The sequence below is a fragment of the Kitasatospora sp. NBC_01300 genome (assembly GCF_041435235.1).
Classification (GTDB): Bacteria; Actinomycetota; Actinomycetes; order Streptomycetales; family Streptomycetaceae; genus Kitasatospora.
In genome coordinates this window covers 2,436,252-2,493,922 of sequence record NZ_CP108408.1, presented here as the reverse complement: position 1 = coordinate 2,493,922, position 57,671 = coordinate 2,436,252, and the positions used below count along the sequence as shown (strand labels likewise).

The 57,671-nt window shown below is 72.6% G+C and carries 47 protein-coding genes and 2 tRNA genes (1 of these 49 only partly in view); 36 read left to right on the top strand and 13 right to left on the bottom strand.

Annotation, left to right across the window (positions count from 1 at the left end):
* Positions 1–188 precede the first annotated feature (188 nt).
* The 4 genes from OG556_RS11125 (at position 189) to OG556_RS11110 (ending at position 4,827) form a co-directional block, all read left to right on the top strand.
* Positions 189–1,148, top strand: coding sequence for a LysR family transcriptional regulator (locus OG556_RS11125; protein WP_063347594.1), 960 nt, complete (start codon positions 189–191; stop codon positions 1,146–1,148).
* Positions 1,149–1,378: 230 nt separating this feature from the next.
* Positions 1,379–4,018: a collagenase gene (locus OG556_RS11120; RefSeq protein WP_371516960.1), complete on the top strand. Its 2,640-nt coding sequence runs from the start codon at positions 1,379–1,381 to the stop codon at positions 4,016–4,018.
* Between the two features lie 153 nt (positions 4,019–4,171).
* Positions 4,172–4,408: a toxin-antitoxin system HicB family antitoxin gene (locus OG556_RS11115; RefSeq protein WP_063347592.1), complete on the top strand. Its 237-nt coding sequence runs from the start codon at positions 4,172–4,174 to the stop codon at positions 4,406–4,408.
* The gene (locus tag OG556_RS11110) at positions 4,405–4,827 is read left to right on the top strand and encodes a fic family toxin-antitoxin system, toxin component (RefSeq protein ID WP_363620193.1); all 423 of its coding nucleotides are present in this window, start codon (positions 4,405–4,407) and stop codon (positions 4,825–4,827) included. Before OG556_RS11115 ends, OG556_RS11110 begins: the two co-directional genes overlap by 4 nt.
* A gap of 95 nt (positions 4,828–4,922) precedes the next feature.
* Here OG556_RS11110 and OG556_RS11105 read toward each other — a convergent pair whose 3' ends face one another.
* The gene (locus tag OG556_RS11105) at positions 4,923–5,783 is read right to left on the bottom strand and encodes a GNAT family N-acetyltransferase (RefSeq protein ID WP_371516959.1); all 861 of its coding nucleotides are present in this window, start codon (positions 5,781–5,783) and stop codon (positions 4,923–4,925) included.
* Between the two features lie 284 nt (positions 5,784–6,067).
* Here OG556_RS11105 and OG556_RS11100 point away from each other — a divergent pair, with 284 nt between their 5' ends.
* The 6 genes from OG556_RS11100 to OG556_RS11075 all read left to right on the top strand — a co-directional run bounded on the left by OG556_RS11100 (position 6,068) and on the right by OG556_RS11075 (position 11,483).
* Entirely contained in the window at positions 6,068–7,039 is a 972-nt protein-coding gene (locus OG556_RS11100; RefSeq protein WP_371516958.1) for a RimK family alpha-L-glutamate ligase, read from the top strand.
* Complete coding sequence (locus OG556_RS11095; protein WP_371516957.1) at positions 7,036–7,836, top strand: RimK family alpha-L-glutamate ligase; 801 nt, start codon at positions 7,036–7,038, stop codon at positions 7,834–7,836. Before OG556_RS11100 ends, OG556_RS11095 begins: the two co-directional genes overlap by 4 nt.
* A gap of 142 nt (positions 7,837–7,978) precedes the next feature.
* Positions 7,979–8,809, top strand: a complete 831-nt coding sequence (locus OG556_RS11090) for a putative RNA methyltransferase (RefSeq protein WP_371516956.1) — start codon at positions 7,979–7,981, stop codon at positions 8,807–8,809.
* A gap of 94 nt (positions 8,810–8,903) precedes the next feature.
* Complete coding sequence (locus OG556_RS11085) at positions 8,904–10,256, top strand: AAA family ATPase (RefSeq protein ID WP_371516955.1); 1,353 nt, start codon at positions 8,904–8,906, stop codon at positions 10,254–10,256.
* 27 nt (positions 10,257–10,283) lie between these two features.
* Positions 10,284–10,691: a nucleotide pyrophosphohydrolase gene (locus tag OG556_RS11080; protein ID WP_371522657.1), complete on the top strand. Its 408-nt coding sequence runs from the start codon at positions 10,284–10,286 to the stop codon at positions 10,689–10,691.
* Positions 10,692–10,856: 165 nt separating this feature from the next.
* Positions 10,857–11,483: a DUF6099 family protein gene (locus tag OG556_RS11075; RefSeq protein ID WP_371516954.1), complete on the top strand. Its 627-nt coding sequence runs from the start codon at positions 10,857–10,859 to the stop codon at positions 11,481–11,483.
* On the opposite strand, the gene OG556_RS11070 is transcribed toward OG556_RS11075, so the two are convergent.
* Positions 11,423–11,665 (bottom strand): hypothetical protein, encoded by a 243-nt coding sequence (locus OG556_RS11070; protein WP_371516953.1) that lies wholly within the window; start codon positions 11,663–11,665, stop codon positions 11,423–11,425. The two genes, OG556_RS11075 and OG556_RS11070, sit on opposite strands and share 61 nt — an antisense overlap.
* 469 nt (positions 11,666–12,134) lie before the next feature.
* Positions 12,135–13,124: a 2,3,4,5-tetrahydropyridine-2,6-dicarboxylate N-succinyltransferase gene (gene dapD, locus OG556_RS11065; RefSeq protein WP_371516952.1), complete on the bottom strand. Its 990-nt coding sequence runs from the start codon at positions 13,122–13,124 to the stop codon at positions 12,135–12,137.
* Between the two features lie 176 nt (positions 13,125–13,300).
* On the opposite strand from dapD, the gene OG556_RS11060 reads away from it, so the two are divergent.
* The 3 genes from OG556_RS11060 (at position 13,301) to argF (ending at position 18,872) form a co-directional block, all read left to right on the top strand.
* The gene (locus OG556_RS11060) at positions 13,301–14,944 is read left to right on the top strand and encodes a 3' terminal RNA ribose 2'-O-methyltransferase Hen1 (protein WP_371516951.1); all 1,644 of its coding nucleotides are present in this window, start codon (positions 13,301–13,303) and stop codon (positions 14,942–14,944) included.
* A complete protein-coding gene (locus OG556_RS11055) occupies positions 14,941–17,676 on the top strand; it encodes a polynucleotide kinase-phosphatase (protein WP_371516950.1) in 2,736 nt (911 codons plus the stop codon). Before OG556_RS11060 ends, OG556_RS11055 begins: the two co-directional genes overlap by 4 nt.
* A 194-nt stretch (positions 17,677–17,870) precedes the next feature.
* Positions 17,871–18,872: an ornithine carbamoyltransferase gene (argF, locus tag OG556_RS11050; protein ID WP_371516949.1), complete on the top strand. Its 1,002-nt coding sequence runs from the start codon at positions 17,871–17,873 to the stop codon at positions 18,870–18,872.
* Positions 18,873–18,911: 39 nt separating this feature from the next.
* On the opposite strand, the gene OG556_RS11045 is transcribed toward argF, so the two are convergent.
* The gene (locus OG556_RS11045; RefSeq protein WP_371516948.1) at positions 18,912–19,541 is read right to left on the bottom strand and encodes a superoxide dismutase family protein; all 630 of its coding nucleotides are present in this window, start codon (positions 19,539–19,541) and stop codon (positions 18,912–18,914) included.
* A 456-nt stretch (positions 19,542–19,997) separates the two neighbouring features.
* Here OG556_RS11045 and acnA point away from each other — a divergent pair, with 456 nt between their 5' ends.
* Both acnA and OG556_RS11035 read left to right on the top strand, forming a co-directional pair.
* Positions 19,998–22,643 carry an aconitate hydratase AcnA gene (gene acnA, locus OG556_RS11040; protein WP_371516947.1) on the top strand — a complete coding sequence of 882 codons (2,646 nt, stop codon included), beginning with the start codon at positions 19,998–20,000 and terminating at the stop codon, positions 22,641–22,643.
* 186 nt (positions 22,644–22,829) lie between these two features.
* A complete protein-coding gene (locus OG556_RS11035) occupies positions 22,830–24,167 on the top strand; it encodes a glycoside hydrolase family 18 protein (RefSeq protein ID WP_371516946.1) in 1,338 nt (445 codons plus the stop codon).
* Between the two features lie 56 nt (positions 24,168–24,223).
* On the opposite strand, the gene pepN is transcribed toward OG556_RS11035, so the two are convergent.
* Positions 24,224–26,788 (bottom strand): aminopeptidase N, encoded by a 2,565-nt coding sequence (gene pepN / locus OG556_RS11030; protein WP_371516945.1) that lies wholly within the window; start codon positions 26,786–26,788, stop codon positions 24,224–24,226.
* Between the two features lie 225 nt (positions 26,789–27,013).
* Here pepN and OG556_RS11025 point away from each other — a divergent pair, with 225 nt between their 5' ends.
* On the top strand, positions 27,014–27,646 hold the full coding sequence (locus tag OG556_RS11025) for a disulfide bond formation protein DsbA (protein WP_371516944.1): 633 nt from the start codon (positions 27,014–27,016) through the stop codon (positions 27,644–27,646).
* A gap of 63 nt (positions 27,647–27,709) precedes the next feature.
* Here OG556_RS11025 and OG556_RS11020 read toward each other — a convergent pair whose 3' ends face one another.
* Complete coding sequence (locus tag OG556_RS11020; protein ID WP_371516943.1) at positions 27,710–29,125, bottom strand: amino acid permease; 1,416 nt, start codon at positions 29,123–29,125, stop codon at positions 27,710–27,712.
* A 277-nt stretch (positions 29,126–29,402) separates the two neighbouring features.
* Here OG556_RS11020 and OG556_RS11015 point away from each other — a divergent pair, with 277 nt between their 5' ends.
* The 4 genes from OG556_RS11015 (at position 29,403) to OG556_RS11000 (ending at position 32,755) form a co-directional block, all read left to right on the top strand.
* On the top strand, positions 29,403–30,002 hold the full coding sequence (locus tag OG556_RS11015) for a biotin transporter BioY (RefSeq protein WP_350886174.1): 600 nt from the start codon (positions 29,403–29,405) through the stop codon (positions 30,000–30,002).
* A 44-nt stretch (positions 30,003–30,046) separates the two neighbouring features.
* The gene (locus OG556_RS11010; protein ID WP_371516942.1) at positions 30,047–30,532 is read left to right on the top strand and encodes a ribose-5-phosphate isomerase; all 486 of its coding nucleotides are present in this window, start codon (positions 30,047–30,049) and stop codon (positions 30,530–30,532) included.
* Between the two features lie 384 nt (positions 30,533–30,916).
* On the top strand, positions 30,917–32,056 hold the full coding sequence (locus tag OG556_RS11005) for a PP2C family protein-serine/threonine phosphatase (RefSeq protein ID WP_371516941.1): 1,140 nt from the start codon (positions 30,917–30,919) through the stop codon (positions 32,054–32,056).
* Between the two features lie 501 nt (positions 32,057–32,557).
* Positions 32,558–32,755 carry a hypothetical protein gene (locus OG556_RS11000; protein WP_063347574.1) on the top strand — a complete coding sequence of 66 codons (198 nt, stop codon included), beginning with the start codon at positions 32,558–32,560 and terminating at the stop codon, positions 32,753–32,755.
* Positions 32,756–32,789: 34 nt separating this feature from the next.
* Here the strand turns inward: OG556_RS11000 and OG556_RS10995 are convergent, their stop codons facing one another.
* Complete coding sequence (locus OG556_RS10995) at positions 32,790–33,581, bottom strand: DUF6348 family protein (RefSeq protein ID WP_371516940.1); 792 nt, start codon at positions 33,579–33,581, stop codon at positions 32,790–32,792.
* Positions 33,582–33,791: 210 nt separating this feature from the next.
* Here OG556_RS10995 and OG556_RS10990 point away from each other — a divergent pair, with 210 nt between their 5' ends.
* Positions 33,792–34,361 (top strand): hypothetical protein, encoded by a 570-nt coding sequence (locus OG556_RS10990; protein WP_371516939.1) that lies wholly within the window; start codon positions 33,792–33,794, stop codon positions 34,359–34,361.
* Positions 34,362–34,443: 82 nt separating this feature from the next.
* Here OG556_RS10990 and OG556_RS10985 read toward each other — a convergent pair.
* Positions 34,444–34,514 (bottom strand) — tRNA-Gly (locus OG556_RS10985).
* A gap of 157 nt (positions 34,515–34,671) precedes the next feature.
* Between OG556_RS10985 and OG556_RS10980 the strand changes: the two genes are divergently transcribed.
* From OG556_RS10980 to clpX, 5 genes are all read left to right on the top strand, one after another.
* Positions 34,672–34,745, top strand: a tRNA-Pro gene (locus OG556_RS10980).
* Between the two features lie 295 nt (positions 34,746–35,040).
* Positions 35,041–36,435, top strand: coding sequence for a trigger factor (gene tig, locus OG556_RS10975; protein WP_350886166.1), 1,395 nt, complete (start codon positions 35,041–35,043; stop codon positions 36,433–36,435).
* A gap of 265 nt (positions 36,436–36,700) precedes the next feature.
* Positions 36,701–37,318 (top strand): ATP-dependent Clp protease proteolytic subunit, encoded by a 618-nt coding sequence (locus OG556_RS10970; RefSeq protein ID WP_360211667.1) that lies wholly within the window; start codon positions 36,701–36,703, stop codon positions 37,316–37,318.
* Between the two features lie 56 nt (positions 37,319–37,374).
* Positions 37,375–38,037: an ATP-dependent Clp protease proteolytic subunit gene (locus OG556_RS10965; protein WP_350886164.1), complete on the top strand. Its 663-nt coding sequence runs from the start codon at positions 37,375–37,377 to the stop codon at positions 38,035–38,037.
* A gap of 249 nt (positions 38,038–38,286) precedes the next feature.
* The gene (gene clpX / locus OG556_RS10960) at positions 38,287–39,576 is read left to right on the top strand and encodes an ATP-dependent Clp protease ATP-binding subunit ClpX (RefSeq protein WP_063347569.1); all 1,290 of its coding nucleotides are present in this window, start codon (positions 38,287–38,289) and stop codon (positions 39,574–39,576) included.
* A 97-nt stretch (positions 39,577–39,673) separates the two neighbouring features.
* On the opposite strand, the gene OG556_RS10955 is transcribed toward clpX, so the two are convergent.
* Both OG556_RS10955 and OG556_RS10950 read right to left on the bottom strand, forming a co-directional pair.
* Positions 39,674–40,468: a hypothetical protein gene (locus tag OG556_RS10955; protein ID WP_371516938.1), complete on the bottom strand. Its 795-nt coding sequence runs from the start codon at positions 40,466–40,468 to the stop codon at positions 39,674–39,676.
* 112 nt (positions 40,469–40,580) lie between these two features.
* Complete coding sequence (locus OG556_RS10950) at positions 40,581–41,456, bottom strand: hypothetical protein (RefSeq protein WP_371516937.1); 876 nt, start codon at positions 41,454–41,456, stop codon at positions 40,581–40,583.
* Between the two features lie 213 nt (positions 41,457–41,669).
* On the opposite strand from OG556_RS10950, the gene OG556_RS10945 reads away from it, so the two are divergent.
* Together OG556_RS10945 and OG556_RS10940 are read left to right on the top strand one after the other, a co-directional pair.
* On the top strand, positions 41,670–44,282 hold the full coding sequence (locus tag OG556_RS10945; protein ID WP_371522655.1) for a valine--tRNA ligase: 2,613 nt from the start codon (positions 41,670–41,672) through the stop codon (positions 44,280–44,282).
* 316 nt (positions 44,283–44,598) lie between these two features.
* Positions 44,599–45,120 carry a hypothetical protein gene (locus OG556_RS10940; protein ID WP_371516936.1) on the top strand — a complete coding sequence of 174 codons (522 nt, stop codon included), beginning with the start codon at positions 44,599–44,601 and terminating at the stop codon, positions 45,118–45,120.
* A 22-nt stretch (positions 45,121–45,142) separates the two neighbouring features.
* Here the strand turns inward: OG556_RS10940 and OG556_RS10935 are convergent, their stop codons facing one another.
* From OG556_RS10935 to OG556_RS10925, 3 genes are all read right to left on the bottom strand, one after another.
* On the bottom strand, positions 45,143–46,681 hold the full coding sequence (locus OG556_RS10935; protein WP_371516935.1) for a chitinase: 1,539 nt from the start codon (positions 46,679–46,681) through the stop codon (positions 45,143–45,145).
* Positions 46,682–46,852: 171 nt separating this feature from the next.
* Positions 46,853–48,052, bottom strand: a complete 1,200-nt coding sequence (gene wecB, locus OG556_RS10930) for a non-hydrolyzing UDP-N-acetylglucosamine 2-epimerase (protein ID WP_371522653.1) — start codon at positions 48,050–48,052, stop codon at positions 46,853–46,855.
* A 79-nt stretch (positions 48,053–48,131) separates the two neighbouring features.
* The gene (locus OG556_RS10925) at positions 48,132–49,565 is read right to left on the bottom strand and encodes a glycosyltransferase (RefSeq protein ID WP_371516934.1); all 1,434 of its coding nucleotides are present in this window, start codon (positions 49,563–49,565) and stop codon (positions 48,132–48,134) included.
* A 174-nt stretch (positions 49,566–49,739) separates the two neighbouring features.
* On the opposite strand from OG556_RS10925, the gene OG556_RS10920 reads away from it, so the two are divergent.
* The 8 genes from OG556_RS10920 to rodA form a co-directional block, all read left to right on the top strand.
* Complete coding sequence (locus tag OG556_RS10920) at positions 49,740–51,131, top strand: folylpolyglutamate synthase/dihydrofolate synthase family protein (RefSeq protein WP_371516933.1); 1,392 nt, start codon at positions 49,740–49,742, stop codon at positions 51,129–51,131.
* 1 nt (position 51,132) lies between these two features.
* Positions 51,133–51,483, top strand: coding sequence for a DUF4233 domain-containing protein (locus tag OG556_RS10915; protein WP_063347563.1), 351 nt, complete (start codon positions 51,133–51,135; stop codon positions 51,481–51,483).
* A 110-nt stretch (positions 51,484–51,593) separates the two neighbouring features.
* Positions 51,594–52,007: a nucleoside-diphosphate kinase gene (gene ndk, locus OG556_RS10910; RefSeq protein WP_063347562.1), complete on the top strand. Its 414-nt coding sequence runs from the start codon at positions 51,594–51,596 to the stop codon at positions 52,005–52,007.
* 318 nt (positions 52,008–52,325) lie between these two features.
* Entirely contained in the window at positions 52,326–53,351 is a 1,026-nt protein-coding gene (locus tag OG556_RS10905; protein WP_031076009.1) for a rod shape-determining protein, read from the top strand.
* A 96-nt stretch (positions 53,352–53,447) separates the two neighbouring features.
* Positions 53,448–54,365 carry a rod shape-determining protein MreC gene (gene mreC / locus OG556_RS10900; RefSeq protein WP_371516932.1) on the top strand — a complete coding sequence of 306 codons (918 nt, stop codon included), beginning with the start codon at positions 53,448–53,450 and terminating at the stop codon, positions 54,363–54,365.
* Positions 54,366–54,368: 3 nt separating this feature from the next.
* A complete protein-coding gene (gene mreD / locus OG556_RS10895) occupies positions 54,369–55,010 on the top strand; it encodes a rod shape-determining protein MreD (protein WP_371516931.1) in 642 nt (213 codons plus the stop codon).
* Between the two features lie 51 nt (positions 55,011–55,061).
* Entirely contained in the window at positions 55,062–57,446 is a 2,385-nt protein-coding gene (mrdA, locus tag OG556_RS10890) for a penicillin-binding protein 2 (protein WP_371516930.1), read from the top strand.
* Positions 57,443–57,671 carry the 5' portion of a rod shape-determining protein RodA gene (gene rodA, locus OG556_RS10885; RefSeq protein WP_371516929.1) on the top strand. It continues 971 nt past the right edge of the window, so the window shows 229 of its 1,200 coding nt (coding positions 1–229); the start codon lies at positions 57,443–57,445; the stop codon falls past the right edge of the window. Before mrdA ends, rodA begins: the two co-directional genes overlap by 4 nt.

Genomic DNA, 57,671 nt, shown 5'->3' with positions numbered 1-57,671 from the left:
CGCCGGTAAAGGCCGCTGCCGGCGCGGCCGTTCGGCTCCCGGAGGGGGCTTGACGAGGTGATTCGCGCGGGGCGAAGGTGAGCGGCCGACATGTCATGTGTGCTGTTGCACAGCCACCGCCGGGGCCGCACCCTCCCGCCCGGAGCGGTCGGCCGGGAGGGTGCGGCCCTTGCGTGAGGGGGAGGGTCATGGAGCTGGAACTGCGGCACCTTCGCGTGCTGTGCGCCATCGCCGACACGGGGAGCGTCGGCAGGGCCGCCGTCCTGCTCGGCGCCTCGCAGCCCGCGACCAGTACGCAACTGCGCCGGATCGAACGCCACCTGGGCGCGCCGCTGTTCGAGCGCACGGCCGTGGGCGTCGCGCCGACCTGCTTCGGTGTCGAGGTGGTGGCCGCCGCGCGCGACCTCCTCACCCGCGCCGACTGCCTCGGCCGCCGCCCGGCGGCCCCCGGCGAGCCGGCCCGCCAGGAGCTGCGCCTGGCCGCGACCATCTCGCCGATCCTGCCCGGACTGGTCACCAGGGCCCGGCACCAGCGGCCCGACCAGCGCTTCACGGTGACCTCCGTCTACCGCTCGTCGGACATCGTCGACCTGCTGGAGCAGGGTGACGCGGAGGCCGCCGTGGCCGTCGACTACCCGGGCCGGGAACTGCGCCACTCGCCGGCCGTCGCGCACCGCGGCATCGTCACCGAGCCCGCCTTCGTCGCACTCCCGGCGGGCCACCGGCTCCGGCACCGCACCGAGATCGCCCTGGTGGACCTGGCCGAGGAGGACTGGTTCCTCACCCCCGACGACGGGGCCGGCTGGCACGGCGTGTTCTACGGCGCCTGCGCCGCGGCGGGCTTCACCCCGGCGACCGTCCACGAGTTCCTCGGCGGGCGGCTGGAGCTGCAGGAGATGATCTCCGCCGGGCTCGGGATCTCCGTCGTCCAGGCGACCACCAGGCCGCTGGCCGAAGTGGTGGTCAAGCCGCTCGCCGGGACGCCGATCTGGGTCCGCCACCTGCTGGCCTGGCGGGCCGCCGGGGTGAGCGGCGAGGTGGTGGAGACGCTGTTCGGCGCGGCGGCCGCGGCCTACCGGGACCTGATCGCCAGTTCGCCGACCTTCCAGGCCTGGGCGGCGCGGACGTACCGGCCGGTCCGGCCGTAGGGGGATCGGGTCCGGCGGCGGGGAGGCAGGGGCCGGAGGTGGGGAGGCCGGGTCCGGCCGTGGCCGGGGTGGGAGGCCGGTCCCGGTGGGGCGGTGTTATGCCGGACGCAGGAGATGTCATATGACCTGTGACATTGTTCTGGCCGGTCGCCCGATGGCAGGATCACGTCGACTTCCCCCAAGCCTCGGCAGTCGTCCAGTCACCTCCCCCACAGGAGAAGGACCCCGCAGTGCGCCTTCGCATACCCCTCCCCACGCTCATGGCCGGCGTCGTCGCCGGCTGTGCCACCGCCGCCACCCTGCTGCCCGTCCCCGCGCTCGCCGCGTCCGGGCCGGCCGCCCAGCCGTCGGCCGCCGCCCGGTCGTCCGCCGCCGCCCCGGCGACGGCCGACGCCGCGTCGGCCGTCCCGAAGCCGCTGGGGGCCTTCCTCGCGGCCGACCCCTCCGAGGCCGCCGCCCCCGCCGCCAAGCCGCTGCCGCCGGCGCTGCTGGGCCAGGCCGTGATGGGCCAGCCGGCCGGCACCGCCGTGCAGACCGCGCCCCGCCCCGCCCAGCCGCACGCACCCGCGGCCAAACCGGGCAACTCCGCGGCCCAGCCCGGCAGTTCCGCCCGTGCCCTCGCGGGCGCGGCCGGTGCGGCCGCGCCGAGCTGCGCCCCCGCCGACTTCGGCGGCCGCAGCGGCGCCGACCTGGTCTCCTTCCTCGAAGGCTCGACCACGGACTGCGTGACCACGCTGTTCAACGTCACCGGCACCGACGCGGGCAGGATCTTCAAGGAATCCCAGATGCTCACCGTCGCCAACGCCTACCAGGGCCTGGCGGCGAACTACACCGGGGACAACTCCACCGGCATCCTGCAGCTCGTGCTCTTCCTGCGGGCCGGGTACTACGTCCAGTCCAACAACACGGACGCGGTCGGCCCCTACGACGCGGCGCTCACCGCCGCCTCCAAGGCCGGGCTCGACGCCTTCTTCGCCGGCCGGCACTGGACCGACGTCACCGACAACAACGGCACCGTGCTCAACGAGGTGCTGGTCCTGACCGACAGCGCCAACCTGCAGGGCAGCTACCTGGGCGTCTACAAGCAGGTGCTGACCAGCTACAACAACTCGTACAACACCTTCCCGAAGATGCTCAAGGCGGTCAACGCCGTGCTGTCCGCGCCGCTGTGGCGGGGCAACTGGAACAGCGACTTCGTCAGCGCGGTCGGCGCCGACCCGAGCATCGGCACCGTCCTGGGCGACTTCGCGCTCAACCACAAGGACCTGCTCGGCACCGCCAACGCCTACCTCGACGTCAACGCCGGCAACGACCTCGGCCGGATGGCCGGCGACGGCCCCGTCGTCGAGGCCGCCGTCAAGGGGAAGGTCAAGGCGGTGCTCGACGGCGCCCAGATCACCGGCGTCACCGGCCCGTTGTACGTCCACACCGCCTACCAGGCCAACGCCTTCGACCCCGGCCAGTGCTCGTACTACGGCACCTGCGACCTGCCGGCGAAGCTGACCGCGGCGGTGCTGCCGAACCAGCTGGTCTGCGACAACCGCACCATCCTGACCGAGTCGCTGTCGCCCGCCGACCTGGCCGCCGTCTGCACCAGCCTGCGCGGCGAGGACACCTTCTTCCACAACCTGGTGAAGGACAACGGCCCGGTCAACCCGTACGGCAAGAACATGACCCTCGCGGTCTTCGCCAACCAGGCCGACTACCTGAACTACTCCTGGGCGATCTTCGGGAACTCCACCGACAACGGTGGCCAGACCGTCATGGACCCGACCGACCCGAACAACCGCGCCGTGTGCGTGATGTACCAGAAGTCGTGGAACGACGGCTTCACCGCCAACGTGTGGAACCTCAACCACGAGTACACGCACTACCTCGACGGCATCTACGACATGAAGGGCAACTTCTCCACCGAGATCTCCGTGCCCGACATCTGGTGGATCGAGGGCGTCGCCGAGTACGAGTCCTACGCCTACCGCGGCACCACCGACACCCAGGCGATGGCCGAGGCCGCCAAGCACACCTACAAGCTCAGCACCGTCTTCCAGAACACGTACGGCAACTCGGACTCGGTGCGCACCTACCCGTGGGGCTACCTCGCCGTCCGGTACATGTTCGAGAAGCACCCGGCCGACGTCTACGCCATGCTCGGCCACTTCCGCACCGGTGACTACCAGGGCGGCTACGCGGTCTACAACGGCATCGGCACCGGCTACGACGCCGACTTCGACGCCTGGCTCAACGGCTGCGCCGCCGGCGCCTGCTTCGCGGACGGCCCGACCGCGCTGTTCGACCAGGCCGTCAACGGCGCCACCGTCACGCTGACCGACAAGTCCGTCCAGACCGGCCCCGGCCAGATCACCGCCTGGCACTGGACCTTCGGCGACGGGACCTCCTCCGACCAGCGGAACCCGAGCCACGGCTACGCCGCCGCGGGCACGTACACCGTCGCCCTGACCGTCACCGACGCCACCGGCAGGACCGCCAGCACCCCGGCCTCGGTCACCGTCACCACCGGCACCGGCGGCGGCACCACCCTGCCGACCTGCACCGACCCGCGCACCGACGCGCTCGGCCAGAACTGCTCCCGGTCCAACCTCACCGCCACCGCCGGCAACCTCGACTACCTGTACGTCTACCTGCCGGCCGGCGTCAGCACCCTGAAGATCAGCACCTCCGGCGGCACCGGCACCGCGTACCTGTACTACAACGCGGACACCTGGGCCTCGCCGAACGCCTTCACCGCCTCCTCCACCAACGCCGGCAGCACGCAGAGCATCACCGTCACCAACCCGACGGCCGGCTACCGCTACATCAGCCTCTACGCCAACACCGACTTCAGCGGGGTGACGGTCAGCACCCAGTTCTGATCCGGTCCCGCGTTCGCTCCCGGGCGGCCAGGTCCGCGGCACCCCGCCGCGGGTCTGGCCGCCCGGCGTCCGTGGGGGCGTCCGCCGGGTGTGCACGCGCCCGGCGTGCGTGCGCCCTTGTTGTGCTAGCACTTCAGCGCTAGCTTGAGATTCATGGGTAAGAAGCAGCTGAACGTCCGGGTGGACGCCACGACCGCGGAGATGGCCCGGGAACGGGCGGAGCAGCAGGGGATCAGCATGAACCAGTACATCGAGCGCCTGGTCCAGCAGGACATGGGCGAGGCGGGGCGGGCCTTCGTCGACGCCGCCGCCCAGTTCATGAAGGAGTACGAGACGGCCTTCCTGGCCGAGTTCGCGGAGCCGGGCGACCTGAAGGACGTGCGCCGTTGAAGCTGGAGGTCGACCTCTCGTGGCTGCTCATGACCGCCGAGCAGTACACGCCCGGTGACCCGCAGGTCACCGACTACGGGTCGTTGCTCGCGGCCGTCTCCCGGCACCAGGCCGAGATCTTCGACATCGACGTCTACCCCGAACCGCAGGACCGCGCCGCCGCCCTGATGCACCAGCTGATCCGGGTGCCGGCCCTGGAGAAGACCAACGAGCTCTACGCGACCGCCGTCGCCTACGCCTACCTCGTCGCCAGCGGCTGCACCGTCGCCACCACCGCCCGAGAGGTGCGCAGCCTCGCCCGGGCCATCCGGGAGGGGCGGCTCGGCGTGTCCGGGGTCGCCGAACGGCTGGCCGGGTGGGTCGTCGACGAGGCCGAGGGGGAGGGCGTCAGCGGGGCGGAGGACGAGGACGACGACTGACCGGGTGGGCTTGCGCCCGGTCGCGTCGTCCTCGTCGTCCTCGTCGTCCGTTCCGCGGGGCTCCGGTCGGAGCTCCGACCGGTGCGCTCGGCGGGTCAGTCGCCGGGCCGGTCCGGGGCCGGCTCGGCGATCAGGGCCGTCGCGAACGGACGGAAGCCCGCCCGGCGGTAGATCCGGGCGACCTCCTCGTCGGCGGCGGACAGGAACACCGTCCGCACGCCGTTCGCCCGCGCGTGCGCGACCAGGGCCGCGGTGACCGCCAGGCCCAGCCCGCGCCGCCGCGCGACCGGCAGCGTCCCGACCCCGGCCACCTCGGTGACCGCGCCCACCGGATTGTGCTGGCCCGCGCACAGCGCGGAACCGTCCTCCAGCGCGGCGGCCAGCACGGTGGCGCCGTCGGTGATCCGCCGGGCGATCCGCTCCACCGCGCCCTCAGCCACCAACCGCCCTGCGGCCTCGGCCAGTTCGGCCGCACCCACGACGCCCACGCCGGTGCCCGGCTCGGCGAACGCCAGGTGCGGAACGGCGACCGCCGACGCCAGCTCCGGCGCGTCCGCGCCCAGCACCTCCACCCGCACCTCCTCCGGCAGCTCGGGCGCCGGGGCCGCCTCGTCCTGCGGGCCCAGCACCAGCAGCGGGTGCTCGTGCACCGCGAGCCCGGCCGCCTCCACCGCGGCCCGCAGCTCCGGACTGCGCTCGGCCACCCACTCGAAGGCCTCCGGCTCGCCCAGCTCCCGCTGGCGGGCCAGCACCCGCAGGACGTCCTCGGCGGTGGTGGCGGGGCCGTCGTGGTCGAGCGTGGGGCGGGCGTAGTAGGGCCAGCCCGCGCTCTCGCGGACGAACAGGGTCAGCGGGCCGAAGTCCTCGGCCCGTGCGGCGCTGCGCGGCACCGCGTCGTAGTAGCGCTCGATCGCGTCGAGGAGGGAAGGGTCGGGAGCATGATCGACAGAAGTCACGGCGTGCATCCAAGCAGGGGCGTCGGCGGCCCGCCACCGCATTGTTCACGGCATTGTTCCCAGGCTTCGCGCCGGGGACGCCAGGGGCGGTGACGGGCGGGGCGGTGCGTCGCGCCGGGGGCGGTGATGGGTGGGGCGGCGCGGGCGCCCGATTGTTGCTGAACGCTTACCGGCTCGCAGCGATCTTGTGCGTATACCGCGTGGCATGCTGATGCCTTGACAGCTCCGCCGAAGGGGGACGGCGGACGTCCGCACTCGGCTCGGCAAGGGGGGAAGACAGGCCCATGAGGCTCTGCTTTCTGGTGGAGGAGCACTACCGGCACGACGGCATGCCGCTCGACGTGGCACGCCGGCTCACCGCGTGGGGGCACCGGGTGGACGTGCTGCGCCCCGGGGACTCGCTGATGGCGGTCTCCGAGGCGATCCGGGCCGGCAGCCACGACGCCTGGGTGCTCAAGACCGTCTCCGGCGGGCCCGGGCTCACCCTGCTGGACGCGGCCGCCGCCGTCGGCCTCACCACTGTCAACGACGTCCGCTCCATCCGCGGCGTCCGCGACAAGGCGCTCGCCTCCGTCATCGCCAGCACCCGCGGCCTGCCCGTCCCCGTCACCTACGCCACCGCGCGCTGGGAACGGCTCGCCGAGATCCCGGCCGCCGAGTACCCGCTCGTCGTCAAGCCCGCCGACGGCAGCTCCGGACGCGCCGTCCGGCTCGTGCCCAGCCCCGACCACCTCCTCGACCTCGGCGCCGAACTCGCCGACGAGGGGCTGTTGATCGCCCAGCCCTACGTGCCCAACTCCGGCACCGACCTCAAGGTGTACTGCGTCGACGGCGAGCTCTTCGCGACGGAACGTTCCTCCCCGCTCCACCCCGGGCAGGACGTGCGCGAACGGCAGGTCCCGTTGTCCGGGGAGGTCGCGCGGATCGCGGCGCAGGTCGGTGAGGTGTTCGGGCTCGACCTCTACGGCGTCGACGTGCTGCTCGGGCCGGACGGGCCGGTGGTCGTCGACATCAACGACTTCCCGAGCTTCCGCCAGGTGCCGGACGCGGTCGCCAGGGTCGCCCGGGCGGTGCTGCGGCTCGCGCGCAGCGGGACGGCCGTGTCGGCGCCCGCGCCCGCGTTGGTGCCGGCGGGTGGTGGCGCGGGGTACGGGCAACTGGGCTTCGGCCGTGGAGAGTTCGGCGGATCCGGCTTTGACGGGGGCGGTTTCGACGGGGGCGGCCTGGGCGGGGCCGGTTTGGGCGGGGCGATATGAGGATCGGCCTGATCGCCGCCGACCCCGGACACCCGGTGCTCGCGGCGACCGCCGCCCTGCTGGCGGACCGGCACGAGGTGACGATCGTCGACCCTGACGGCCCGGCGGGGCCAGCGCTCGCCGACGTCTATCTGCTCAAGGCCCACACCCGTCGATCCCTCGCACTCGCAGGAGAGTTGGAGCGGCGCGGGGCGCCTGTCATCAACTCGGCCGCGGCCACCGAACTCTGCCAGGACCGGGTGCGGATGGCCGAACTCGCGCGCGCGGCCGACCTGCCCTTCGCGGCCACCCGCGACGCCGGGCGGCTCGCCGAACTCGCCGATCCCGCCTACCCGTTCGTCGTCAAGAGCCGCCACAGCCGGCGCCACGACCTGGTCGCCCGGGTCGACGGCCCGGCCCGGTTGCGCGAACTCGTCGCGCGCTGGCCCGACGAGCCCGTCGTCACCCAGCCGTTCGTCCCGGGGACCGGCTGGGACCAGAAGCTGTGGGTGGTCGACCGGCAGGTGTTCGCCGCCCGACGGCGGTCCGAACTCGCCGACGGCCAGGGGGAACCGGGGCAGGGGCAGGACTGGGAACCGCCCGCCGAACGGGCAGCTCTGGCCCTGCGCGTCGGCGAGGTGTTCGGGCTCGACGTCTACGGCGTCGACCTGCTCGACGGGCCCGCCGAACCCGTCATCGTCGACGTCAACGCCTTCCCCGGCATCCGTGGCCGCTCCGGCGCGCCCGAGGCGCTCGCCGCCCTCGCCCTGCGCGTCGCGACGGAGCGCGGGCGCGTCGCGCAGGCGCGGGGCCGGTAGGCCGGGCAGCGCGGCCGTCGGACCCGGGGGCGGGCTCGGCGGGCCGTCGGGGGCGAGCGGGGTCGTTAGGCTGGTCGCTCAGGGCCACCGGACCCGCAAGACCCCCGGGCGCCCGGGTCGAACGGCGAGAGAAGACGGAACGTTGCTGCAGGACATCGAGCACTACCTGGCCTGCCCCCACTGCGCGCAGGCCCTCACCCGGCACGAGCGCGCCCTGCGCTGCCCCGCCGGCCACAGCTTCGACCTCGCCAAGCAGGGCTACGTCAGCCTCCTCGCCGGCGACGCCCACACCGGCACCGGCGACACCGCCGAGATGGTCGCCGCCCGTGCCGACTTCCTCGCCGCCGGCCACTACCGGCCCATCGCCGACGCCCTCGCCGAGGCCGCCGCGGACGCCGACCCCGAAGGCCTCGTCGCCGACCTCGGCGCCGGCACCGGCCACTACCTGGCCCACGTCCTCGACGCCCTGCCCGGCCGCGTCGGGGCGGCCCTCGACATCTCCAAGTTCGCGCTGCGCCGCGCCGCCAAGGCCCACCCCCGGATCGGCGCCGTGGTCTGCGACGCCTGGCGGCCGCTGCCGCTGCGCGACGCCTCCGCCGGGCTGATGCTCAACGTCTTCGCCCCGCGCAACGGGCCCGAGATCCGCCGCGTGCTGCGCCCCGGCGCCACCCTGCTGCTGGTCTCGCCCACCGCCCGCCACCTGCGCGAACTCGTCGGCGCACTGGGCCTGTTGTCGGTCGACGAGGAGAAGCAGCGGCGGATCGACGAGAAGCTCGGCCCCTACCTGACCCCCGCCGGGCAGCGGCAGGTCGAGTTCACCCTGCGGCTCGGCCCGGACGACGTGCGCACCGTCGTCGGCATGGGCCCCAGCGCCTGGCACACCGACCCGGACCGCCTGGCCGCCGCGCTCGCCGACCTGCCGGACCCGGTCGAGGTGACCGCCTCCGTGACGGTGGCCGCCTACCGGCGCTGAACGCCGGGCGCGCGCGGGGTGCGGCCGCCACGTTGGGATGAATCTGCTGAGCAGGCACGTTTCTGCCGACCGGCCTGCGGCTAACGTCCGACGGGTGAACCGCGACGCCACCCGGCCCGCCGCGCCGGCCCACCCCCGACCGGGCGCCCCGGGGCCCGATCGGCCATCCGTAACACGTCCCACCGTCGAGGAGCTCCGGCTCACCTCGTTCAAGTCCTACCGGCGCGCGATCCTGCCGCTCGCGCCCCTCACCGTCCTGCACGGGCCCGCCGGCGTCGGCAAGTCCAACGCCCTCGACGCACTGGCCGTGCTCTCCCGGCTCGCCCTCGGAGAGGAGATCGCCGACTCCTTCGACGGGCTGCCCGACCGCACCGGCCCCCTGGCCAAACCCGTCCGCGGCGGCCTGACCGGGTGCGTCCCGCACGGGCGCGACGCCGTCATCCTCGGCTGCACCGTCCGCTCCCCGCACGGCCGCATCCGGCTCGACGTCGTCGTCCGCACCGACGGCCCGGTGCGGATCGCCCGCGAATCGCTCACCCTGGACGGCCGCACCCTCGTCGACACCGGCGAACAGGACGTCCGCAAGCGGCGCGTCAACGTCTGCTGGCACAACGACACCCGCCAGGGAGACATCCGGGCGCCCTTCCCCAGCGGCACCATGATCACCGCGCAACTGCCGCTCCGGGTGGCCGGCTCCTCCCGGGGCGAACGGCAGGTCCTCTCCGCCACCGAGGACCTGCTCACCGCCCTGCGCGAGGTCTTCCCCGTCCACCCCGTCCCCGCCCTCATGCGCGGCTGGGCCCGGCCCGACCCGCAGGCCCGGCTGCGCAGCAACGCCGCCAACATCTCCGCCGTCCTCGCCCGGCTCGGCAACGAGTGCCCGCGCCGCTACGGGCAGCTCCTGCGCGCCGTCCAGTCCGCCGCCCCGCACCCGCTGCTCGGACTCTCCCTCGCCCACCGCGGCAGCGGGCCCGACCAGCGCGTCCTCGCGGTCTTCGACGAAGGCGTCCTCGGACGCACCGGGGCCGACCAGGCCTCCGACGGCATGCTGCGCCACCTCGCGTTCGCCGCGGTGCTGCTCACCGGGGCCGGGGTGCTCGACCTCGACGTGGCCGCCGAGGTGCCGTGGGCGCACCGGCAGCTCACCGTGCTCGCCGAGGACCTCGGCGCCGGGCTCGCCACCGAACAGACCGCCTCACTGCTACGGCTGGCCCGGGACATGTCCGGGCGCAACCAGCTGCGCGTCCTCGCCGCCCTTCAGGAGCCCGCCGCGGCGCGGGAGGCGCTCGGCGCGGCCGAACCGCGGTCGGGCGCGGCCGTGCTGGTCGAGTGCCGGCGCGACCCGGACTCGGGGCACACCGTGCTGCGGCCCGAGACGACCCGGGTGCCGGCCCAGTGCGGGCGCGGGGACGGCGCCGACCCGGGGGCGGACGAGACGGACGGGTGAGGTAGACCTGGACGGGTGAACGAACGAGTGACGAGGCCGGGGGAACCGGCCGGGCCCACCGGGCCGACCCTGGAGGCCCTGCGGCAGCGGCTGGCGGACTTCGCGGCGGCCCGGCGCTGGGAGCCCTTCCACACGCCGAAGAACCTGGCGGCCGCGCTGAGCGTGGAGGCCGGCGAACTGCTGGAGATCTTCCAGTGGTTGACGCCTGAGCAGGCGGCCGCGGTGATGTCCGATCCGGAGCGGGCCCACCGGGTGCGGGACGAGGTCGCGGACGTCCTCGCCTACCTGGTGCAGTTCTGCACGGTGGTCGGAGTGGATCCGCTGGAGGCCCTCGCGGCCAAGATCGAGCGGAACGAGCTCCGCTTCCCGGTGCCGGACGGACCGGCGGACGGCGACCAGGGCGGGGCGGGTGTCAACCCGGACGTGGACGAATAATCCCTGTGAGGGACGGGAGTTATCCACAGCCCCGGACTTGTCCACAGCTTTCCCGATGACGGATGCGGCCTCGCCGACTTCGCCGCACGCTTTCGCCGTGACCACCTGACCGCCCCACCGGCGGTCGTGGTCCCACGGCGACAGCGAGCGGAAGGAGAGGCGGCCATGGAGGCGCTGCGACTGATCAAGAGGGCCCGGCACGCCCTGGCCGAAGCCAGGCACGTGCCGGATGTGCTGGCCGAGGCGCGGCAGGCCGCGCTGCTCACCGAGGCGGTGGGGGCCAGGCTGGCGGAGCTGGACGACGACGAGCTCACTGGGCTGGGGCAGCAACTGGCCGAGGCCGCGGCGCACGCGGGGGTCTGCCTGGAACGCTCGGTCGTCAGGGCCGCCGTGCTGAGCGGCGGCCGGGCCGGGCGGCTCACCGAACTCGGCGAGCTGGCACCGGCCTTGGGTGCGCTGGACGGGCTGCTGCGGGACGTCGGGGAGACGCTGGTGGTGCTGGCCTGCGGGGCCGACACCGAGAGCCTCTACTGGACGTGCATCGACGGCGTGGACGCGGTGTCGGAGTGCAAGGACCTGGCCGGGCGGCTGCGGAAGGCGGCGGGCAGGCTGGAGGGAGAGGAAGGCGCGGTGCTCGGCGGGGCGCCGGCCGAGCGGGGCTCGCCCTTACTCGTGGTCCGGCTCGGCCCGCCGGACGAGGGCGGGCCGACGGGGGAGGCGCAGGCGCCGGGCTATCGGGTGCCCGGCGTGGCCGGAGCGTCGGAGGAGGAGGTGTCCGTACCGGTGGGATAGGTGGCCGGGCCGTCCTCCCGGACGCCGGGGGACTGCAACTCGGCGAGATCCGCGGACACCGAGGCGAGCAGTTCGTGCAGCTGTTCCAGCAGGCTCTTCTGCGCGGTGGGCCGGGACGAGGTACCGGCGGCCGAGCCCGCCGGGCTGCTCGGGAGCTGCGGCGTGGCAGTTGGTTCGGTCATGACGGGACCTCTTCGGATCGGTAGTGCGGCGTGAAGCGGCCGGCGGTGGCTCGGCCCGTGCGACGGGGGTGCCTGATGCCTGGCCACCGAGGCACACGCCCCCGCCGCAGCAACCAACGAACCGCTCCGGCGGCTGGTCACCGCGCGCCACCCGATGTGGTCCAACTCCGTTACGCCGCAAGCCTCCCGGGTGATCCCGGCTTGCCGCCGCGAAGCGGCCTGGGCTAGGCGCGCGACGAGACACACCCGGCTTGCTCGGCGCCGAGCAAGCCGGGTGCCCGACCAAGCCGGGTGCCTGACCCAGCCGGGGCAGGGCCAAGGCTTCGGGCGAGGGGAAGGAGGAGAGGGCGGAGGGGAGGGAGGGGGAGGGGAGGGGGGAGGGGCCCCGCATGTCCACCGAAAGCCGTAGCACGCACTCGGGGTCCGGAGCCCGAGTCGGCTCCGGACCCCGATGGCGTGGTCCCGCAGGTCAGTTGTGGGCGTGCAGGTCGGCGTTGAGGCCGCCCCAGGAGCCGGAGCGGGCGATGACCTCGACGGCGCCGGTCTGCGAGTTGCGACGGAACAGCAGGTTGTCCTGGCCGGACAGCTCGACGGCCTTGGCCACGGTGCCGTCCGGGGTGGTGACCCGGGTGCCGGCGGTGACGTAGAGGCCGGCCTCGACGACGCAGTCGCTGCCGAGCGAGATGCCGATGCCGGCGTTGGCGCCGAGCAGGCAGCGCTCGCCGACCGAGACGACCTGCTTGCCGCCGCCGGAGAGGGTGCCCATGATCGAGGCGCCGCCGCCGATGTCGCTGTGGTCGCCGACGACGACGCCCGCGCTGATCCGGCCCTCGACCATGGAGGTGCCGAGGGTGCCGGCGTTGAAGTTGACGAAGCCCTCGTGCATCACGGTGGTGCCGACGGCCAGGTGGGCGCCGAGGCGGACGCGGTCGGCGTGGGCGATGCGCACACCGGACGGGGCGACGTAGTCGGTCATCCGCGGGAACTTGTCGATGCCGTACACGGCGAGCTGGCCGCCCTGGGCGCGGACCGCGAGGCGGGCCTGCTCGACCGCGTCCACCGGGACGGGGCCGATGCTGGTCCACGCGACGTTGGCGAGCAGCCCGAAGACGCCGTCCAGGTTCTGGCCGTGCGGCTTGACCAGGCGGTGGCTGAGCAGGTGCAGGCGCAGGTACACGTCGTGGGTGTCGAGCGGCTTCTCGTCGAGCGAGGCGATGGTGGTGCGCACGGCGACCACCTCGACGCCGCGGCGGGCGTCGGCGCGCAGCGCCTCGGCCGCGCCGGCGCCGAGTTCGGCCTCGGCCTGCTCGGCGGTCAGGCGGACGGTGCCCGCCGCGCCGGGCTCGGCGGCCAGGGCGGGGGCGGGGAACCAGGTGTCGAGGACGGTGCCGTCAGCGGCGATGGTGGCCAGGCCGGCGGCCACGGCCCCGTTCGGGAGGGAGGTCGATTCAGCAGTCACACCGTGCACGTTAACCAATGCGGGGCCCTGCTGCCGAACACGCCCGTCGTGCGGACGCGGCCGCCGGTCGGTACGCCCCCGCCGTGCGTACACGGCCGCCGACGGGCTGCGGCGGACGGCCGCCGAGCCGGAAAACCCGGTGTTCAGCGAAGGTTTGCTCGGCGATACTCGGACAGGTGTTCATGTCGATCTCCACCACCGGCAGCGTCGAGGGCCCGGCCACCGATCTCGGCTTCCTGCTGCACAAGCACCCGGGCAAGGTCCAGCGGTTCGCGACGTCGCACGGCGAGGCGCACGTCTTCTACCCCGAGGCGGGCGACGACGTCTGCACGGCAGCGCTGCTGCTGGACGTCGACCCGATCGCGCTGGTCCGCAAGGGCCGGGGCAAGGGGCGCGGCGGTTCGCCGGACTTCGCGCTCGCCCAGTACGTCAACGACCGCCCGTACGCGGCGTCCTCGCTGCTCGCGGTGGCGCTGCGGACGGTGTTCCGGTCCGCGATGAAGGGCGCCTGCCCGGCCCGGCCCGGGCTGGCGGACCGGCCGCGCCCGCTGCGGATCACGCTGCCCGCGGTGCCCGCGAACGGCGCGGGCGAGGGCGGTGGCCCGGCGATGGCGGTCCGGCTGTTCGAGCCGCTGGGCTGGCGGGTCGAGGCGGCGGCGCTCCCGTTGGACGAGGCGTTCCCGGAGTGGGGCGAGTCCCGGTACGTGCGGCTCACGCTGGTCTCGGACGCCGTGCGGCTCGCCGACGCGCTCCAGCAGCTGTACGTGCTGCTGCCGGTGCTGGACGGTGCCAAGCACTACTGGGTCGCCCCGGACGAGGTGGACAAGCTGCTCGCCGCCGGCGAGGGCTGGCTGGCCGCCCACCCGGAGCGCGCCCTGATCACCCGCCGCTACCTGTCCCGGAGCCGGGCGCTGACCCGGGTGGCGATGGAGCGTCTGGAGCTGGCCCGGCTGGCGGAGGCGGACGACCGGGAGCCCGAGGAGGTCGACAACGCGGTCGACGACCGGCCGGAGGAGCCGGCGGAGGCCGCCGGGGCGACGTCGGGGCCCAGGCCGCCGTCCCTCGCCGGGCAGCGCCGCGCCGCGATCCTCGCCGCCCTGCGGGAGGTGGGTGCGACCCGCGTCGCCGATCTCGGCTGCGGCCGGGGCGAGTTGATCGGCGAACTGCTGAAGGACGCCCGGTTCACCGAGGTGCTCGGCGTGGACGTGTCGGCGCGGGCGTTGCAGGCGGCGGCCCGCGGACTGCGCCTGGACCGGATGCCGGAGCGGCAGGCGGCCCGGGTGACGCTGACGCAGGGCGCGCTGACGTACACGGACGCCCGGTTGAAGGGCTTCGACGCGGCGGTGCTGTGCGAGGTGGTCGAGCACCTGGACCTGCCCAGGCTGCCCGCCCTGGAGTACGCGGTGTTCGGCGCGGCCCGGCCGGGGGCGGTGGTCGTCACCACGCCGAACGCCGAGTACAACGTCCGCTGGGAGAGCCTGCCGGCGGGCGCCGTCCGGCACGCCGACCACCGCTTCGAGTGGTCGCGCGCCGAGTTCCGCGCGTGGGCCGAGCGGGTCGCGGCCGCGTTCGGTTACACGGTGGTGCTGCGCCCGGTGGGGCCGGAGGACGGGGAGGTCGGCGCGCCGACCCAGCTGGCCCTGTTCCGCCTCGACACCAGCCCTGCCGAGCAGACCCCTGCCGAGCAGACCACGACCGGCACCACCCGGACCGGCCCGGCCGCGACCGACCCGACCCCGACCGCGCAGGCCCCGACCGAGCACACCCCGACCGACCCGGCCCCGACCGACCCGGCGCCCGAAGGAGGCGAATCCCGATGACCGACGAAGCGACCCCGACGCCCGAGCAGCACCAGCACCAGGAGCACGACCAGGGTCAGCCCCAGGACCACCCCGCCCCCCGCCGCCTCCCCGTCACCGACGTCTCCCTCGTCGTCCTGGTCGGCACCAGCGGCGCCGGCAAGTCGACCTTCGCCCGCCGCCACTTCCTGCCCACCCAGGTCGTCTCCTCCGACTTCTGCCGCGGCCTGGTCGCCGACGACGAGAACGACCAGTCGGCCTCCGCCGAGGCCTTCGACGTCCTGCACTACATCGTCGGCAAGCGCCTCGCGGCCGGCCGGCTGACCGTCGTGGACGCCACCAACGTCCAGCCCGAGGCGCGCCGCCAGCTGGTGCGGATCGCCCGCGAGCACGACGTGCTGCCGATCGCGATCGTGCTGGACGTCCCGCCGGGCGTGTGCGCCGAGCGCAACCGCACCCGCCCGGACCGCCAGCTGCCGGCCCACGTCGTCCCGCGCCAGCACCGCGAGCTGCGCCGTTCCCTGCGCGGTCTGGAGCGCGAGGGCTTCCGCAAGGTGCACGTGCTGCGCGGCGAGGCCGAGGTGGCGGCGGCCGAGGTGGAGCTGGAGAAGCGCTACAACGACCTTCGCCACCTGACCGGGCCGTTCGACATCGTCGGCGACATCCACGGCTGCCGCTCCGAGCTGGAGACCCTGCTGACCCGCCTCGGCTACACGCTGACCCGGGACGCCGGGGGCCGGCCGGTGGACGCGGTGCCGCCGGCGGGCCGTACCGCCGTGTTCGTCGGGGACCTGGTCGACCGCGGCCCGGACACGCCGGGCGTGCTGCGCCTGGTGATGGGCATGGTCGCGGCCGGGCACGCGCTGTGCGTGCCGGGCAACCACGAGAACAAGCTGGGCCGGGCGCTGGACGGCAAGAAGGTCAACGTCGCCTACGGTCTGCAGGAGTCGCTGGATCAGCTGGCCGGCGAGTCCGAGGAGTTCCGGGCCGAGGCGCGGGAGTTCATGCGCGGCCTGGTGAGCCACTACCTGCTGGACGGCGGCGCGCTGGTGGTCTGCCACGCCGGTCTGCCGGAGCGGTACCACGGCCGCAACTCGGGCCGGGTGCGCTCGCACGCGCTGTACGGGGAGACCACCGGCGAGACCGACGAGTACGGCCTGCCGGTGCGCTACCCGTGGGCGGAGGAGTACCGGGGCAAGGCGCTGGTGGTGTACGGCCACACGCCGGTGCCGTCGGCGAGCTTCGTCAACAACACCGTCTGCCTGGACACCGGTTGCGTGTTCGGCGGCACCCTGACGGCGCTGCGCTACCCGGAGCGGGAGCTGGTGAGCGTGCCGGCCGAACGGGAGTGGTACGCGCCGGTGCGCCCGCTGTCCACGGACGCGCCGGGCGCCCGCGAGGGCCGTCCGCTGGATCTCGCCGACGTGGCGGGCCGCCGGATCGTCGAGACCGGGCTGCACGGTCGGGTCGCCGTCCGGGAGGAGAACGCGGCGGCGGCGCTGGAGGTGATGAGCCGCTTCGCGCTGGACCCGCGGCTGCTGGCGTACCTGCCGCCGACGATGGCGCCGAGCGCCGCCTCCCGCCGGGACGGCTTCCTGGAGCACCCGCAGGAGGCGTTCGCCGCCTACCGCGCGGACGGCGTGCGGCACCTGGTGTGCGAGGAGAAGCACATGGGGTCCCGCGCGGTGGTGCTGGTCGCCCGGGACGACGCGGCGCTGGAGCGGTGCTTCGGCGTGGCCGGTCCGGGCGCGATCTGGACCAGGACGGGCCGGGCGTTCCTCGCCGACGACGGCCTGACCGCGGCCGTGCTGGGCCGGGTACGGGTGGCCGCCGAGCGCTCGGGGCTGTTCGACGAGCTGGGCACCGGCTGGCTGCTGCTGGACGCCGAGCTGATGCCCTGGTCGCTGAAGGCCGTGGAACTGCTGCGCCGCCAGTACGCGGCGGTCGGCGCGGCGGCGGGCGCCGCCCTGCCGGAGGCGCTGGCGGCCCTGGAACGGGCGGCCGGTCGCGGGCTGGACCTGGCGGAGCTGACCGCCAAGCAGGGGCGGCGCGCGGCCGACGCGCAGGCGTTCACCGAGGCGTACCGGCGGTACTGCTGGCCGACCGAGGGGCTGTCGGGCGTGCGGCTGGCGCCGTTCCAGGTGCTGGCCGCCGAGGGGGCGAACCTCGCGGTGCGCCCGCACGACGAGCACCTGGCCTGGATCGACCGCCTCGTCGCGGCCGACGAAACGGCGGCTGAAGCGGCGGCCGAAGCGCGGGCCGGAGCCGCACTCGGAGCCGCGCCCGAAGCTGCGCCCGAAACGGCGTCCGAACCGGACGGCGGCCGGGCACCGGTCCTGCACCGCACCGGCCGCCTCCTGGTGGACGCCGAGGACGAGGCCTCGGTGGCGGCCGCCACGGCCTGGTGGGAGGAGCTGACGGCGGCGGGCGGCGAGGGCATGGTGGTCAAACCGCTGGCCTCGGTGGTGCGCACGCAGCGGGGCGGGGGCCGTCCGGGCGGGCTGGTGCAGCCGGGGGTGAAGGTGCGCGGCCGGGAGTACCTGCGGATCGTCTACGGCCCGGACTACACCGAGTACCTGGACCGGCTGCGCGAGCGGTCGCTGGGCCACAAGCGTTCGCTGGCGCTGCGCGAGTACGCGCTGGGCCTGGAGGCGCTGGACCGGCTGGCGGCCGGCGAGCCGCTGTGGCGGGTGCACGAGCCGGTGTTCGCGGTGCTCGCGTTGGAGTCCGAGCCGGTCGATCCGCGCCTGTAGGCCGACGGCGTCCGGGAGGCCCACGCCTGTAGGCCGACTGGGCGCCGAGGGGGCCCGCGGCTGTAGGCCGACCGGGCGTTGAGGGGGAGTCCGCGGCGGGGCTCCCCCTCTTCCACCCCCGCCTTGTATAGAAATTCCGAGCATCGTATAGACTTGCTACTTTCCCGTACGCCCCGTCATCCCAGGAGCCCGGTATGGCCTTCAACCTCCGGAACAGGCACTTCCTCAAGGAGCTCGACTTCACGCCCCAGGAGTTCCGCTTCCTGGTGGACCTCGCCGCCGGGCTCAAGGCGGCCAAGTATGCGGGCACCGAGCAGCCCCGGCTGCGCGGGAAGAACATCGCGCTGATCTTCGAGAAGACCTCCACCCGCACCCGCTGCGCCTTCGAGGTCGCCGCCCACGACCAGGGCGCCACCACGACCTACCTGGACTCGTCCGGTTCGCAGATCGGCCACAAGGAGTCCATCCGGGACACCGCCCGGGTGCTCGGCCGGATGTTCGACGGCATCGAGTACCGAGGCCACGGCCAGGAGATCGTCGAGGAGCTGGCCGCGAACGCCGGCGTCCCGGTCTGGAACGGTCTCACCGACGAGTGGCACCCCACCCAGATGCTGGCCGACGTGCTCACCATGACCGAGCACGGCACCAAGCCGCTGGCCGGGACCGCCCTGGCCTACCTCGGCGACGCCCGCTCCAACATGGGCAACTCGCTGCTGGTCACCGGCGCCCTGCTCGGCATGGACGTCCGGATCGTCGCCCCGAGCTCCCTCTGGCCGGCCGAGGGGGTCCGGAAGGCGGCCGAGACGCTGGCCGGGGCGACCGGCGCCCGGATCACCCTCACCGAGGACGTGGCCGAGGGCGTGGCCGACGTGGACTTCCTCTACACCGACGTCTGGGTCTCGATGGGCGAGCCCAAGGAGGTCTGGGCCGAGCGGATCGAGCTGCTCAAGCCCTACCAGGTGTCGATGGACACCGTCCGGGCCACCGGCAACCCGGCCGTGAAGTTCCTGCACTGCCTGCCCGCGTTCCACGACCTCGGCACGGTGGTCGGGCGGCAGATGTACGAGGCGACCGGCATGACCGAGCTGGAGTGCACCGACGAGCTGTTCGAGTCGGCGCACTCCGTCGTGTTCGACCAGGCCGAGAACCGCCTGCACACCATCAAGGCGGTCCTGGTCGCCACCCTCGGCTCCTGAGGCGGGAGCTCCTGAAGAGGGAGCTCCTGAGGCGGGAGCTCACTTCTCCAGCTTGACGCAGGCCGCCCGGTCGCCCGCCGCGTGCGGGCCGGCCGGGGTGCCCGCGTGCATCACCAGCGAGCGGGCCTCGCCCGGCCGCGGCTGCCAGGGCACCGAGGCCGTCGCGATGCCCTCGCCGTGCGCGTCGGTGCGCAGCGCCAGCCGCAGTTCGTTGCGCCCGTTGGCGTACGCGGGGTCGGTGGACGGCTGCACCGGGTCCACGGCGTCCTGGTAGTGCGGTCCGGACGAGGCCGGGTCGGCCCCGCAGGAGCCGGTGTGCAGGTGCACCGGGAACTCGTGGTCGGGGGCGAGCCCGGTGACGGTCATGGTGAGCACCGTCCGCCCCGCGGTGGAGCGGTCGGTGACGATCCGGGTGCGCGCGCCGTACGGCACGAGGTCGTCCGCGTAGCTGACGGCGGTCGGCGGCACGAAGGCCGTCGCGGGGTCGAAGGCGGCCTCGACGACGGAGACGGGCGAGGCGGCGGAGCCCGACGAAGCGGCGGAACCCGGCGAGGCGGCGGAGCCTGGCGAGGTGACGGGGGCCCGCGGGGTGACGGGGGCCGACGAGGCGGCGGCGGGGGCGAGCAGGGCCAGCGGCAGCAGCGCGGCGGCGAGCGGAGTGGACATCATCGGGCCTTCCACGGGCGGGGCGACGGACACCGTGCTCAACGGCGCCGGGCGCCGGCGGACACCCTCGAACGGGATCGGAGGCGGGCGGGCCGCACGGGCGCGCCCCTGCTCGTCCCGTCGCCGACGGGCGGTTCCGGTGGTGAGCTGGTGTGAGCCGGTGCCGGGTCGACACCGGGCCGGTGCCGGGCCGGCAGCACTGCCGTTGCCGGCTGTCGCCGCCCGAACGGCCGCTGACCTGCGCTTTTGCCGACCCAGGCATGCCTGCGGTGGTGAAGGCGACGGCATGCACTATGGTTTATCTCGACATCGAGATAACTGCCCCATAGGATATATCTCGACATCAAGATACTTGCCGAGCGGAGCTCGCCGGCGATGCGGGCAAGGTAAGCCTAAGTAAGGCTGACCTTACCACCGTGGCGGCCGGATACCGCACGAAGCACCCAGAAGGAGTCAGTCGTGTCCGCGAACAGCTTCGACGCCCGCAGCTCGCTGCAGGTGGGCGACGAGTCGTACGAGATCTTCAAGCTCTCCGCCGTCGAGGGTTCCGAGCGGCTGCCGTACAGCCTCAAGGTGCTGCTGGAGAACCTGCTCCGCACGGAGGACGGCGCGAACATCACCGCCGACCACATCCGCGCGCTCGGCAACTGGGACGCCAGCGCCCAGCCGAGCCAGGAGATCCAGTTCACGCCGGCCCGCGTGATCATGCAGGACTTCACCGGCGTGCCGTGCGTGGTCGACCTCGCCACCATGCGTGAGGCCGTCAAGGAGCTGGGCGGCGACCCGGCCAAGATCAACCCGCTGGCCCCGGCCGAGCTGGTCATCGACCACTCCGTCATCGCCGACAAGTTCGGCACCCCGGACGCCTTCGTCCAGAACGTCGAGATCGAGTACGGCCGCAACAAGGAGCGCTACCAGTTCCTGCGCTGGGGCCAGACCGCCTTCGACGAGTTCAAGGTCGTCCCGCCCGGCACCGGCATCGTCCACCAGGTGAACATCGAGCACCTGGCCCGCACCGTCATGGTCCGCGGCGGCCAGGCCTACCCGGACACCTGCGTCGGCACCGACTCGCACACCACCATGGTCAACGGCCTGGGCGTGCTGGGCTGGGGCGTCGGCGGCATCGAGGCCGAGGCCGCCATGCTGGGCCAGCCGGTCTCCATGCTGATCCCGCGCGTGGTCGGCTTCAAGCTCAACGGCCAGCTGCCGGCCGGCACCACCGCCACCGACCTGGTGCTCACCATCACCGAGATGCTGCGCAAGCACGGTGTGGTCGGCAAGTTCGTCGAGTTCTACGGCGAGGGCGTCTCCGCGATCCCGCTGGCCAACCGCGCCACCATCGGCAACATGTCGCCGGAGTTCGGCTCGACCTGCGCGATCTTCCCGATCGACGCCGAGACCATCAACTACCTCAAGCTCACCGGCCGCGACGAGCAGCAGCTCGCCCTGGTCGAGGCGTACGCCAAGGAGCAGGGCCTCTGGCACGATCCGTCGGTCGAGCCGGTCTTCTCCGAGTACCTGGAGCTGGACGTCTCCACCGTCGTCCCGTCGATCTCCGGCCCGAAGCGCCCGCAGGACCGCGTCGTCCTGGCCGAGGCCGCGACCCGGTTCGCCGAGGCGCTGCCGACCTACTCCGCCGAGGCCTCGAAGCCGACCGTCGTCACCGCCCCCGACGGGTCGAAGTACGAGATCGACAACGGCGCGGTCGTGATCGCCTCGATCACCTCCTGCACCAACACCTCCAACCCCTCCGTCATGCTGGGCGCCGCCCTGCTGGCGAAGAAGGCCGTGGAGAAGGGCCTCACGGTCAAGCCGTGGGTCAAGACCACCCTGGCCCCCGGGTCCAAGGTCGTCATGGACTACTACGAGAAGGCCGGCCTGCTCCCGTACATGGAGAAGCTGGGCTTCAACCTGGTCGGCTACGGCTGCGTCACCTGCATCGGCAACTCGGGCCCGCTGCCCGAGGAGGTCTCGGCCGCCGTCAACGAGGCCGACCTGGCGGTCGTCTCGGTGCTCTCCGGCAACCGCAACTTCGAGGGCCGGATCAACCCGGACGTGAAGATGAACTACCTGGCCTCGCCGCCGCTGGTGGTCGCCTACGCCCTGGCCGGCAACATGAAGATCGACATCACCCGCGACGCCCTGGGCCAGGACGCCGACGGCAACGACGTCTTCCTCGCCGACATCTGGCCGTCGGAGCAGGAGGTGGCGGACACCGTCGCCGGCTCCATCGACGAGGCGATGTTCGACAAGGGCTACCAGGACGTCTTCGCCGGTGACCACCGCTGGCAGTCGCTCCCCGTCCCGACCGGCAACACCTTCGAGTGGGACGCCGAGTCCACCTACGTCCGCAAGCCCCCGTACTTCGAGGGCATGGCCAAGACCCCGAGCCCGGTGACCGACATCGCCGGCGCCCGCGTCCTGGCCAAGCTGGGCGACTCGGTCACCACCGACCACATCTCCCCGGCCGGCAACATCAAGCCGGGCACCCCGGCGGCGCAGTACCTGACCGCCAACGGTGTCGAGAAGCGCGACTTCAACTCCTACGGCTCGCGCCGCGGCAACCACGAGGTGATGATCCGCGGCACCTTCGCCAACATCCGTCTGCGCAACCAGATCGCGCCGGGCACCGAGGGCGGCTACACCCGCGACTTCACCCAGGCCGACGGCCCGGTGTCGTTCATCTACGACGCCTCGCAGAACTACCAGGCCGCCGGCACCCCGCTGGTCGTCCTGGCCGGCAAGGAGTACGGCTCCGGTTCGTCCCGCGACTGGGCCGCCAAGGGCACCGCGCTGCTGGGCGTCAAGGCCGTCATCGCCGAGTCGTACGAGCGCATCCACCGCTCGAACCTGATCGGCATGGGCGTCCTGCCGCTGCAGTTCCCGGAGGGCCAGACCGCCGAGTCCCTCGGCCTGACCGGCGAGGAGACCTTCTCCTTCACCGGCGTGACCGAGCTCAACGAGGGCCGCACCCCGAAGACCGTCAAGGTCAAGGCCGGTGACAAGGAGTTCGACGCGGTCGTCCGCATCGACACCCCCGGTGAGGCGGACTACTACCGCAACGGCGGCATCCTGCAGTACGTGCTGCGCTCGCTCATCGGCTGAACCGAGTTCTAGTTCCGGGGGCTGAGCGCCCCGGTGGCTGAGGGGCCGGACCGCATCGCGCGGTCCGGCCTCTTTTGCATGCTGCCTCTCCTGAGCCCTGCCCCTTGTGCGGTGTGCCGCGATGGACTAAACCTCTATCCCATCTGGTCCAGACCATTTGACGATCATTCAGAGAACAGGTCCGGTATGCCCACTCGCGCCTCAGCCCTGCTCGCCGCCGCCACCGTCGCCGCGCTGCTCGCCGCCCCCGCCACCGCCAACGCCGCCGACGGCGGGCACGGCCCGAAGCTGAAGGGCCAGCGGGTCGGCTACTTCACCCAGTGGGGCGCCGACAGCTCCGCCAAGCGCGTCCAGGACTCCGGCCAGGCCGGGAAGCTCACCGTCGTCAACTACGCCTTCGGCAACGTCTCCGCCGACGGCACCTGCTTCGAGACCAACGACGCCGGCCAGGGCGACGCCCACAACGACTACCAGCGCGCCTTCTCCGCCGCCGACTCGGTCGACGGCGTGGCCGACGCCCCGGGCCAGAAGCTGAAGGGCCACTTCAACCAGCTGCGCAAGCTCAAGGCGAAGAACCCGCAGCTGCGCACGGTCATCTCGCTCGGCGGCTGGAGCTGGTCCAAGTACTTCTCCGACGCGGCCGCCACCGACGCCGCGCGCAAGAAGTTCGTCTCCTCCTGCATCGACCTCTACCTCAAGGGCGATGTGCCGGTCCTGCCCGGCTCCCCGGAGGGCGGCGCCGGCGCCGCCGCGGGCGTCTTCGACGGCATCGACATCGACTGGGAGTACCCGGGCGGCGGCGGGGACCCGGGCAACGTGGTCCGCCCCGAGGACGGGCGCAACTTCACCCTGCTGATGCAGGAGTTCCGCCGCCAGCTCGACGACTTCGGCAAGAAGGGCGGCAAGGAGGGCGGCAAGAAGGGCGACAAGGGCAGGCACTACCTGCTGACCGCCGCCGTCGCCGCCAACGAGACCGTCGCCGACCGGCTCGAACTGCCCGAGCTGAGCGAGTCGGTGGACTGGCTCAACCTGATGACCTACGACCTGCACGGCCCCTGGGAGGGCAAGGGCCCGGCCAACCACCAGGCCAACCTCTACTCCGACCCGGCCGACCCGGACGCCCGCCGGCGCAGCGCCGACACGGCCGTCGACCACTACCAGGAGCGCGGCCTGCCCGCCGAGCAGCTCGTGCTCGGCGCCCCGCTGTACGGCCACGGCTGGACGGGTGTCGCGCCCGGCAAGCGCGGCGGCCTCTACCAGAGCGCCACCGCCGCCGCCCCCGACCTCTCCTACCGGGAGGTCAACGCGCTGCCCGGCAAGGTGTACGTGGACCGCGACCACGGCGCGTCCTGGAAGTACGACGGCACCACCTTCTACAGCTACGACACCGCCGAGGTGCTCACCCAGAAGGCGCGGTACGCGCGCTGGAACGACCTGGGTGGCGTGATGGTCTGGTCGCTGGACGGCGACGACGCCCAGGGCAGCGCGATCGCCGCCCTGGACCGCGGCCTGCGCCGCGACTGACGCGCCGACGCGAAGGGGCCCGCCGTGTCCGCACGGCGGGCCCCTTCACGGCCGGTTCAGGCCCGGTCGCAGGCCTGCGCCCGCAGCGCGCGGGCCAGGTCGTCGCGGCACTCCAGGACCAGGCGGCGCAGCGCCGGCGCGGCCTGCGGGTGGCCGTCCAGCCAGGCGTCGGCCTCGGCCAGGGTCTGCTCGCTGGTCTGCGCGCGCGGGAAGAACCCGCTGACGATCCGCATCGCGATCTCGATGGTCCGCTCGGCCCAGACCCGCTCCAGCAGCTTGAAGTAGGGCGCCGCGTAGAGCGCGGTCAGGTCGCGGTGGGCGGGCAGCGCGAAGCCCGCGATCTCGGCCTCGACCAGGGCGTTCGGCAGTTCCTCGGAGTCGACCACGGCCGACCAGGCGGCGGCCTTGGCCTCCGCGGTGGGCCGGGCGGCCAGGCACTGGGTGTACTGGCGCTTGCCGCTGGCGGTGTTGTCGGCGGCCAGCTCTCCGGCCAGTTCCTCGTCGCCGGCCTGGCCGGCGGCGGCCAGTGCCAGCCACAGCGACCAGCGCAGCTCCTGGTCGACCTCCAGGCCGTCGATCCGGGCGCTGCTGGCCAGCAGGCCGCGGACCAGGCCGAGGTGCTCGGCGCCGCCCGCGGTCTGGGCGAGGAAGCGGGCCCAGGCCAGCTGGTGGTCGCTGCCGGGGACGGCCTCGCGCAGTTCGCGCAGGGCGCCGTCGGCCAGCTGCCGGCCGCCCTCGCCGCGCCAGGCCGGGTCGGCGTACAGGTCGACGGCGGTCTTGGCCTGGGCGTGCAGCGACTGCAGCACGCCGATGTTGCCCTCCTGGCCGGCGAAGCGCAGCACCAGGGCGACGTAGTCGCGGGCCGGCATCAGGCCGTCCCGGGTGAGGTTCCAGACGGCGGACCAGGCGAGCGCCCGGGCCAGCTCGTCGTGGATGTCGCCGAGGCCGGTGCGCAGCGTCTCCAGGGACTCGGAGTCGAAGCGGACCTTGCAGTAGGTGAGGTCGTCGTCGTTGAGCAGCACCAGCGCGGGGCGGGGGCGGCCGGCGGCCTCGGTGACGACGGTGCGGTTGCCGGTGACGTCGAGCTCGATCCGCTCGGTGCGCACCAGGGAGCCGTCGGCGTCCCGGTCGTAGAGGCCGATCGCGATCCGGTGCGGGCGCAGTACCGCCCCGTCCTGGAGGACGGCGAGTTCGGTGATCCGGCCCTCGGCGTCGGTGGTCACCTGCGGGGTGAGCGAGTCGACCCCGGCGGTCTGCAGCCAGGCGGCGGCCCAGGCCTTGAGGTCGCGGCCGCTGGTCTCCTCCAGGACGTCCAGCAGGTCGCCGAGTTCGGTGTTGCCGAAGGCGTGGCGCTTGAAGTAGCGGCGGGCGCCCTCGAAGAAGGCCTCGGAGCCGACGTACGCGACCAGCTGCTTGAGGACGGCGGCGCCCTTGGCGTAGGTGATGCCGTCGAAGTTGAGCTTGGCGTCCTCGAGGTCGCGGATGTCTGCGGTGATCGGGTGGGTGGTGGGGAGCTGGTCCTGCCGGTAGGCCCAGGCCTTGCGCTGGTTGGCGAAGGTGACCCAGGCGGAGGAGTACCGGGTGCGGGCGCCGATCAGGCCGTAGGAGCCCATGAAGTCGGCGAAGGACTCCTTCAGCCACAGGTCGTCCCACCAGCGCATGGTGACCAGGTCGCCGAACCACATGTGCGCCATCTCGTGCAGGATGACGTTGGCGCGGCCCTCGTAGGCGGCGTCGGTGACCTTCGAGCGGAAGACGAACTCCTCGCGGAAGGTGACGCAGCCGGGGTTCTCCATGGCGCCGATGTTGTACTCGGGGACGAACGCCTGGTCGTACTTGCCGAAGGGGTACGGGTAGTCGAACTCCTCGTGGAAGAAGTCGAGTCCGAGCTTGGTGACGCCGAGGATCTCGTCCGCGTCGAAGTACTGGGCGAGGGACTTGCGGCACATCGCGGAGAGCGGGATCTCCAGGGTGGTGCCGTCGGCGAGTTCGCGGCTGTAGTGGTCGCGGGCGACGTGGTAGGGGCCGGCCACGACGGCGGTGAGGTAGCTGGAGATCGGCTGGGTCGGCGCGAACTCCCAGGTGCGGGCGGCGCCTTCCTCGGTGACCTTGTCGTGGACGGCGTTGGACCAGACGTCCCAGGCGGCGGGGGCGGTGACGGTGAAGCCGAACGGGGCCTTCAGGTCGGGCTGTTCGAAGGTCGCGAAGACCCGGCGGGCGTCGGCCGGCTCGTAGTGGGTGTAGAGGTACGTCTCGCCGTCCACCGGGTCGGTGAAGCGGTGCAGGCCCTCGCCGGTGCGGCTGTAGGCGCAGTCCGCCTCGACGGTGAGGACGTTCTCGGCGGCGAGGCCGTCGACGTGCACCCGGGCGCCGTCGTAGGCGGTGGCCGGGTCGATCGCGCGGCCGTTGAGGGTGACGGCGTGGACGGCGGGGGCGAGCAGGTCGAGGAAGGTGTCGGCGCCGGGCCGGGAGCAGCGGAACGTGACGGTGGTGGTGGAGCGGAAGGTGGCGGCGGCCGGATCGGGGGCGGAGGTCACGTCCAGCCGGACCTGGTAGCCCTCCACGGCCAGGATGCTGGCCCGCTGCTGCGCTTCGTCGCGGCTCAGGTTCTTGCCCGGCACGGCGGTACTCCTTTGTCCGGCTCGCACGGTGGTGCGTCTGTGGGTGGTGCGGTCTCGGCGCGCGGTGTGCCGCGCCCCGCAGGGGCATCCTTTCACGCCCTCCCTCGCCGGTACCATTGCACAGGCCGTCCCGGCGGGGCCGGAATCAGCGGCGGCGGGCGGGTGTTGACGAGTCGGGGTGGCGCGCCTGCCTGCCTCGTCATCACCTCACGAAGGACGACAGCCGTGACGACTGCCGCTGAGCGCAAGACCGCCGACTTCTGGTTCGACCCGGCCTGCCCGTGGGCGTGGATGACGTCCCGCTGGCTGATCGAGGTGCAGCAGCTGCGTCCGGTGGACGTGAACTGGCACGTGATGAGCCTGTCGGTGCTGAACGAGGACCGCGACCTCCCGGAGAACTACCGCGAGCTGCTGGACAACGCCTGGGGCGCGGTGCGGGTGTGCATAGCGGCCGCCCAGGAGCACGGTGACGAGGTGCTGGGCCGGCTCTACACCGAGCTGGGCCTGCGCTTCCACAACCAGGGCCTGCCGCAGAACCGGGAGACGGTCGAGGCGGCGCTGGTGGCCGCCGGGCTTCCCGTGGGGCTGGCGGACGCGGCCGACACGGACGCGTACGACGAGGCCCTGCGCGCCTCGCACAAGGAGGGCATCACCCTGGTCGGCGAGGACGTCGGCACCCCGGTGATCGCGGTGGAGGGCGCGGACGGCGAGCGGGTCGCCTTCTTCGGCCCGGTGGTCACCCCGGCCCCGAAGGGCGAGGCCGCGGCCCGGCTCTGGGACGGCACCCTGCTGGTGGCCTCCACCCCGGGCTTCTACGAGATCAAGCGGACCCGTACGGCGGGCCCGTCGTTCGAGTAGCGCGGGGCGCGCGAAGGGCCCGGTACCGCAGCAGGCGGTACCGGGCCCTCGTGGGTGCCGGGGTCAGCGGGCGGCGGCCGCGTCCCGCCGCTGCTTGACCAGGCCGGTGGCGCTCAGCAGCGCGACCAGCACCCCGGCCGCGTACAGCTGCTGCCGGTTGCCCTCGGTGGTGGTCATCAGGGCGAGGATGCCGGTCACGGCGGCCATCGCGATCCAGGTCAGGTACGGGTAGCCCCACATCTTCACGGTGAGCAGTTCGGGCGCCTCGCGCTCCAGCCGGCGGCGCATCCGCAGCTGGACCAGGCAGATGAACAGCCAGACGACCAGGATGGCCACGCCGGTGGTGTTCATCAGCCAGGTGAAGACGGTCTCCGGCCAGAACTTGGCGGCCAGCACGGCGCCGAAGCCGAACAGGCAGGAGGCCAGCACGGCCCGGCGCGGCACCCCGCCGGAGACCTTGGCCAGCGCCCGGGGGCCCTGGCCGCGGCCGACCAGCGAGTACGCCATCCGGGAGGCGCCGTAGATGTTGGCGTTCATCGCGGAGAGCAGCGCGATCAGCACCACCACCTCCATGATCGTCCCGGCGCCGGTCACCCCGAGGTGCCGCAGCACGGTGACGTACGGGCCGTCGGCGACCACCGCCGGGTCCTTCCAGGAGACCAGGGTGACGACCAGGGCCATCGAGCCGATGTAGAAGATCGCGATCCGCCACACCGCCGTGCGCACCGCGTTGGCGACGTTCTTGCGGGGGTCGTCGGACTCGGCGGCGGCGATGGTGACGGTCTCCAGCCCGCCGTAGGCGAAGACCGAGGCGAGCAGGCCGACGATCAGCCCGCTGACCCCGGTGGGCAGGAAGCCGCCCTGGCCGGTCAGGTTGGTCGCGCCGGGGGCGCCGGGGCCGATCACCCCGGCGATGCCGAGCCCGCCGAGGACCAGGAAGGCGAGGATCGCGGCGACCTTGATGGCGGCGAACCAGAACTCGAACTCGCCGAAGTTCTTCACCGCGGTCAGGTTGCTGGCGCAGAAGAAGACCATGAACAGGCCGACCCAGACCCAGGAGGAGACGCCCGGCACCCAGCCGTTGACGATCTTCCCGGCGGCGGTGGCCTCGGCGGCGACGCCGCAGCACAGCATCACCCAGTACATCCAGCCGGCCGTGATCCCGGCCCAGGGGCCGATCTCCTTCTCGGCGTGCACCGAGAACGATCCGGAGGCGGGGCGGGCGGCCGACATCTCCCCGAGCATCCGCATGATCAGCATGACCAGCAGGCCGGAGAGGGTGAACGCCAGGATGATCGCCGGACCGGCGGCCGCGATGCCGGCGCCGGAGCCGACGAACAGGCCCGCGCCGATCACCCCGCCCAGCGCGATCATCGACAGGTGGCGCTGCTTGAGGCCGTGCGCGAGCTGCTGGCCGGTGGCCGGGGCACCGTCGGCGTCGGTGGTCCCGGACGCCTTGGGCGCGGAGGTGGGGGCCATAGGGCTGGATCCAGACTGTGCGGAATGCGGCATGAGCTGTCCAATATCCGGCGACACCTCTGTTCATGCCAAGAACTGGGACCCCGGGCCCACCATGCGGACCACGCGGTGACCAAGCGGGTGCGGCCGGTGACGCAGCGTCGATATGGGCCGGAATGGGCCGGTTCCGACAACGGTCGGGGGCGGGGCTTTGTCCGAAACCGTGGCGGTGGCGTAGTGGATCACCGCGTAGGTTCACAGGTGTTCACTCACCTGAGCACCCCACAGGAGACCCCCGATGGCCACTGCCACCACCCCGATACCGCGCCGCGCCGTCCTCGCCGACCTGCTGCCCGCCGCCACCACCCGCCTCGGCGCCCAGGCCCGCGACCTGGCCCTGGTGGCCGGCGGCGCCGCCCTGACCGGCGTGGCCGCCCAGCTGTCGGTGAACATCCCCGGCTCGCCGGTGCCCGTCACCGGCCAGACCTTCGCCGCCCTGCTGGTCGGCACCGCGCTCGGCGCCCGCCGCGGCATCGCCTCGCTCGCCCTCTACCTGCTGGCCGGCCTGGCGGGGATGCCCTGGTTCGCCGAGGGCACCTCCGGCTGGACGATGCCCTCGCTCGGCTACGTGCTCGGCTTCGTCCTGGCGGCCGGCCTGACCGGCGAGCTGGCCCGCCGCGGCGCCGACCGGAGCCCGGTGAACACCGCCGTCACCATGGTCCTCGGCAGCCTCGCCATCTACGCGGTCGGCGTCCCGTACCTGGCCCTGTCGCTGCACGTCCCGCTCGCCCGGGCGGCCGAGCTCGGCCTCTACCCGTACCTGGTCGGCGACGCCCTGAAGGCCGTCCTCGCCGCCGGGGCCCTGCCGCTGGTCTGGAAGCTCGCCGCGAAGCGGTGAGCCCCCTGCCGGGCCCGGGCGCACGCGCATGCCACACTCATGGCATGCGCGTGTACCTGGGCTCAGACCATGCCGGATACGAACTGAAGAACCACCTCGTGGAGTGGCTCAAGGAGGCCGGCCACGAGCCGGTCGACTGCGGGCCGCACATCTACGACGCCGAGGACGACTACCCGCCGTTCTGCCTGCGCGCCGCCGAGCGCACCGCCGCCGACCCGGAGGCGCTGGGCGTCGTCATCGGCGGCTCGGGCAACGGTGAGGCGATCGCCGCCAACAAGGTCAAGGGCGTGCGGGCGGCGCTGGCCTGGAGCGAGCAGACCGCCGGGCTCGGCCGCGAGCACAACAACGCCAACGTGATCTCCGTCGGCGGCCGCATGCACACGCTGGAGGAGGCCACCAAGTTCGTCGAGGTCTTCCTCAACACCCCCTACAGCGGCGAGCCGCGGCACACCCGCCGGATCGAGATGCTGAGCGAGTACGAGACCACCGGCGAGCTCCCGCCGATCCCGGCCCACCACCCGCAGGGCTGATCCCTCCCCCCGTCCACCCTCCGTCGGCCGGCCGCACGCTCCACGCGGCCGGCCGCCGCCGTTCCCGGGCCCGTACGGCTGTGTCATCGGCCACAGGGCCGGGCGCGCCGGCGCCGGTACGCGCGGGGCGCGTGCGCCGCCCGCGTGGTTCGTACGCCCAACCGGCGCACGCCTCCTGACGCCGCGCCCGCCGTCGCGGCAATCGGCCGAAACCGGCTGACGGGCCCGCGCCACGGCACACCCGCTCGCGTCCGGCCCGTCGACGCCGGGCGGTGCCCGTGGATAGGGTCGGGCCCCATGGCTGGCAGACCGCCGGGCGCACCGCCCCAGACGACTGCGACGAGGCCCGGCGCCGCCACGGCGTCCGGACCCGTGACGGCCCGGTTGCGCAGGAGGCTCCGCCGGGTCCGCCGAAGGCTGCGCACGGCCGGTGTCGACTACTTCCGCGGCGGCGCCGCCGACTGGCCGGTGCTCTGCGCGCTCGCCCTGCTCGTCCCGCTGCTGATCCTGCTCAACATCTGGGCCCCCGCCTGGGCCCCGCCCACCGCGCTGGTCCTGCCGATCCTGGCCGGCGCGCTGCTGCTGCGCCCCGGCAGCCTGGTGGTGCTGTACGCGCTGGCGGCGCTCGGCCTGTCCGCCGAGTCGGTGATCCACACCGGCCAGCGGGTGGCCAGCGAGAACCCCGAGGCCTACATCTACGGCGTCACCCCGGGCGCGGCCCTGGTGGTCGGCGCCGCCGGGGTGGGCGGCCTGCTGCTGGCCCAGTTCCGGGCCAGGGTCGGCGTGCCCTGGTGGGGCGGCTCGACCATGCTGTTCGACCTGCGCGAGCGGCTGCGGGTGCAGAGCCGGGTGCCGGAGCTGCCGGACGGCTGGCACGCCGACATGGCGCTGCGCCCGGCCGGCGGGCAGTCCTTCTCCGGGGACTTCGTGGTCGCCGCCCGCACCGGCCCGGGCCAGCGGCTGCTGGAGGTGGTCCTCGCGGACGTCTCCGGTAAGGGCATGGACGCCGGCTCCCGCGCGCTGCTGCTCTCCGGCGCCTTCGGCGGCCTGGTGGGCTCGCTGCCCGCGCACGACTTCCTGCCCGCCGCCAACGGCTACCTGCTGCGCCAGTCCTGGGAGGAGGGCTTCGCGACCGCCGTCCACCTGGTGCTGGACCTGGACACCGGCGAGTACGAGCTGCTGTCGGCCGGGCACCTGCCGGGGATGCAGCGGCTGGCGGGCGCCGGGCGCTGGGAGGTCAAGGAGGCCGAGGGCCCGCTGCTCGGGATCTACGACGGTGCGAAGTTCGACGGCGTGCGCGGCCGGCTGAACCGCGGCGACGTGCTGATGCTGTGCACCGACGGCATGGTCGAGGAGCCGGGCCGGGACCTCTCCGAGGGGATGGACCGGCTGATGGGGGAGGCGGACCGGCTGGTGCCCGGCAGCGGTCCGGGCGCGGGGGCCGGTGCGGCGTCCGCGCTGATCGAGACGGTGGCCCGGGACATCAACGACGACCGCGCGGTCCTGCTGCTCTGGCGCGACTGACGCCCCTTCGGCCCGGCCGTCCGTCACCGGACGGACCGGCACATGCCGCGGGCACGTGCTGTCAAGCCGGGCAGCCGATCTTCGGCCAAATCGGCCGCCCCGTCGGCTGACCGGACCTGCGGCTTCCGTTACCCGCCCCCGGCCGCCTTCCGGCCGCTCAGCGCCGCCCCGGCGACGATTCGTCAGAACGGCTCCGCTATCGTCCCGGTCGGCGGAAACTCGTCTCGCATCGCAGGATATCGGCGTTGGGCTGACTGTCAGACCTTTACGCAATCGGCACGGTCGACCACACTGAGTCCGGGCGGGACTGTTCAGGATTCGGGGGATGGGGGGCGTCACGTGCGGCACGGCAGACAACGTTCGACCGCGCCGGGCTCCCTCGCCGGTGGTGTGCCGGTCGATCCGCGATTCCGCCTCGGGACCGTCGGACAGGCCGGGGTCCGGCTTCGCAGGTGCCGCCGGGCGGCGGCACCACGCTATGAAACGAGGAAGTGAGTCCGGGTGGCACTCTCCGTCTCCGCGCTGGTCCTGTTCGCAATCCTGTGCATCATCTTCATCCGCAACAAGCAGCTGAAGATCGCGCACGGCATCATCGCCGCCCTGTTCGGCTTCATGCTGCACGAGACCACGGTCGCGGGCTCGATCAACTCCCTGCTGGCGAACCTCGCCCACAGCATCTCGGGCATCACCGGCGGCTGACCCGGCCGGGCCGTCCGCGAGCCCCGCGAGGGGATCACCGGCCGGCCCGTCTGGCCTCCCGCCAGCGGGCGAACAGCCCCCGGGGGCGGGCCGCCGCCCGGGCGGGGGCGCGCATCGGCGCGGGTGCCGCGGCACCCGCCGCGGCGGCCTGCCCCGACGCCGTCGGCTCGGCCGTCAACAGCACGAACAGCCGCGCCCAGCACAGCCGTTCGCCCCGCGGCCAGTCCATCGCGCGCAGCGCCGCCGACGCGGCCTCCGACACCTCGCCGTCGACCCGGACCTCGGCGACGTCGTCGCCCGCCTTCCCGCCCAGGAAGAGCTTCACCCCGACCGGCCCCGGCCCGGCCAGCTGCGGCCGCAGCGCGGGCGCGAGCGCGGGCAGCACCCGGTGCTCGGCGAGCCAGCCCGCCAGGTGCTCGTTGCCGAAGCCGAAGACCGCCGCCGGCCCCTGGACGGCGTGCCAGCCGGGGAGTTCCGCGTGGTCCGCGTGGTCGGCGTGCACGCCGCGCCCGTCCGTCAGCTCGGCCAGCACCGAGGCGGTGGTGGTCGCCCACATCTTCACCGCGTTGGCGAGCTTCTCCTCCTCGGTCTTGCCGAGGCCGGCCGCGCAGTCCCACACCACCGGGGCGTCCGCCCGGCCCAGGTGCAGCACGTAGCCGAGGTCGACGTGGCCGGCGCCGTCGTCCCCGGGGTGCTCGCGCACCGCCACCGCCGTCGTCCCCGGGCCGCGCACCACCTCGCCGTCGGCGGTGAACTCCTGTCCGAGGCGTGCCATCTCCCGGACGACACAGCGCTGTATGACGGCCAGCCGCTCCTGGGGACGCACCGGGACTCCTCCACCTCGGAGCGCGGCGGGTGAGCTCCCGCTCGAACTGCGCTCGAACGCCGCCGAGGCTATCGGCCCGGCAGCCAGGCGGGAAACCGTCCGGCCTCCCCGGTTCTCCGGTCGCGGAAATGTCTGGAATGCACCAGTTTGGGAAGCGGAACCGCCCTGTGGCCGCCGGCCGGGGCCCTGCCGCCCGCCTGGAGAGCCCGCATGACCCGCGCCACCACGCCCCCTCCGCTGCCCCTGACGGCTCCTCCGGCGCCCCTTCCGCCCCTCCTGGCGGGCCCGGACGGCTCCGGCCTGGCCGCCGAGATCGAGGCCTACCTCGCCTCGCTGCCCGCTCCCGCGCGCCACCCGGTGCCGTACGTCTGCCCCCACGGCACCGCCGTGCGGCCGTGGTCCGCCGGCCACCCGGCGCCCCGGGCCACCCTGCTCGACCGGGCGCTGCGCCGACCGCCCCGCCCGGTGCCGGTCAGCGCCGCCGACCACCTGCGGCTCGCCTCCCGCTACATCGGCGCCCACGGCTGGCTGCAGGGCGCGATGTGGGACGCGGGCGGCCGGGTCTGCCTGCTCGGCGCCCAGGCCGCCGTCCTCGCGCACGGCTACGGCACCCCGGCCACCGTGCGCACCGCCCGGGTCCAGCTGATGGAGGTGCTGCACGCGACCGGCCGCCCGGCGCGCTCCCCGGACGAGTACAACGACCGCCCCGCCACCCGGGAGTCCGACGTCCACCGGCTGCTCGACCGGGCCGCCGCCCGGGCCGCCCGGCTCGGACTCTGAACCGGCCCTCGCGGGGCCGGGAGGGCCGCCCGGAAACGCCGACGGCCCCGGTGCGTGGAGACGCACCGGGGCCGGGCCGATGAGCGGGCGACGAGAATCGAACTCGCGTGACTAGTTTGGAAGACTAGGGCTCTACCATTGAGCTACGCCCGCGCGATCCCCCGGTCGTTGCCGGCCGGAAGTTCGGGGGACAGCGTACCTGGTCCGGCCGCTTCCGTGCACACCGGATTCCGCGCGCGCTCCCTCGGACCGCCCCCGAATATGTCGGCGAGCCGCCAGGGCCCGACGTGTACGCTTCCTCTCGGCACCACGGGGTGTGGCGCAGTTTGGTAGCGCGTCCGCTTTGGGAGCGGAAGGCCGTCGGTTCGAATCCGGTCACCCCGACAGTGCGGCAGGGTCTCGTCCACCGTGGCGGGGCCCTGTTCTGTTCGGGCCCGACGGTGGCGCCTGGCGTCCGCCTTTCGTGGTACCGGTAGGATGGGGCGCTGGCGGTAGTCCCTGCGGTCTCAACCCAGGTCAACCGCACGAGGGCGAGGAGTCACTCTCACCGTCCACCCCCCCACGGGAGATGCAGCTCCAACCCTTCATCGCCCGTCTCGCCCGACCCACTCGCACGGCTTCGGCCGGCGGCCGGGAACGGCGGAGGCAACCTGACCGCAAGCCCATAGGAGACCTAACCGTGAAGAGCGCCGTCGAGACTCTGAACCCGACCCGGGTTCGACTCACCGTCGAGGTGCCCTTCGAGGAGCTCAAGCCCAGCCTCGACGCGGCGTACAAGAAGATCAACCAGCAGGTCACGGTTCCGGGCTTCCGCAAGGGCAAGATCCCGGCTCGCGTCATCGACCAGCGTTTCGGCCGCGGTGCCGTGCTGGAGGAGGCCGTCAACGACGCCCTGCCGCGCTTCTACACGCAGGCCGTCGACGAGGGCAAGATCGAGGTCCTCGGCCAGCCCGACATCACCAACATCGAGGGTGTCGAGAAGATCGCCGATGGCGGTGACCTGAAGTTCACCGCCGAGGTGGACATCCGTCCGGAGATCACCCTTCCGGACTTCGCCTCCATCGAGGTGACCGTCGACCCGATCGTCGTCTCCGACGAGGACATCGAGAAGTCCCTGGAGCAGCTGCGCGAGCGCTTCTCCTCGGTCAAGGACGTCGAGCGCGCCGCGGCCGCCGGCGACATCGTGGTCGTGGACCTGATCGCCAAGGTCGACGGTGAGGTGCCGGAGGACGGCACCGCCAACGGCGTCAGCTACGAGATCGGCTCGGGCCGCCTGATCGACGGCATCGACGACGCCGTGACCGGCCTGGAGGCCGGTGGCACCGCCACCTTCTCCACCGAGCTCAAGGGTGGCACCCAGGCGGGCCAGACCTCCGAGGTCACCGTCACCGTCACCGCCGTCCAGGAGAAGGAGCTGCCCGAGCTGGACGACGAGTTCGCCCAGCTGGCCAGCGAGTTCGACACCCTGGAGGCCCTGCGCGACGACTCCCGCAAGCGCCTGGAGCGCATGAAGGAGTACGACCAGGCCACCCAGGCCCAGGAGAAGGTGCTGGACGCCCTGCTCGGCCTGGTCGAGATCGAGTTCCCGGAGAAGCTCCTCAAGGACGAGGTCGAGACCCGCAAGCACAACCTGGAGCACCACCAGCTCCAGCCGATGGGCCTCGACATCGACAGCTACCTGGAGACCCAGGGCAAGACCCGCGAGGAGTGGGACGCCGAGATCGAGGAGCAGGCGAAGAAGGGCATCAAGACCCAGTTCGTCCTGGACCAGATCGTCGCCGACGAAGAGCTGGGTGTTAACCAGGAGGAGCTGACCGAGCACCTCATCCGCCGCGCCGCCGGCTCGGGTCTCACCCCGGACCAGTTCGCGCAGCAGGTCGTCCAGGGTGGCCAGGTGCCGCTGCTGGTCGGCGAGGTCGCCCGCGGCAAGGCGCTGGCCACCGTGGTCGAGGCCGCCAAGGTCGTCGACACCGAGGGCAACGAGGTCAACTTCGACGACGAGGACGAGACGGCCGAGACCGTCGAGGCCCCCGCCGCCGAGGAGACCGCCGCCGAGGAGAAGACCGAGGCCTGAGTGCCCCGGTAACCCCTGAGGTCTGCGACGGGCCCGGACGCCGTACGGTGTCCGGGCCCGTCGTCGTCCCCCGGGGCGGGCCCGACCCTGCGCTCACAGCGAACAGTTCTGCGTGAGGGATTCTGCGGCCCGGCCTGCGCGTTAGGGTCCTTGGACAGCACCAATCACACCGTGATACCCGGAAGCTGTGCGACACCGTGACGGCCGTGGAGCGACCGTCCAAATCGACTGAGCAGGTGGCTAAGTGACGTTCCCGCAGATGCAGATGCCTGGCCCGATGGCGCCGCACGCCGCCTCTGGTGACGTGCTCGGCGGCCTGGGCGACCAGGTGTACAACCGGCTGCTCAACGAGCGGATCATCTTCCTCGGCCAGCAGGTCGACGACGACATCGCCAACAAGATCACCGCCCAGCTGCTGCTGCTGGCCGCGGACCCGGAAAAGGACATCTTCCTTTACATCAACTCCCCGGGCGGTTCGATCTCGGCGGGCATGGCGATCTACGACACCATGCAGTACATCAAGAACGACGTCGTCACCATCGCGATGGGCATGGCGGCCTCGATGGGCCAGTTCCTGCTGACCGCCGGCGCCAAGGGCAAGCGCTTCTCGCTGCCGAACGCCAACATCCTGATGCACCAGCCCTCCGCCGGCCTCGGCGGCTCCGCCACCGACATCCGCATCCAGGCCGAGCAGCTGCTGCGCACCAAGAAGCGGATGTCCGAGCTGATCGCCTTCCACAGCGGCCAGTCCTTCGAGCAGATCACCAGGGACTCCGACCGCGACCGTTGGTTCACGCCGGAGGAGGCCCTGGAGTACGGCCTGATCGACGCGATCATGCACAGCGCCGCGGACGTCCCCGGCGGCGGCGGCACGGGCGCCTGAGCCTCGGCCCGGCCCACGAGACCACAGCCACAACGCCCCGGAGGACAAGAACCCCCATGAACATCCCCAGCCTGTCGGCCGCCCAGGCCCGCGTCGAGGACATGCGCGCCGAGGGTCGCTACATCGTCCCGCGCTTCGTCGAGCGCACCACGCAGGGCATCCGCGAGTACGACCCGTACGCCAAGCTGTTCGAGGAGCGCATCATCTTCCTCGGCTCGCAGGTCGACGACGTCTCGGCGAACGACATCATGGCGCAGCTGCTGTGCCTGGAGTCGATGGACCCGGACCGCGAGATCCAGATGTACATCAACTCGCCCGGCGGCTCGTTCACGGCCCTGACGGCCATCTACGACACCATGCAGTACGTGAAGCCGGACATCACCACGGTCTGCATGGGCCAGGCGGCCTCCGCCGCTGCCGTGCTGCTCGCCGCCGGCACCCCCGGCAAGCGGATGGCGCTGCCGAACGCCCGCATCCTGATCCACCAGCCGTACACCGAGACGGGCCGCGGCCAGGTGTCCGACCTGGAGATCCAGGCCAAGGAGATCTTCCGGATGCGCGAGCAGCTGGAGCAGATGCTCTCCAAGCACTCCAACAAGCCGGTGGAGCAGGTGCGCGAGGACATCGAGCGCGACAAGATCCTCACCGCCGAGGAGGCCCTGGAGTACGGCCTCGTCGACCAGATCATCTCCACCCGCAAGACCTCGCTGACCTCCTGAGGCCGGCACCCTCCGAGGCGGGGCGCGCATCCTGCGTGCGCGCCCCGCTCCGGTTCGTCGGCGGCCTCCGCAACGGCATCTGTTCGGTATCAATTCGCCCAGGGCGTAGGGCAGACCCGGCGAAGAGGACGGAATCAGGGGCCCGGCAGAGTACCGTCGGATAGCGAGACCGATCGCCGTCGGCGTTGACGGTCCACAGCACCAGGCCCCGGAACCCCTGCGGGGCCCCTGGCGAAGGGGAAGCACCTCGTGGCACGCATCGGAGACGGTGGCGACCTGCTCAAGTGCTCGTTCTGCGGCAAGTCGCAGAAGCAGGTGAAGAAGCTGATCGCCGGCCCAGGCGTGTACATCTGCGACGAGTGCATCGACCTGTGCAACGAGATCATCGAGGAGGAACTCGCCGAGACCTCCGAGGTGCGCTTCGAGGAGCTGCCGAAGCCGCGGGAGATCTACGAGTTCCTGGACCAGTACGTGGTCGGCCAGGACCTCGCCAAGAAGGCGCTGTCGGTGGCGGTCTACAACCACTACAAGCGCGTCCAGGCCGGCGAGGCGGGCCGCAGCGGCGGCAACGGCCGCGAGGACGCCATCGAGCTGGCCAAGTCCAACATCCTGCTGCTGGGCCCCACCGGCTCCGGCAAGACGCTGCTGGCGCAGACCCTGGCCCGGATGCTCAACGTGCCGTTCGCGATCGCGGACGCCACCGCGCTGACCGAGGCCGGGTACGTCGGCGAGGACGTCGAGAACATCCTGCTCAAGCTGATCCAGGCGGCCGACTACGACGTCAAGAAGGCCGAGACCGGGATCATCTACATCGACGAGATCGACAAGGTCGCGCGCAAGAGCGAGAACCCGTCGATCACCCGGGACGTCTCCGGCGAGGGCGTGCAGCAGGCGCTGCTGAAGATCCTGGAGGGCACCACCGCCTCGGTGCCGCCGCAGGGCGGGCGCAAGCACCCGCACCAGGAGTTCATCCAGATCGACACCACCAACGTGCTGTTCATCGTCGGCGGCGCGTTCGCCGGCCTGGAGCGGATCATCGAGGGCCGGGCCGGCGCCAAGGGCATCGGCTTCGGCGCCAACATCCGCTCCAAGCGGGAGTCGGACGCCAGCGACCACTTCCGCCAGGTGATGCCCGAGGACCTGGTGAAGTTCGGCATGATCCCCGAGTTCATCGGCCGGCTGCCGGTGATCACCAGCGTGCACAACCTGGACCGCGAGGCGCTCCTGCAGATCCTCACCGAGCCGAAGAACGCGCTGGTCAAGCAGTACCGCAAGCTCTTCGAACTGGACGGCGTGGAGCTGGAGTTCTCCCGGGACGCGCTGGAGGCGATCGCCGACCAGGCGATCCTGCGCGGCACCGGCGCGCGCGGCCTGCGGGCCATCATGGAGGAGGTGCTGATGTCCGTGATGTACGAGGTGCCCTCGCGTCAGGACGTCGCCCGCGTGGTGGTCACCGGGGACGTGGTCTCCAAGCACGCCATCCCCACCCTCGTCCCGCGCGACATGATCAAGCGCGAGCGGCGCGAGAAGAGCGCCTGACCCGCGCCCGCCGCATCCGAAAGGGCCCCGCACCGACCGGTGCGGGGCCCTTCGGCGTCTCCCGGTGCCCGGAGGGTCACCGGCGGTTCCCGGCGGACTACTTGGGGACCTCGGCGACCGCGCGCAGGTCGCGGGTGTCGGCGGCGAGCTTGTCCAGGTCCGGCTTGGCGCTCGGGTCGGCCACCGTCATGACCATCACCAGGCCGCTGCTGTCGGCCCAGGAGCAGATGCCCATCATGGTCCCGGCCTCGTTCTCGCCGCCGGTGACCACGGCGCACTCCATCGCGCCGCCCTTGGGGCCGGCGTCCACCATGCGCCGGTCGTTGAGCTTGCGGCCGGTGGAGGCCATGCCCTGGAACGCCTGGTCCAGTTCCTGCTTCGGCGCCAGGACCTTGCCGTAGCCGCCGAACACGACCAGCTGCGGCTCCGACTGCGCGTTCTGGTAGAGGGCGCCCACCCCGGTGGGGTTCCAGTTGCCGTCGCCCTTGCCGAAGCTGGAGGTGAGCCCCTTCTCCAGGGTGTCGGCGACCTGGGGGTCGTCGCTCTGGCGCAGGTCCTTGAACGTGGCGGGCAGGACGATCTTCTGGGTGCCCGCGTTGCTGGCGACGTCGTAGACGAAGTAGGCGAGCGTGCCGCCGCCCAGCAGCACGAAGGCGCCGACGACGCCGAGCACGGTCCAGAGCGTCTTGCGGGACTTGCGCGGCGGCGGCACCGGCGGGTAGGCGCCGTACCCCGGGTAGGCACCGGGGTAGGCACCCGGCTCGCCGACCGGCGGGTAGCCGGGCGGCGGGCTCTGCGGCGGGATGCCGCCGTAGCCCGGCGGGGCCGGCGGGGGCGGCGGTGCGTCGTGTCCCGGCTGCGGCGGGGGGCCGTAGGGGTTCTGCTCGGTCACGCGAGGCCTCTCTGATGGCGATGCCCGGGTGCCGCCCGGCGCGGCCGGCGGCGGCGGGGACGTGGTGGTGACGTGTGGTGACGTGTGGTGGCGCGGCGGGGCGGTGCCCGGGTTACCTGGCGACGACCATGGCGTCGCGGATCGCCCGGGTCCGGTCCGCGGCCTGGGCCGGGGTGAGGCCCTGGACGCCGCCGGTCAGGCTGATCTTGCTGAAGGTGATCCGGCCGGTGGTGGACTTGTCCGCCCACACGCAGACCGTGGGCCCGGCCTTGCCCGCGATGACGCCGGCCACGCCGCAGGCGAGCTTCGCCGAGGAGCTGTGGCCGTCCTGCGCCGGGAAGTCCGTCAGCGGCGTGGACCAGGTCAGCCCGCCGGTGTCCTTCCTCGAGTCGTCGATGATCTGGCCGGGGTCGTTGAGGTCCCCGTAGACGCCGACCACGGAGAGCGTGTCGAGCGCGTCGGAGCCCTTGCTGTAGCTGGCCGCCAGCACGGTGAGGTTCTTGCCGAACTTCGCCGCCTCGGGCTTGGCCGGGTCGACGGTCTCCTCCTTGGCCGACTTCTGGGTGTAGCCGTCCGGCAGCGACTGCGGCGCGGAGATCTTGTACCGGCCGCCCTGGTCGTCGCCGAGGAGCTTCCACGCGGCGAAGCCGCTGCCGCCCAGCACCAGCGCGCCCACGACCAGGCCGACCACCAGGCCGGTCCGGCCCTTCTTCGGCGGCGGCGGGTAGCCCGGCTGGCCGTACGGGGCCTGCGGCGGGTAGCCGTACGGGGGCTGCGGGGCGCCGTACGGCTGCTGCGGGGCACCGTAGGGCGGCTGGGGAGCGCCGTAGGGCTGGCCGTCCTGCGGCGGGTAGCCGTACTGGGGCGGCTGCGGCGGGGCGCCGTAGGGCGGCGGTGGCTGCGGCGGGCCGTACGGGGGCTGGCCCCCGTACGGCTGAGGCTGTCCCTGCGGTTGTCCCTGCGGATACTGCTGGCCCTGGCCGTACATCTGCGTCCGTGCTCCCCCGCCGCACCCGCGGCCTGTCGTCGTGTCGTCCCGGGGCCCGTGCGGACACCGGACGAGTGCCCGGGAACGGTACCGTACGGTGTCCGCCACCGAGCCGATCGGGCGGGTCGCGTCCGCGCGGGGAAAGCGGTTCGTAACACGTGCCCGCGGTTACGTAAACTGTGCGTCGTGACCGACACGACGAACCAGCACCCCGTGAGCACCTTTGCCGGGGACGAAGCAGCAACTCTCCCGACGACCTACACCCCCGCGGACGTAGAGGGCGAGCTGTACGAGCGCTGGGTAGAGCGTGGCTACTTCACCGCGGACGCCAAGAGCGACAAGCCCCCGTTCACCATCGTCATCCCCCCGCCGAACGTGACCGGCAGCCTGCACCTGGGCCACGCCTTCGAGCACACGCTGATCGACGCGCTGGTCCGCCGCAAGCGGATGCAGGGCTACGAGGCGCTGTGGCAGCCCGGGATGGACCACGCCGGCATCGCCACCCAGAACGTGGTCGAGCGCGAGCTCGCCAAGGAGGGCAAGTCCCGCCACGACCTGGGCCGGGAGGCCTTCGTCGAGCGCGTCTGGAAGTGGAAGGCGGAGTCCGGCGGCCAGATCTCCGGCCAGATGCGCCGCCTGGGCGACGGCGTGGACTGGTCCCGCGAGCGGTTCACCATGGACGAGGGCCTGTCCCAGGCCGTCCAGACCATCTTCAAGAAGCTCTTCGACGACGAGCTGATCTACCGGGCCGAGCGCATCATCAACTGGTGCCCGCGCTGCCTGACCGCCATCTCGGACATCGAGGTGGAGTACCAGGACGACGACGGCGAGCTGGTCTCGATCCGCTACGGCGAGGGCGACGCCTCGATCGTCGTCGCCACCACCCGCGCCGAGACGATGCTGGGCGACACCGCGGTCGCCGTCCACCCGGACGACGAGCGCTACCGCCACCTGGTCGGCACCGAGATCGAGCTGCCGTTGACCGGCCGTCGGATCCCCGTGGTCGCCGACGCCCACGTCGACCCGGAGTTCGGCACCGGCGCCGTCAAGGTGACGCCCGCGCACGACCCGAACGACTTCGAGATCGGCCAGCGGCACGGCCTGCCCTCGGTCGCCGTCATGGACGAGCACGCGGTCATCACCGTGCACGGCCCGTTCCTCGGCCTGGACCGGCTGGAGGCCCGCTCGGCGATCGTCGCCGCGCTGCGCGCCGACGGCCGGATCGTCGCCGAGAAGCGCCCGTACGTCCACTCGGTCGGCCACTGCTCGCGCTGCAAGACCACCATCGAGCCGCGGCTGTCCATGCAGTGGTGGGTCAAGGTCGGCCCGCTCGCGAAGGCCGCCGGCGACGCGGTCCGCGACGGCAAGGTCAAGATCCACCCGCAGGAGATGGAGAAGCGCTACTTCGACTGGGTCGACAACCTGCACGACTGGTGCATCTCGCGCCAGCTGTGGTGGGGCCACCGCATCCCGGTCTGGTACGGCCCGAACGGCGAGGTCGTCTGCGTCGGCCCGGACGAGCAGCCGCCCACCGGCGAGGGCTGGCACCAGGACAACGACGTCCTGGACACCTGGTTCTCCTCCGGACTGTGGCCGTTCTCCACGCTCGGCTGGCCGGAGCAGACCGAGAGCCTGGCGAAGTTCTACCCGAACTCCGTCCTGGTCACCGGCTACGACATCCTGTTCTTCTGGGTCGCCCGGATGATGATGTTCGGCCTCTACGCGATGGACGGCACCCCGCCGTTCCACACCATCGCGCTGCACGGCATGGTCCGTGACCAGAACGGCAAGAAGATGTCGAAGTCCTTCGGCAACGTGGTCAACCCGCTGGACTGGATGGACAAGTACGGTTCGGACGCGCTGCGCTTCACGCTGGCGCGCGGTGCCAACCCGGGCGTCGACGTGCCGATCGGCGAGGACTGGGTCCAGGCGGCCCGCAACTTCGCCAACAAGATCTGGAACGCCACCCGCTTCGCGCTGATGAACGGCGCCACCGTCGAGGGCCCGCTGCCCGCGCCGGAGGAGCTGACCGCGACCGACCGCTGGATCCTGTCGCGCCTGAACAGCACCGTCGCCGAGGTGGACGGGCTGTACGAGGACTACCAGTTCTCCAAGCTGTCCGAGGCGCTGTACCACTTCGCCTGGGACGAGGTCTTCGACTGGTACGTCGAGCTCTCCAAGACCACCCTGGCCAAGGGCGGCCCGCAGGCCGACGCCGCGCGCCGGGTGCTCGGCGAGGTCCTGGACGTCACGCTGCGGCTGCTGCACCCGATCGTGCCCTTCGTCACCGACACCCTGTGGACCACGCTCACCGGTGCCGAGTCGCTGGTCATCGCCGACTGGCCGACGGACAGCGGCTACCGCGACGCCGAGGCCGAGGCCGAGATCGCCACGCTGCAGCAGGTGGTCACCGAGGTCCGCCGGTTCCGCTCGGACCAGGGCCTCAAGCCGGGCCAGCGCGTCCCGGCGGAGCTGGAGCTGGACGGCACCGTGCTGGCCGTCCACGAGGACGCGATCCGCTCGCTGCTGCGGCTGACCGTCCCCGAGGAGGGCTTCGCGGCCACCGCCTCGCTCCCGGTCGCCGGCGCCACCGTCGCGCTCGACCTCTCCGGCACCATCGACGTCGCGGCGGAGCGCAAGCGCCTCGCCAAGGACCTCGCGGCCGCCGAGAAGGAGAAGGCGCAGACCACGGCCAAGCTCGGCAACGAGGCGTTCCTCGCCAAGGCGCCGGACGAGGTGGTCGCCAAGATCCGGGGCCGCCAGGAGGCCGCCGAGGCCGACATCGCCCGGATCACCGCCCAGCTCGCGGCGCTGCCGCAGGGCTGAGTCCGAACCGGTCCGTGAGGGGCCGCACTCCGCGACGCGCGGGGTGCGGCCCCTCCGGCGTTTCCGGGCGGCTCGGCCGGGCCCGGCGGCGGTGTTCTTTTTGCTACGCCTAATAGCCCAGCAACATTGCTCCCTTCCGGCGAATATTCATCCTGGACCGGGTGAGGTCCTATTCCTTCCGAATTCATTCCGGTCTTGCCCGCGCGGGTTCGCGGAAGTTTGCAGGTCGGATGTGTACGGTGTGCACGGAGTTTCTGACGGGTGTTTCTGCTGAGCGTTCCTGCTGAGCCGACGGACGGGAGGGCATGGCGTGGTGGTGACCGAGGAATTGGCCGACGAACTTCCTGCCGAGGCGGTGGAGGAGGCCAAGGCCAGGGCGGCGACCCTGCTGCTGGCGTTCCGTCACGGCAACCAGCTCGCCTTCGACCACGAGCTGGACCTGCTCCTCGCCGAGCGCGCCGAGCGCGAGGTGACCACCCTGCTCGCCTGGATCGCCGCCGAGGCCGTCCGCAAGGCGTACGCGCCCGAGGTCGGCGACCGGGTGCTGCGGGCGATGGCCCGGCGCGCCCCGGCCGACAACGGCGCGGTCGAGGTGGACGAGGAGAGCGCGGACGCCGCCCGGTTGATCGAGGCGGTGGCCGCCGGCGAGGTGGCCGAGGTGCGCGGCCTGGTCGCCTCGACCGCAGACACCACCTTCCTGCTCGGCGGTCTTCTGCAGGGCGTCGCGATGATGCTGCCGCTGCTGCCCGAGGGCGAACTGGCCGAGATCACGGCCGAGTTGCGCCGCCGGCACGGCGGGCCCGCGGCACACGTCCCGGAGGCCCGGGCCGGGGTCTGAACCCCGGTCCGGGCCGGGGGCGTCACGGCATGGCGTGCAGGTGCGCGCCGATGGTGCCCGCGACCGGGTTGCCCGCCTTGGCGTCCCAGTTGGTCGACCAGGTCATCGCCCCGCCGATGCCCGGCCAGGTGGTGTCCGGCTTGTAGCTGCCGCAGTTGGTGCCGGCGGCCAGGCAGTCCAGCGCGTTGTCGACCACGCTCGGGCTGACGTACCCGCCGCCCGCCGCGCTGGTGGAGGCCGGCACCCCGAGCCCCACCTGGTCGGGCCGCAGCCCGCCCTTGAGCTGGATGCAGGCCAGCCCGGTGAGGAAGTCCTCGGTGCCCTGCGAGTAGACGTTGCCGTCGCAGCCGTTCATCGCACCGGAGTTGTAGTACTGCATGTTGACGATGGTGAGGATGTCCTTCACGTTCAGCGCCAGCTTGAAGTACTCCATGCCGGTCGACTGCATGTCGATGGTCTGCGGCGCCATGGTGAGGACGAACCCGCTGCCGCTCTTCGCCGCCAGCGAGTGCAGCGCCTGGCCCAGGTAGACGGAGTTGACGCCGTTCTCCAGGTCGATGTCGATCCCGTCGAAGCCGTAGCCCTGCATCAGCGCCCACGCGGTGCTCGCGAAGTTGGCCGCCGAGGTCGGGTCGCTCACCGACACCGTGCCGTTCTGCCCGCCGACCGAGAGCACCACCTTCTTGCCGGCCGCCCGCTTGGCCGCGATGTCGGCCTTGAACTGGGCGTCGGTGTAGCCGCCGAGGCGGGAGGAGAGGGCCGGGTCCAGGGTGAAGCCCAGCCCGCCCGGTGTGGTGGTGGCGTCGGCGAAGGAGACCGCGATGATGTCGTACGCGGCCGGGACGTCGCTGATCCGCTGGACGGTGGCGCCGTTGTCGAAGTTCTGCCAGTAGCCGGTCAGGATGTGCTTGGGCAGGCCGGGCGGCTTGCCGGTCGAGGTGGCGGTCGGGCTGGCGGTGCCGGTGCCCGTGGGGGAGGGGCTGCCGGTGCCGGTGGGGCTCGGGGACGTGGTGGCGGTCGGGCTCTGGGAGGGCTGCGGGCCGCCCGGGCCGATCAGCGAGACGTCGTCGGCGAGGAAGGCGGGCTGCCCGTACCAGCCGTGCAGGTAGACGGTGACGCTGGTGGTGCCAGGGCCGGTGGTGAAGCCGGTGCTCAGCTGGGCCCAGCCGGAGGAGTTCGTCCAGGTGCCGGGGTCGGTGCCGCCGGTGCCGCGGGCGCCCAGGTAGACGTACGAGCCCTGGACCCAGGAGCTCAGCGTGTACGTCGAGGAGGGCTGCACGGCGACGGTCTGGGTGCACTCGCCGGTGTCGCCCGAGCCCGGGGTGGACTGCAGGGCGTAGCGGCCGGAGTGCACGGTCGTGCTCTGGACGGCGCCGTTGCCGCAGGACCAGCCGGACAGGGTGCCGGTCTCGAAGCCGCCGTTGGTGATCAGGTCGGGGTCGGCGGCGTGGGCGCCGGTGCCGGTGGCGAGGGCGAGCCCGCTCAGGCCGAGGGCGACGGCGCAGGCCCCGGCGAGCAGGGTGTGGACGGCGCGTGGGCGCCGGTGTCGGGCAGGTGGCATGACTCCATCTCCTGTGGGGGAGGCCCGGCGGCGCGCCTGGGTGGTGGGGGTGGAGCGCCGTCCGGGGTGTCGATGGTGCGCGTGCGGGAGCTACCGACAACTCAAGTCCCTGTTGGGGAAGGAGACTTGACTCACAAGGTGGAGTAGACCAATCCGGCTGTCAAGAGGGCGCTAGGCGGCCGAAGGCCGTGCCCCGGAGTCGGCCGCCGCGGTGCCCGTCGCACCGGCGTCGGCTGTTCCGGCGCCGGCTGCTCCGGGCTCGGCCGGCTCGGCGACCGCGGCGGTGAGCGCGGCGATCCGCGCGGAGGCCAGGCCGTCGCCGTACGGGCTCGGGGTGGCCGCGAGCCGGGCGAGCCGCTCGGGGGTGTCGGCCAGCCAGGCCCGGGCCAGCTCGCCCAGGTCCTCGTCGGGGCCCACCAGCGCGGCGAAGCCCGCCGCCACCGCCTCCGGACGCTCGGTGGAGCGGCGCACCACCAGCAGCGGGCGGCCGAGCACGGTGCACTCCTCCTGCACGCCGCCGGAGTCGGAGACCAGCAGCGCGGCGTGGCTGGCCAGGCCCAGGAAGTCGGCGTACCCGACCGGCCCGGTGACGGCCAGGCGCTCCAGCAGGGCGTCCAGTGCGAAGCGTTCGACGGCGGCCCGGGTGCGCGGGTGCATCGGGAACAGCACCGGGGTGCCCGCCCGGGCGATCCGGTCCAGTTCGGCCAGCACGGCGCCCAGTGCCTCGGCGGTGTCGGTGTTCTCCGGGCGGTGCACGGTGGCCAGCACGTAGCCGTCCGGGCGCAGCCCGTGCGCGGCGAGCAGCGCGGCGCGGTCGGCCGCGGCCGGCAGCTGGCGGCGGACCACCTCGACGACGGTGTTGCCGGTGAGCGCGATCCGCTCCTCGGCGAGGGCCTCGGCGCGCAGGTTGGCGACGTTGTCCCCGGTGGCGGCGCAGAGCAGGTCGGAGACGTGGTCGACCATCACCCGGTTGTGCTCCTCGGGCATCGCACGGTCGAAGCTGCGCAGCCCGGCCTCGACGTGCACCAGCGGGATCTCCCGGGCGTTGGCGGCCAGCGCCCCGGCGAGGGTGGCGTTGGTGTCGCCCTGGACGACCACGGCGGCGGGGCGGTCCTCGGCGAAGGCGGCGTCCAGCTGGCCGAGGGACTGGGCGATCTGGCCGGCCCGGGGGCGCCCGCCGACGCCGGTGAGCAGTTCGGGGCGGGGCAGGTCGAGGTCGCGCAGGAAGCGGCCGGACATCGCCTCGTCCCAGTGCTGGCCGGTGTGCACCAGGCGGGTGGCGTCGCCGAGTTCGTGGATCAGCGGGGCGAGCTTGACCAGTTCGGGGCGGGTGCCGAGGACGACGGCGACGCTGGCGGGGGGAAGGCACATGCTCATGGGGAGGCTCCGAGGGGGGTGGGGCTGCTCAGGCTTCAGGTGCGGGGCTCAGCGCGGGACTCAGGCGCGGGGCTCAGGACTCGAGGGCGGTGGGGGCGCCGAGGGCGACCTTCTCGGCGTTGCGCCGGGTCTTGGCCCAGCCGTTGCGGCCGAGCAGCATCCGGGCGGCGGCCCGGGTGGCGACCACGAAGAGGTGGTAGGCGTAGAGCCAGATCAGGACGCCCCAGAGCAGTCCGGTGAGTCGGCCGCGGTCGGGGTGGACGAGCCGGCGGTAGGCGAAGCCCCAGAGCACCATCGGCAGGGTGGCGACCGCGAAGGCGAGCAGCATCCACGGGCCGAACCTGACGTGGAAGTCGGCGGTTTCGGCGGGGAAGAGCACCAGCCCGGCCGCGGTGATCCCGAGCGAGAGCGGGAACAGCAGGACCAGCAGGACGCAGACGACGGGCTGGAGGAAGGTGTACAGCACCTCGGCCTTGCCGGACCAGGTGTAGAAGGGGGAGCGCAGCACCCGGCCGGTGTAGCGCAGGCACTGCATGTTGCCCTGGGCCCAGCGGGTGCGCTGGGTGAGGAAGCGGCGCAGCGAGATCAGGCCCTCCTGGGAGACCTGGGTCTCGGTGACGTGGGTGAGGCGCCAGCCGGCCAGGCGCAGGTCGAGGCCGGACTCGTAGTCCTCCAGCAGGGCGCGCTCGGGCCAGGGGCGGCCGGCCCGGCCCTCCTCGGCGGTGAGCGAGTCGAGGGCGGTGAGGCGGACGAACTGGCCGTTCCCGCCGAGGCCGACGCTGCCGGTGCGGCGGCGCAGCAGCTGCATGCCGGCGTTGTTGGCCTGGAACTCGATGTCCTGCATCCGGACCAGGGCGCGGGCGAACGCGTTGGCGGTGCGGCCTCGGCAGGGCAGCGGGAGTTCGTCGTCGGCGTTGCGCATCCGCACGCCGATCTGGACGGCGCCGGTGTCGGGGCGGCCGAGCGCCTTGTCGTTGCAGACCTGGGGGAGGGTGCCGGGGTCGAGCCGTCCGTCGGCGTCGACGACGCCGATCACCACGCGGGAGCGGTCGGTGTCCTCGGGCAGCCAGGCGGTGATCTCGCGGTAGGCGGCGTTGAGGGCGGCGCCCTTGCCGATCCGGGCGTGCGGGCGGCGGCGCTGGACGAGGTGGACGCGGTCGTCGTGGGCCGCGGCGGCGAGGACGAGGTCGCGGGTGGCGTCCTCGCTGTCGTCGTCGATCACCCACAGGTGGGCCCCGGGCGCGCTGTCGCGCAGGCCGGCCAGGGTCTGGGTGACCACGGCCTCCTCGTCGCGGCAGGGGATCACCAGGTGCCACTGGAAGGCGGTCGGGTCGCCGGGCTCGGCGGGCCGGTTGTGCCGGAAGGCGTGCCGGGAGCCGGCCCAGTACAGGAGGAAGCGTCCGAAGACGAAGGCCATGTAGCCGACGAGCGCCAGTGAGACCAGTCCGGCGAACCAGACGACGGCGTCCTGGCGGAGCACGATCCAGTCGTGCAGAGCGTCGGGCATGGCGTGGTGCTCCTCGTGATCAAAGGCGGTGCGGCTCCAGGGGGTGCGAATCGATGCTTCGTTGCGGTTCAAACTCGCCAAAGAGATAGTAAAGGGGGCAAATTGGAAACCCCGACCAAAGTGGTCGTTCTCACCCCGTGAGGACGGCCCGCCAACCCTCCGTAGACTGTGGTCGTGAGCGACAAGGCCGACCCGAACCCGTACACCCTCCGCCCCGCCGACGGCGACACCGACGACACCCTGCGCGATGTCGAGGTGGAGCTCTCCAAGCGCTGGCCGGAGAACAAGCTGGAGCCCTCGCTCGACCGGATCGAGGCGCTGATGGACATCCTGGGCCAGCCCCAGCGGTCCTTCCCCTCCATCCACATCACCGGGACCAACGGCAAGACCTCCACCGCCCGGATGATCGAGCAGCTGCTCAACACCTTCGAACTGCGCACGGGCCGCTACACCAGCCCGCACGTGGAGAGCGTCACCGAGCGGATCACCCTCGACGGCGCCCCGATCACCCCCGAGCGCTTCGTCGAGGTCTACCGCGACATCGAGCCGTACGTGCAGATGGTCGACGCGGCGCAGCCGGTGCCGATGTCCTTCTTCGAGGTGCTGACCGGCATGGCCTACGCCGCCTTCGCCGACGCCCCCGTGGACGTCGCCGTGGTCGAGGTCGGCATGGGCGGCTCCTGGGACGCCACCAACGTCATCGACGCCGCCGTCGCCGTGATCACCCCGATCGGGCTGGACCACACCGACAAGCTCGGCGAGACCACCGGCGAGATCGCGGTCGAGAAGTCCGGGATCATCAAGTCCGGAGCCGTCGCCGTCGTCGCCCAGCAGCAGCTGGACGCCGCCCAGAACATCCTGCGGCGCGCCGTCGAGGTCGACGCCACGGTGGCCCGCGAGGGCATGGAGTTCGGCGTGATCCGCCGTGAGCTCGGCGTCGGCGGCCAGCTGGTGACGCTGCGCGGGCTCGGCGGCGAGGAGTACGAGGACGTCTTCATCCCGCTGCACGGCGAGCACCAGGCGCACAACGCGGTGCTGGCGCTGGCCGCGGTCGAGGCCTTCTTCGGCGTCGGCGGCGCCCGCGGCGGGCAGCTCGACGTGGACAAGGTCCGCCAGGCCTTCTCCGGTGTCTCCTCGCCCGGCCGCCTGGAGGTCGTCCGCCGCAGCCCCACGATCATCCTGGACGCCGCGCACAACCCGCACGGCGCCCGCGCCACCGTCGCCGCCCTCGGCGAGTCCTTCGGCTTCACCCGGCTCGTCGGCGTGATCGGCACCTCCGGGGACAAGGACGTGGCCGGCGTGCTGGAGGCCTTCGAGCCGATCCTGGCCGAGGTCGTCATCACCCAGAACTCCACCCACCGCGCGATGGACGTCGACGAGTTGGCGGCGCTGGCCGTCGACATCTTCGGCGAGGACCGCGTCCAGGTCGAGCCCCGGCTCGACGACGCCATCGCGGCCGCCGTCACCCTCGCCGAGGAGGAGGGCGACCTCGGCGGTGCCGGGGTGCTGGTCACCGGTTCGGTCATCACGGTGGGCGAGGCCCGCCTGCTGCTCGGGAGGAAGTGACATGAGGACCCTCTGCTCCTCGACCCTGATCGGCGAGGCGCTCCTGGCCATGTTCGCCGCGCTGGTCGCGATGCAGCTGTCCAGCGTCTCCACGGCCACGATCTGGATCGTCACCGGGATCGTCATGGCGCTGTGCATCGCGCTCTGCGGCATGATCAACCGCCCCGGTGCGGTGGCCGTCGGCTGGGCGCTGCAGATCGGACTGATCGCCAGCGGCTTCATCCTGCCGACCATGTTCGGCCTCGGCGTGGTCTTCGCCGGCCTGTGGTGGTGCTCGGTGCACTACGGCCGCAAGGTGGACGAGTTCAAGGCCGCCCGGGCCGCCGCCGAGGCGGCCGCCGTACCGGTCTAGGGCCCGGACCGGCGGGCCGACACGCCGCACACGCAAGGTAATCTCTGCCGTGTCGGCTCCCGCCCGTCGGCCCGACTGCCTTGCCGTACCGAATCCCCAGGAGACGCACCGTGTCCCAGCGCACTCTCGTCCTGCTCAAGCCCGACGCCGTCCAGCGTGGCCTGGCCGGCGAGATCATCAGCCGCATCGAGCGCAAGGCCGGCTGGCGGCTCACCGCCGTCGAGCTGCGCACCTTCGACCGGGCGACGCTGGAGCAGCACTACGCGGAGCACGTCGGCCGCCCGTTCTACGAGCCGCTGCTGGAGTTCATGACCTCCGGCCCGTCGATCGCGCTGATCGTCGAGGGCGAGGAGGTCGTCCGCGGCATCCGGATGCTGGCCGGTGCGACCAACCCGCTGGAGGCCGGGGCCGGCACCATCCGCGGCGACTACGCGACGATCACCCGCGAGAACCTGATCCACGCCTCGGACTCCCCGGAGTCGGCCGAGCGCGAGATCAAGATCTTCTTCCCGGCGCACGCCTGAGTCCAGCCGGGCGACACGCCCGAGGGACCTTGGCACTGCCCCGGTCGGGACCATTGGCCCGGCCGGGGCACTTTTATCGTGAAATAAGCAACCAGAGGTGCCGACACGGCGTCCCAATGCCCGGAGAAGCGAACACGCTCCGGACAATGGACGGTATGCCCCGCATCGACGTCCGTACCGCGCCGCGTGACTACGATGGACGCGACTCAAGGGCCCGGTAAGGCAGCTCAGCTGGCTCCGCCCGAGCGTGGGCGCGCTCTCGTCCAACCCCCATGAACTCCGAGCCCGGGAAGGCAACCACACCCCATGGCGAGCAACCTGTCGTTCATCGGCCGCGACTTGGCGATCGACCTTGGAACTGCCAACACGCTGGTGTACGTCAGGGGCAAGGGGATCGTCCTCAACGAGCCGTCCGTCGTCGCGGTGAACACCAACACCGGCGGCATCCTGGCGGTCGGTGCCGAGGCGAAGAAGATGATCGGCCGGACGCCGGGCAACATCGTCGCCATCCGCCCGCTCAAGGACGGCGTGATCGCCGACTTCGAGATCACCGAGCGGATGCTCCGCTACTTCATCCTCAAGATCCACCGCCGCCGCTACCTCGCCCGCCCCCGGGTCGTGGTCTGCGTGCCCTCCGGCATCACCGGGGTCGAGCGCCGCGCCGTGATCGAGGCCTCCTCGCAGGCCGGCGCCCGCCAGGTGCACATCATCGAGGAGCCGATGGCCGCCGCCATCGGCGCCGGGCTGCCCGTCCACGAGGCCACCGGCAACATGGTCGTCGACATCGGCGGCGGCACCACCGAGGTCGCGGTCATCTCCCTCGGCGGCATCGTCACCGCCCAGTCCATCCGGGTCGCCGGCGACGAGCTGGACAACGCGATCGTCCAGCACATCAAGAAGGAGTACTCGCTGCTCCTTGGCGAGCGCAGCGCCGAGCAGATCAAGATGAGCATCGGCAGCGCCTTCGGCCTGGAGGGCGAGAAGGACGAGCACGCCGAGATCCGCGGCCGCGACCTGGTCAGCGGCCTGCCCAAGACCGTGGTCATCTCCGCCGCCGAGGTCCGCGAGGCCATCGACGAGCCGGTCAACTCGATCATCGACGCCGTGAAGACCACCCTCGACCAGTGCCCGCCCGAGCTGGCCGGCGACGTGATGGACCGCGGCATCGTGCTCACCGGCGGCGGCGCCCTGCTGCGCGGCCTCGACGAGCGGCTGCGCCGCGAGACCGGCATGCCGATCCACATCGCCGAGAACCCGCTCGACTCGGTCGCGCTCGGCTCCGGCAAGTGCGTCGAGGAGTTCGAGGCGCTCCAGCAGGTACTGGACGCCTCCCCGCGCCGTTAGCACCACCGAGAACATCCGACACTCAACTGAACGGGCTGCCGCCCGGGCCCCACAGCCCGGGCGGCCGACCAGGTACGAAGGGGCAGTACCAGCACCGTGAGGGACACACGAGAGAGCCGGCTGCTGCTCATCCTGCTGGTGGCCGTAGCCTTCGCACTCGTCACCGTGGACATCAAGGGCGGTGAGAGCTCCCCCCTCGGCGGTGCCCGACACGCCGCCGCCAGCGTCCTCGGCCCGGTCGAGCGCGGAGCCGCCACCGTCGTCGACCCGGTCGCCGACACCGTCCGGGCCTTCCGCGACGCCGCGTCCAACAACGGCCGCACCGACGAGCTCGCCCGCGAGAACACCGAACTGCGGCAGAAGCTCGCCTCCTCCGACATGGCCACCGGGCGCACCAAGCAGCTCGACGACCTGCTGCGCACCGCCGGCGCCGGCGGCTACACCGTCAAGGCCGCCCAGGTCATCGCGATCGGCCCGGCCCAGGGCTTCTCCTGGACCATCACTATCGACTCCGGCAGCGACGACGGCCTCACCCGCGACATGACGGTGATCAACGGTCAGGGCCTGGTCGGCCGGATCACCACCGTCGCCCCGACCACCGCCACCGTGCTGCTCGCCTCCGACCCCGGCTTCTCGGCCGGCACCCGGCTGGAGGCCAGCGGCGAGATCGGCTTCGCCTCCGGCGGGGGCACCAGCCCGATGAAGGTCTCGCTGCTCAACGGCAAGGCCCAGGTCAAGGCCGGCGACCGGCTGGTCACCTTCGGCTCGCAGAGCGGCCGCCCGTTCGTGCCCGGCGTGCCGGTCGGCAAGGTCGTCGAGGTCGAGGCCACCCCGGGCCAGCTGACCAAGACCGTCCTGGTCGAGCCCTTCGTCCAGTTCACCCGGCTGGACCTGGTCGGCGTGGTGGTCGTGCCGCCGCGTGCCGACCCGCGCGACGCCGTCCTGCCGCCGGCCCCCGCCCAGACCCCGTCCGCGCCCGCCGCCCCGCCCGCCAAGCCCACTGGGGGGAACTGAGCCATGCGCCTCGCCCGCATCCCCGTCTCCGCCGGCCTGATCCTGCTCGGCCTGATCCTCCAGGTCAGCGTCTTCGGCCGGCTCCAGCTCCCGGGGGCCACCCCGGACATACTGCTGCTCGTCGTGGTCGGCCTGGCCCTGGTCTACGGGCCGTCCGGCGGCTGCGTGGTCGGCTTCTCGGCCGGCCTGCTCGCCGACCTCGCGCCGCCCTCCGACCACGCGATCGGCCGCTACGCGCTGGTGCTCTGCCTGATGGGCTACGCCGCCGGGCTGCTGCGCCCGGACCACGGCCGCCAGCGGTCGGTGTCCGGCGCGCTGATGGTGGTGGCCGCCGCGGCCGTCGCCTCCACCCTGCTGTACGCGATGGTCGGCGCCCTGGTCGGCGACACCGCGGCCCGGCACGTCGGCCTCGGCGGCCTGGTGGTCAGCGCCCTGCTGTACGACGTGCTGCTGGCGCCGTTCGTGGTGCCGCTGGTGATGCTGGTCGGCCGCCGCTTCGGGCGTGACCCGGTGACCGCGGCCGCCGATGACGACGAGGGCGGCTCCGGTCTGGGCACGCTGGCCCGCTACCGCACCACGCGCGAGTCCTCGGCCGGCCCGTCCTACAAGAAGCGGCGCATGCCCGGCTTCGCCCGGCGCCCGTAACCGGCCCGGCCCCCGACCTCCCGACTTCCCGCATCCTGGAGCGCACGAGACGTGAGCAACATCCCCGAGACCGGCCGTACCCGGCGGGTGACGATCCGTCTGGTGGTGCTGCAGATCCTGGTCCTGTCGCTGCTCGCCACCCTCGGCGGACGGCTGTGGTACCTGCAGATCCGCAACGCCAGCGTCTACACCGCCAAGGCGACCGGCAACCACATCCGCGAGGTGGTCGAACCGGCCGTCCGCGGCGAGATCCTGGACGCCTCCGGGCGGATCCTGGCCGGCAACGAGGCCCGGCTGGTGGTCTCGGTCAGCCGCACCTCGCTGCTGCAGCAGAAGGACGGCGGCAAGGCGGTGCTCGGCCGGCTGGCCGAGGTGCTGGGGATGCCCGCCAAGGACGTGCAGGAGAAGACCCGGCTCTGCGACGCCAAGACCCCGCAGCCCTGCTGGAACGGCTCGCCCTACCAGCCGATCCCGGTCACCAAGGAGGCGACCACCCAGCAGGCGATGCAGATAATGGAACGCCGCGAGGACTTCCCCGGGGTCACCGCGCAGCCCACCGCCGTGCGCCGCTACACCGGCGCCGAGGGCGCCAACATGGCCCAGGTGCTCGGCTACCTCTCGCCGGTCACCGACGAGGAGGTCAGCAAGACCGCCTCCAAGTCCGGCCTGGACCGCTACCTGCCGGCCGACCAGATCGGCCGGGCCGGCCTGGAGTCGGTGTACGACCGCGACCTGCGCGGCACCGCCGGCATCACCCAGCTGGAGGTGGACAACCTCGGCCGGGTGATCGGCACCGCCGGCGCCGCCGCCCCGCAGACCGGCAACAACCTGGTCACCAGCATCGACGCCCGGGTGCAGAAGGTGGTCGAGGACAACCTCGGGCAGGCCATGGCCGACGCCCGGAAGACCTTCGACAAGGTCACCAACCGCAACTACGAGGCCGACTCCGGCGCCGCCGTGGTGATGGACGTCCACACCGGCCGGATCGTCGCGATGGCCAGCGCGCCGACCTACGACCCCAACCTCTGGGTGGGCGGCATCACCGGCAAGGACTACCAGTCGCTGACCAGCAAGGACTCCAACTTCCCGCTGCTGAACCGGGCCATACAGGGTCAGTCCGCCCCCGGCTCGACCTTCAAGGTCGTCTCCACCACCGCCGCCGTCGAGGCCGGCTACTCGCTGGACGGGACGTACGCGTGCCCGAAGAGCATGACCATCGGCGGCCGCGAGTTCAAGAACTTCGAGAGCGAGAACTTCGGCTCCATCTCCCTGGAGAAGGCGCTGGAGGTCTCCTGCGACACCGTCTTCTACGGCCTGGCGTACGACCAGTGGATGAAGGACGGCGGCATCAAGCCGAAGAAGGAGCCGGGCGACTGGTTCTTCAAGACCGCCCACCAGTTCGGCCTCGGCGCCAAGACCGGCATCGACCTGCCCAGCGAGGTCACCGGCCGGGTGCCGGACCGGCAGTGGAAGCAGTCCTTCTACGACAACAACAAGGACGCCTGGTGCGCGCAGGCACAGAAGGGCGGCACCAGCTTCTCCGACCAGATCGCCAAGGAGAACTGCGTCGACGGCTACCAGATGCGCGCCGGTGACGCCGTCAACTTCGCGATCGGCCAGGGCGACACGCTCGTCACCCCGGTCCAGATGGCCCGGATCTACTCGGCGCTGGCCAACGGCGGCACCTTCTACCGGCCGACCATCGCCAAGGCGGTGATAAGCCCGAGCGGGGACCTCGTCCGCGAGATCGCCCCGCACGAGGACGGCAAGTTCCCCGGCTCCCAGAAGCTGCTGAGCTACATCGACCAGGCCACCGCGGGCGTCATCACCGGCGGTACCGCCGCCTGGAAGTTCGCCGGCGCCGGCTGGCCGCAGAACAAGATCGAGCTGCACGCCAAGACCGGCACCGCCGAGGTCGAGGGCAAGCAGACCACCTCCTGGCTGACCACGTACAGCAAGGACTACGCGGTCGTCATGACGATAAGCCAGGGCGGCACCGGCTCCGGCGGCTCCGGCGACGCCGTCCGCCGGATCTACCAGGCGCTGTACGGCGTCGACGACAAGGGCAACATCGACAACGGCAAGGCGCTGCTGCCCGCGCCGCAGGCCGAACTGCCGAAGTTCAACCCGGACGGCACCGCGATCGTCAAGCCGGCGGCCTACACCGCCGACACCGCCGACACCGGCAACACCGGCCACACCGCCGACACCGTCGACCCGGCGCAGGCCCTCGCGGGCCCGGGCCTCCTGGCGTCGCCGGAGCAGGCGCAGGGCGTGCCCGGACCGGCGCCGGCCTTCCTGGAACAGGTGCCGGGCGAGCCCGCCCCGGCCTCGGCGTTCCTGGACCCGGCGCAGCCGAAGGACCGGCCCGCCCCGGGCACCGCGGCCGACGCCGCACTCGAACCGAACCGCGGCCCGGGAAGGGGGCGGGCATGACCTCCTACGGCTCCTACCGGCAGCTGCGGCTGAGCCCGCAGCGCAGCGGGGTCTCCAAGGCCCTGGCCAAGGACTCGCCGCTGTGGCGGCTGGACTGGATACTGCTGCTCGCCGCGCTGGCCCTGTCGCTCGGCAGCTCCCTGCTGGTCTGGTCGGCCACCCGAGGCCGGGACTCGCTCACCCACGGCGACCCGCAGTACTTCCTGTACCGGCACCTGACCAACC

What these genes read in the sequence shown, in the direction of transcription:
- OG556_RS11100 (WP_371516958.1), top strand. Translation starts at nt 6,068, where the DNA reads ATGAGGCTCTGCTTTCTGGTGGAGGAGCACTACCGGCACGACGGCATG.
- OG556_RS10915 (WP_063347563.1), top strand. Translation starts at nt 51,133, where the DNA reads ATGAGGACCCTCTGCTCCTCGACCCTGATCGGCGAGGCGCTCCTGGCC.
- OG556_RS10935 (WP_371516935.1), bottom strand. Translation starts at nt 46,681, where the DNA reads ATGCCACCTGCCCGACACCGGCGCCCACGCGCCGTCCACACCCTGCTC.
- OG556_RS11045 (WP_371516948.1), bottom strand. Translation starts at nt 19,541, where the DNA reads ATGATGTCCACTCCGCTCGCCGCCGCGCTGCTGCCGCTGGCCCTGCTC.
- OG556_RS10990 (WP_371516939.1), top strand. Translation starts at nt 33,792, where the DNA reads ATGACCCGCGCCACCACGCCCCCTCCGCTGCCCCTGACGGCTCCTCCG.
- OG556_RS11035 (WP_371516946.1), top strand. Translation starts at nt 22,830, where the DNA reads ATGCCCACTCGCGCCTCAGCCCTGCTCGCCGCCGCCACCGTCGCCGCG.
- OG556_RS11010 (WP_371516942.1), top strand. Translation starts at nt 30,047, where the DNA reads ATGCGCGTGTACCTGGGCTCAGACCATGCCGGATACGAACTGAAGAAC.
- OG556_RS11070 (WP_371516953.1), bottom strand. Translation starts at nt 11,665, where the DNA reads ATGACCGAACCAACTGCCACGCCGCAGCTCCCGAGCAGCCCGGCGGGC.
- mreD (WP_371516931.1), top strand. Translation starts at nt 54,369, where the DNA reads ATGCGCCTCGCCCGCATCCCCGTCTCCGCCGGCCTGATCCTGCTCGGC.
- OG556_RS11020 (WP_371516943.1), bottom strand. Translation starts at nt 29,125, where the DNA reads ATGGCCCCCACCTCCGCGCCCAAGGCGTCCGGGACCACCGACGCCGAC.
- OG556_RS11015 (WP_350886174.1), top strand. Translation starts at nt 29,403, where the DNA reads ATGGCCACTGCCACCACCCCGATACCGCGCCGCGCCGTCCTCGCCGAC.
- OG556_RS11115 (WP_063347592.1), top strand. Translation starts at nt 4,172, where the DNA reads ATGGGTAAGAAGCAGCTGAACGTCCGGGTGGACGCCACGACCGCGGAG.
- wecB (WP_371522653.1), bottom strand. Translation starts at nt 48,052, where the DNA reads ATGTGCCTTCCCCCCGCCAGCGTCGCCGTCGTCCTCGGCACCCGCCCC.
- OG556_RS10925 (WP_371516934.1), bottom strand. Translation starts at nt 49,565, where the DNA reads ATGCCCGACGCTCTGCACGACTGGATCGTGCTCCGCCAGGACGCCGTC.
- OG556_RS11095 (WP_371516957.1), top strand. Translation starts at nt 7,036, where the DNA reads ATGAGGATCGGCCTGATCGCCGCCGACCCCGGACACCCGGTGCTCGCG.
- OG556_RS11055 (WP_371516950.1), top strand. Translation starts at nt 14,941, where the DNA reads ATGACCGACGAAGCGACCCCGACGCCCGAGCAGCACCAGCACCAGGAG.
- OG556_RS10965 (WP_350886164.1), top strand. Translation starts at nt 37,375, where the DNA reads ATGAACATCCCCAGCCTGTCGGCCGCCCAGGCCCGCGTCGAGGACATG.
- OG556_RS10970 (WP_360211667.1), top strand. Translation starts at nt 36,701, where the DNA reads ATGCCTGGCCCGATGGCGCCGCACGCCGCCTCTGGTGACGTGCTCGGC.
- OG556_RS10950 (WP_371516937.1), bottom strand. Translation starts at nt 41,456, where the DNA reads ATGTACGGCCAGGGCCAGCAGTATCCGCAGGGACAACCGCAGGGACAG.
- OG556_RS11075 (WP_371516954.1), top strand. Translation starts at nt 10,857, where the DNA reads ATGGAGGCGCTGCGACTGATCAAGAGGGCCCGGCACGCCCTGGCCGAA.
- OG556_RS11125 (WP_063347594.1), top strand. Translation starts at nt 189, where the DNA reads ATGGAGCTGGAACTGCGGCACCTTCGCGTGCTGTGCGCCATCGCCGAC.
- argF (WP_371516949.1), top strand. Translation starts at nt 17,871, where the DNA reads ATGGCCTTCAACCTCCGGAACAGGCACTTCCTCAAGGAGCTCGACTTC.